The organism is Pseudoalteromonas sp. 3D05 (assembly GCF_002723455.1).
Classification (GTDB): domain Bacteria; phylum Pseudomonadota; class Gammaproteobacteria; order Enterobacterales; family Alteromonadaceae; genus Pseudoalteromonas.
In genome coordinates, this window is the sequence record NZ_PDUS01000002.1 from 87,095 (window position 1) to 144,765 (window position 57,671).

Consider the following 57,671-nt stretch of genomic DNA (forward strand, 5'->3'; position numbering starts at 1 on the left):
TAAACCAACCCATGGGGCGCCACAGGAACTTACTCTCATCGTTGTTACTTATTAAAAGGGAATGCCATTCTTGCAAAGTAACGCCTTGATATTAAGCCCCTGTGAAACGCTGAATTCTGCATCTTGAGGTGGTTTGGGTATATAAAGCGCGATGTTTCATTGCGCTTTTTCTCATTGTGAATGGTCTGACAAGGTTGAATCTCATTGCTTTTTTTTATTCATGCCTAATAATGACAGATCAAATTTAAAAGACATCGCTAAGCTTGGAATTATGACTACAAATACCGATCCAAATTATCTTTATATCCATCACTCAGGCCCAGGCTTGATCGAAACTCCTCTATTAAATAAAGGTAGTGCATTTTCTCAAAAAGAACGGGAAAGTTTTAACCTAGCTGGTTTGTTACCGCCGCGCTATGAAACAATTGAAGAACAAGTTGAGCGTTGTTATCAACAGTATTCGAGTTTTACTGATAATCTAAACAAGCATATTTATTTACGTGCAATACAAGATAATAACGAAACCTTGTATTACCGCTTAGTGCGAGATCATCTTGAAGAGATGTTGCCAATTATTTATACCCCAACTGTAGGTGATGCCTGTGAAAAGTTCTCAGATATCTATCGCAGTGCACGTGGTTTATTCATATCATATGAAGACCGCTATCAAATAGACGATATTCTTCGTAATGCGACTAAAGGTAAAGTGAAGGTTATTGTTGTTACCGATGGTGAACGTATTCTAGGCCTTGGCGACCAAGGTATTGGTGGTATGGGTATTCCGATTGGTAAATTGTCTCTTTACACTGCATGTGGTGGGATAAGCCCCGCATATACATTACCAGTAATGCTAGATGTAGGCACCAATAACGAAAAACTATTAAATGATCCAATGTACATGGGTGCACGCCATAAACGTATTGCTCAAGATGAATATGATGAATTCTTAGATCTATTTATTAAAGCGGTTAAACGCCGTTGGCCAAATGTGCTTTTACAATTTGAAGACTTTGCACAACCTAATGCGATGCCTTTACTTAAACGCTATCGCAATGAGATTTGCAGCTTTAATGATGATATACAAGGCACCGCGTCTATTACTGTAGGGTCTTTACTTGCAGCATGTCGTGTTAAAGGTGAAAAATTATCAGAGCAAAAAGTGGTGTTCGTTGGTGCAGGCTCTGCAGGATGTGGTATCGCTGAACAAATTATTAGCCAAATGGTTTCTGAGGGGATCTCGGATACACAAGCAAGAAGCCAAATTTTTATGGTAGACCGTTTTGGCTTACTAACCCAAGGAATGCAAGGACTCCGTGACTTCCAACAAGCCTTGGCTCAACAAACCGATGATTTAGCACAATGGACTTACAGCGGTGAATTTGCATCATTATTAGATGTTATGCACTGTGCTCAACCTGATATTTTAATAGGTGTATCTGGTCAGCCAGGTTTATTTACCGAACAGGTTGTTCGTGCGATGCATAGCAATTGTACACAGCCGATTATCTTTCCATTAAGTAACCCGTCTAAACAAGTAGAGGCATTACCAGAGGACGTAATTAAATGGACTGATGGTAAAGCACTTGTAGCGACAGGAAGTCCATTCTCGCCGGTTGTCTATAACGGTGAGACGTTCCCAATCCCACAATGTAATAACAGTTATATTTTCCCAGGCATTGGTTTAGGTGTTATTGCTGCAAAGGCGACCAGAATTACTGATGCAATGCTGATGGTTTCAAGTGAAATATTAGCAGAATCTTCTCCACGAGCGAATACCGGTGAAGGCAGCTTATTACCTGCGTTAACTGAAATTGAAACCTTAAGTAAACGTATTGCATTTGGGGTAGCAAAAAAGGCAATTGAAGAAGGTGTTGCACTTGAGATAAGTGATGACATGTTATGGGCAGCAATTGATAAAAATTATTGGTTACCTAAATACCGTAATTATAAACGTGTAAGTAACTAAATTTGTGTGTATTGATTATTAAAACAGACTTCGGTCTGTTTTTTTTGCTTGTTCATTTTCAATTAACCGCGTACGTTATCTAATAGATGGAATTTAATTATTAAGGAATGTTATGCGTTATTTATTACCTTTACTTGCTGCAGCTACTTTTAATGTGTTTGCTGATAGTACCCCAAGCGCGCCACATATTTATATTCAGGGCCAAGCAGAAATTACCACGGCAGCTGACACTGTATTGCTAAATGTCGGTATTGTAGAAATCGATAAAGACTTAATAGCCGCAAAAAATAAAGCAGATAAAACGATGGCAAAAGCAATTAAGCTTGCTAAAAATGCTGGCGCTTTAGATAAAGATATCAATGCAGGGCAGATAAATATATACCGTGAAACCAAGTATAATCGGCAAACAAATGCTCAAGAATTTGTTGGTTTTAGAGTATCGCGTAACATAACAATTAAGCTCGATTCAATTGATAAATACCCAACGCTGTTACAAAGCTTAGTTAACGAAGGTATAAACCAAATTAACAACACGCAATTTGTATCAAGTAAATATAATGAACTACACCAGCAAGCACAAAAGTTAGCAATAGAAGATGCCCGCCAAGCAGCTAAAGAGTTTGCTAGTGATTATGGTGTAGATATAAAGGGATTGTACAGTGCCTCAATGAGTCCGATGGATACTAGTGTACAGCCTTACGCAAGAGCAAAGATGGCTATGCTAGCAGATAGTGAATCTGGACGCGTAGTCCCTGACTCATATCATGCGGGAGAAATTACAATTTCTGCATCTAGTTACGCAATTTATTTAATAGAAAATTAAACGATACGCCACGGTAAGAAATACGTACATCACCGTGGCTAAGTTTTAGCCCTTATCAGTAAATCTTTTTAATAGAATTTCACCCTTATTTGGTGAAATTCTTTGTATTGATTTGAGCATATTTATTACTTCATTTCTATCATATTGGTTTGACGTTTGTTCGTTTATGTCGTCAACTATTGCCGCTAAATAATTAAATAAATTAACTGTGGCCTGTTCATTTTCATGTGTTGTAAACAAAATATTTTTGAATGCTTCAAGTATGTTCGTCATAACATAGGCATCTGATTTTGCATAGTTACGCAGCGGCGTAAAATTATCATGAAGTAATTCTTCAAACGATGTTTCATGAAGATAAAGAAGCGGATATTTATTTGCGTGTTTGAATGAGTAGTTTATATCGCTGATTTTCAACCTTTCAATCAATAAAATGCTCAACATATCAATAGCTTTTACCGCTGTGCCAGGATCGTTTATACCTGGGCTCATCGCTTTTACTGCAATTTCAGATATTTGGGTCAAACCATAGCGGTAGTGATCGCTAATGTATTCTTCGATATAAAAAATAAAGCAATTTAGAAGCTTTTCAACTAACTCAGGTTTGTCTGATAAATCGGTATCACACTTCAAGAAAGGGTAGCCTTTAACAGTGAAGTAGCCTTGATTAACAACAACATAAATTTTAAGTTTTTCTTGAGCAAGAATTTCACATAGTCTTTGTGAGTTAACCCCTTTAAAATAACCCTCTGTTGCACTTTCGATCGAGTGCCATGATTCAAACTCAGGAAATTCTTGAATTGGATGCGACTTCTGGCGATCAATAACACCTGTGATCTCTTTTTTAGTGTGTTTAAATAAATCATTCAGAACATTATCAACTTGAATAGCCTTTGAAATTGAATGAATAAAGTAAACAAAAAGACCCAAGGAAATTAAGCCGAAAATGAGTGAAATAAGGACACCTAGAGAGGGTATCGCAACATAATTTTCCATCTGCTTAATATTAATTAGCATAATAATTGCGTAAATAATGCTACCTAGGTAAAAGCCAAGTACCAGTTGATGTGATTTTTTAGTAATAAGACCGGGTATAACACGCGGCGATAAATTCGCACTGGCAGTATTTAACACGACCATTACCATTGAAAAGCTGAACACCGTTAAAGAGATAACACTGCCTGCAAGCGTGCTTAGAATAGTTCTCGCATTTTCTTCACTATCAACTAACAGTACGTTTATCTGTTCTTTTAACTGTGAGATGGGTGACGTGTATTCAATTGATACTGTTATAGTCGCTAAAATCAGAAAACTAACTGATAAAACAGATGGGTAAAAGCCTATGCTATTAATCATTTCTCTATATGTGTTGGCAATTTTACGTGGTGTGAACATACTTTTCCTTTTGACCTGTTTTATCAACAAGGTAACATAAAAAACTAGTTTGTTGCTGGCTATTTAAAAAGTGATCTTGTGCTATCATAGAAAAAAATACTTGGAATTAAATTGTGATCATCTCTTTTTACGCAGCTGTCTTAGCAGTCATGTATATTCACCTTAGTATGAATGTTGTCAAAGTCCGAAAAGCGAATAAAATCTCTTTAGGAACAGATAACAATGAATCATTGATAAGGGCAACTCGTGCCCATGGAAATTTTATTGAGTATGTACCTTTTGCGCTTATTTTAATATTTTTAGCTGAATTTCAAGGGTTGAGTAGTCATTACTGCCATGCTTTGGGTGGATTATTGGTTTTTGGGCGTATTTGTCACAGCATTGCGTTAAACGATGGCACCTTCAAACTACGTGTAATAGGTATGATATCGACATTTGCTGTACTAGCGCTATCTGCATTTTTCTTGCTGCTAAATCGGTTCTTCTAATATGAAATCGTGGTCTTTTTGTATCGCTATAGCTCTGCTTTGGGGCCCGGTAAACGTCCATGGTACAGAGTCGAACGCAGAAAAGTCACCTCGGTTAGACGTGTATTATCCAAAACCTGAACGTGATTATGAAAAAGAGAGTTGGTACCCATTAGTCCTATTAAAATTTGCTCTCGAACACAGTGGATACGAACACACATTACAAGAATCGGTAAACATGGTACAAAGTCGCTCTTTAAAAGAGTTGGTTGAAGGGCAATTAGTTAATGTTGCTTGGTCTATGACAAGTATTGAGCGAGAAAGCGACTTACTGCCAGTTAGAATACCCATATATAAAGGGTTATATGGGCTGCGTTTATTATTAACAACAAAAGATAAGCTTATAAAATTTGCAAATATTAGTGACGTAGCTGAACTCTCTGAACTTGATTTTATCCAAGGTCATGATTGGCCTGATACTACCGTTTTGACGGACAATGGTTTTGAAGTATCAACTTCAACAAGTTACGAAGCTTTGTTTAGCATGTTACATAAAGGGCGAGGGGATGCATTTCCACGCTCAATTTTAGAAACTGGATGGGAGCTAAAACAGCTTGAGGCTGATACTGATATAACAGTAGTTCCGAATATAGCAATAAAATATCCAGCGGCAATCTATTATTTTGTTAACCCTAGTCGCCCAGACATCCATAAAGCTATTTCGATTGGATTAAAGCGAATGCATGAAAATGGTAAATTTGATGAGCTTTTTAATCGTTATTTTACCGAAGCGATTATCAATGCAAATCTTGATCAAAAAACTATTATTCCACTAACAAATAGTCATATGTCAGCGTTAACGCCACTTGATAACAGTAAATTGTGGTTTGACCCTAATTCAATAAAAACCCCCATCCAATAATATGAATCGTAACCGTATTTTCATAATAGGCCTACCTAGAACGGGCACCACCAGTGTATGCAATGCATTTTTAGAACTGGGCTACAAAACTGCCCATACAGCTTATACAAAACAATGTTTTAATAGTGCTGAAGTTATAGCTGATACACCAGTTTTTAATGATTTTGAAGTTTTAGATAAAAGGTTCCCACATTCAAAGTTCATTTATTTAGAGCGAGAAATTGAGTTGTGGATCCCGTCAATACGTCAATTATTACAAAGAATGTTTAATAATCTAACCCGACTCGATGGTGGGTTTAACCCTCATATAAAACTTTGTTATTTAAATACTTTTAATAACTTAACTATTGATAACATTGCATCCGATGCATATTTAGAACAGCAGTATTCTTTACATTTTAAAAAAGCTAAACGTTACTTTGAGCATAGACCAGCAGATTTTCTATCAATTGATATTAGTAAAAACACGAGTTTTGAACGCTTATGTATGTTTTTAGACTGTGAGTTTCCACAAGGTTTAAGTAACTTTGAAAAGATGAACATTGGCGGCAAAGTAACTGCTTGGAATAATATTAAACACCCACTTAAAGTTGCTTCTACTGCAAATGGAAAAATAGATAAGGTTATATATTAACTTTTCGCTGTTACAAGATTTTATCGCTTGATTACGGTAAAATTGCGTTATTAAATTTAAAGTAAGTTAAACAATGTTTGAATTAAAATACCACACTCCGTTTTCATGGACTGAGGCTGTACTAGCCGATTTTGATACCTTTTTACAAGACCATGCTGCCGCTGAAAAAAAAGCATCGGGCATGGCTATGTCTATGTTATCGCATTACCCAGATCGCCGTAAACTTGTTAAAGCGATGACAGATTTGGCCCTGGAAGAAATGATACATTTTAAACAGGTGCTTAAGTTGCTAATTGATCGCGACGTTAATTTAGGTAATGACCAAAAAGATCCATACGTTAAGCAAATTCGTGCTGTTTTTAGAAACGGACGTGATGAGTTCTTAATGGATAGGCTACTTGTTGGCGCAGTAATAGAGGCTAGGGGACATGAGCGTTTCTCTCTTGTGGCACAAGCATTACCTGCCGGTAAAGAAAAAGAATTCTATGTTGCAATTGCTAAATCAGAAGAAAAACACAAAAATTTATTTGTTGAGCTGGCTTATGAATATTTTGACAAGGCGCAGGTAGACCTTCGTTTAGAAGAAATTCTCATCGCCGAAGCTGATATATGTAAAAAGATTCCATTCACGGCTGCACTTCATTAAAAATCACCTCTATAAATTATGTTAAATAGGCTGTTAAATCATTTCAACAGCCTAACAGACTTAATTAACACTCATTAATTAAGCCCTGCATTCACCTATATTGTCTTAATAAAGGTCACATTCATTTAAAACACTTATACTCATTAAAGTGCTTGAGCAAAGCATGAGCTTTTGAAAATTTAATGACTATTTAAGTAATGGGATAAGGAGATGACCATGAAATTAATGACGGCTTTAACAACTGTGTCTTTGATTGGAATAGGGGTTTTGAGTAGCTTTATCTATTCAGAATATAAAGTACTTCAAACGAATAAGAATATGGGTGAAATATCCAGCAGCATGTATCAATCTATAATTTGGCAAATGGATGCATACAACAACCCCAGATTTAACAATCAGACAAAAACATTTTTTGATGATCAAGTCATAAATATGCGTGAGTATGAAAAGCTCAAGTCACTGGCTCAAGAACAGTCGACTCCGATGTTATACATCAGTTTATCCAGCGAAGATCTTTGGCATACAAAGGAGCAATTTAATGAAAGGTTGGCGAGCAAAGAACATAATGACTTGTTAGCAATAAATTAAGTTAGATTGTTGTCTTTATCTGATGATAGTTTTATCGAGATCAAATGTAGCATTGATTTTTTACATTCAATGTTAAATCTCATCTAAAATAAATGATACTCACTTTAATAGCGTGGATCATTTTATGATAAATCACATCGGTATTTTAACCTCTGGCGGCGATGCGCCAGGTATGAACGCTGCTTTATACGGTGTAGTTAAAACTGCTCAGCACTATAATATAAAAGTTAGCGGTATCAAAAAAGGTTATGAAGGGTTGATCAGTAATGATTTAATCTCTCTCGATATTCGAACTTTACAGTCTTCAATGCATTTAGGTGGCACAATCTTAAAAACCGCTCGCTGTGATGTTTTTAAAACAGATCAAGGCCGTGCTTGTGCAATAAACACTATCAATAAAAATAAAATAGATGCACTGATTATTATCGGCGGCGATGGAAGTTTTAAAGGCGCTTTGTGGTTAGCTCAAAAGAGTAATATCCAATTAATCGGCATTCCAGGCACCATTGATAATGATTTAGCGGGTACAGATTTTACCTTGGGGTTTGATACAGCTGTAAATACATCAATGCAGTGTATTGATAAAATACGTGATACAGCAGAATCACATAATCGCGTTTTTGTTATTGAAGTTATGGGCAGAGATTCAGGATACATTGCCGCATATTCTGGTTTAACATCTGGCGCAGATTCATTTTTAATTCCTGAAAGCCGAAATGATATTGAAAGCCTTTTAAATAACCTCGATGATTTTCACAGTGATCATGCATTAATTGTTGTTGTTGCTGAAGGAGATGAGATAGGAACACAAGAAGTGTGTAAGAAAATTAAATCAGTAAACCCAAATATTGATTTACGATTAACAAAACTAGGTCATCTTCAACGTGGCGGAAATCCAACAGCGAGTGACCGAATGCTTGCAATCGGACTTGGCAGTTTTAGTGTTCACGCATTACTTGAAAACAAATCGGGTATGATGGTCGGTATTATTAACAATAGATATTGTTTAACGAAGTTTGCAGGCGTTATTAAAAAACATGAAATAAGCGAAGAGGTTAATAAACTTTTAGCAATATTTTGCAGGTAGCTGATTTATTCATATTTTTACTTTGTACAATAGGTGCAATTAATCGCTATGGTTATTAATTTACCTTATTTAACATAATATAAATTATAGGGTATTACAAATAACCACACAGCAAGCCTGCTTTATATCTGTGTTCAACCTCCCTATGTCCAATACTAGACGGTATCGGACATTATAATGATTTATTTCAAATAGTTGGTTTTATTACGGTATCTTTCTTGAGCTTCATTATCGCTTAGCATAGTATTAAAACTACAATTTAAGCTGTATCACAAGAAGTAAACAACATGGAATTTGTGCGCCCACTCGAACCTATTTTGATTATTGATGATGTTCAAGATATTCGTGACTACTTAAATCAAATCTTAACTGAGTTAGGCTTTGAAGATATTTTGGAAAGCCGTGATTTTGAATCTGCAAAATCGTTAATCAAAGAAAAATCCCCTAATGTCATTTTTCTCGATATAGAGTTACCGGATACCGATGGTACTGAAATTCTCGAATTTTTAAATGATAATTACCCACACACTCATGTTGTAATGTGCTCCGGACATAATAGTTTAGAGAATGTACAAAATACTTGGGAGCTCGGCGCTAAAGGTTTTATTGCTAAGCCATTCAACGCAAAAAAAGTTGATACTGTAATGAAACGATTAGAAATAGTCGAACATTTTTAAGGTTACTATGCATTCTACAGTCACAGAAATAATTGATGATTTATCACAGGTAATTTTTGGTAAAAAAACACAAATTAAACTCGCTTTAACATGCTTATTTAGTCAAGGACACTTATTGATTGAAGATTTACCTGGCATGGGAAAAACTACATTATCTCATGCACTTGCATCTGTTTTAGGGTTATCTTATCAGCGAGTTCAATTTACCAGTGATTTACTGCCATCAGATATTTTAGGCGCCAGTATTTTTAATTCAAATGAGCACACTTTCACATTTCATAGAGGACCGGTTTTTAGTCAAGTCGTGTTAGCAGATGAAATTAACCGTGCTGGGCCAAAAACACAAAGTGCATTGTTAGAGGCAATGGAAGAAAAACAAGTATCGATGGATGGTGATATATACCCCCTGCCAACACCATTTTTTGTCATTGCTACACAAAACCCTTTATATCAATCAGGCACTTACCCTTTACCAGAATCACAATTAGATCGATTTATGATGCGGATAAGTTTAGGCTTTCCACCAAAAGAAGCAGAAAGAAAGCTTATTTTAGGTGTTAATAATCGTGATTATGAATCGCTTCCTAAACGCATAAACTCTTCTCAACTAATTGATATACAGTCTGAAATTTTAAAATTGACTATTTCTGAACCTATCATTGATTACATTATTGAGCTTGTGTCTTATACTCGCCAAAGCGGCGTTTTTGCTAATCCGTTGTCACCTAGAGCCAGTATAGCATTGGGTAAAGCTGCACAAGCTTGGGCCTATATAGAAGGTAGAGACTTTGTCACTCCCGATGATGTACAAACTGTTTTTAAAAGTGTGACTGCTCATCGATTAGGAATTGATGAACAAACAAGCGAGTTACAAATAAAACAGTTATTAAACGCTGTTCCTGTGCCTTTGTAGAATATGCTATTTGCAAAGAGGTTAAAGGACAAACACAGTGGCTTTTTATTTGCTAACTTTAAAAAGGCACTATTTAGAAAACTGCTAAAAAATAAACATACCGGCAATACACTGACTCTAAAACATAATACGATTTATGTTTTACCTTCAAAAATGGGCTGTAGTTTTTTATTTGTCTGCGTTTTAAATTTTATATTAGGGATTAATTATCAAAACAACTTAATTTTGGCTATGGCTTATTTAATGTTAGTTGTTTTGATATTGGCTATATTAATTGGTTACTCCAATGTGAAGGGTGTAACTGTAAAGTTTAAATCAAAAAATAATGACTACTCCCCTATTTCACCACGCTTAGTTTTTGATATTTCAACAGATAAATTATGTCAGTCACTCCAATTTATTTATCAAAAAAAATTATTGCATAACCTAGATAACATAAAACACAAGACAGACATAACAGTTTCATTACCTTACGAAAGCAGAGGACGTTATCCGTTAGAAAGAATAAAATTACTGAGTCAGTACCCGTTTGGTTTGGTTTCTGTTTGGAGTTACATGCAAATCGAAGAAACCGTTTTTGTATATCCTAAGCAAATTAATCCGCATAAAAATAATAACTTAATGGTTGATGGTCAAAACACTGATGGCAATTTAAAACGTGGCAATGGAATTGATGAATTTGATAGTTTGGTTGATCATCAACATGGTATGGGTTTACAAAGAGTATCGTGGAAACATTATGCAAAAACACAGCAGCTTATGGTAAAAGATTTTGTTAATTATGCTTCTACACCAATGATATACGACTATTCTCAATTACAAGGTAATGCCGAAGCAAGACTAAGTCAATTAAGCTATTTGATCACCCAAGCTCATTTACACGATCATGCTTTTGCACTTAAATTAAATAATCAGCTTTATTCAATGGCTAAAGGTCGTGAACACTTTACTGCATGTTTAATTGCATTGAGTCGTTTTAACTCGAGCACTGAGAGCCAAGATGCAAAAACATCATAATGAAAAATCAATAAATATCAGCTTATCAATAATTTATGGCATAGTTGTATTATTTTTAATGTCTGAGCTGACTCCTGTTTTTTCAGCATTATTGGCCATTTTATGTGTTTGGAATTTTACAATCACTATAATGAATAAGCCAAAACCTAGCACATTATATGCAAATATTCTGGCCGGCTTTTCTCTTGTGTTGTTACTTTACGAAATTGGATTTGGTGATACAGTGACTTTGTTTGTTGCCATGCTTATTTTGTCTAGTTTGTTTAAGTTGCTGCAAGCCAAAACCAAAAAAAATTATCAAACTATTGTTTTACTGAGTTTTTTTAGTTTATCAACAGTCTATCTATTTTCGCAGTCGATCATGGCGACATTATGTGTGAGCGCTTTGTATGTATTTAATTTTGCCGCGCTAGCACTTATTGAAAGTAAACATAGTTTAAAAATTGCATCGAAGCAAAGTGGTAAAATGTTATTGCTCGCTTTACCGGTGGCTGTATTTTTATTGCTATTTTTACCAAAACTACCTGCCTTTTGGCAATTACCAGGGCCTAAGCTTGCTAAAACGGGCTTGTCAGAAAGCGTTAATCCTTTTGATATAGCAAAACTTTCTCGTTCAGACGAGCTTGTTTTTAGGGCTAAATTAAGTAAAAACAACCCACCTGCGCCACCGTACTACTGGCGAGCTATAATCCATGATAAATTTGATGGGCACACCTGGTTAGTATCGGACTTTTTGAAGAGCCAACAACGTATTAAAAAGCCGGTAAGCAATACGGGCCAATTTAATTCACAATACACGATTATTGCTGAGCCCTCCTCACAGCCTTGGCTATATGGCATAGGGCAAGCATATTCACCAAATTCTGATGTTAAAAATACAGAGCAAGGTTTGCTTATACGCAAGCGCTACTTAAGTAACAATATAAATTACGACGTAAAAAGTTCGCCCTTAAATGCTCCTCAATTAGATAGAATTAACCATTATCAAAACTTAACGCTTGCAAACTCTGAACAATATAATGTGCAATCTCAGCAGTTAGCGTTGTCTTTATATGAAAAAAATAACAGCGATAGCGCATTTGTAACCGCCTTAACAGAACACTTTTTAAATAAGGGTTTTGCCTACACCCTTACTCCAGAACCTATGACAGGCAATAATACTATTGATGAATTTATGTTTAATAATAAACGAGGTTTTTGTGGCCACTATGCCAGTGCAGCGGCGTTTATGTTTAGAACTGTAGGTATTCCTGCCAGAGTTGTATCCGGGTATTTGGGTGGAGAATTAAATAAGCAAGATGAGTATTTAAGTGTTTATCAGTATGATGCTCATGCATGGGTTGAAGTGTATATAAAGGATAAAGGTTGGCAAATTTTTGATGCAACCGCCGTTGTTTCACCTGAACGTTTGAATGGTTCACTTTCACAGATGCAATCACTTAATAATGAGTTTACAAATAACTTAGATTTTAGTTTATTGAGGTTCAATCAAATACCTGGCTTTAATTGGTTACGTTTAAACTTAGAAAACCTAGATTACAAATGGACCAATTGGGTGCTTGGTTTCGATCAACAAAAGCAAAGTTCATTTTTGAAACGCTTATTTGGTAACAGCCAGCTATGGAAAATTTCTTTATTTGTTATTTTATCTATCGTCATTATTTTTATTAGTTATTTTGTTTATTTAAATTGGCCTAAAAAAACAAAAATAGATGAGCATTTGCTAGTAAAGCATTATAAAGAGATTCAGTTATGGTGCGCTAAAAATGGGTTTGATCACACGGCTAGTCAAACTCCACTGCACTATCTCAATTTAGCGAGTGAGCATTTTGCTGAGAAAGGCTCACTTTTCCTGCAGTTTGCTCAGTTATACAGCGATGTACGATATAAAGGTGATGAATTCACGCAGCAACGTAAAAAACACAGCTATGATCTGGTAAAATCAATTAAAACAAAAGCTAAGAGATCTTTATGAACGCAGTTGTAATCGGTGTTTTATTAATGCTTGGGCTAACGCTGGCCCGTGTAAATGTTATTGTTGCTATGACACTTAGCGCATTGGTTGCTGGATTAAGTGCAGGACTTGGCTTAACAGAAACATTGAATGCATTTAATGCGGGTTTATCCGGCGGCGCAGAGATTGCCCTTAGTTATGCCATGCTGGGAGCATTTGCTGTTGCGATTTCAAAGTCTGGCCTCACCAGAATCCTTGCTGCAAAACTATTATCGCAAGTGAACACTTCAAATAAAGGCGAAAGTGCGCTTAGCTACTTTATATTATCAATAATATTAATATGTGCTATATCTTCACAAAACCTTATCCCGGTGCATATTGCTTTTATACCAATTTTGATCCCACCATTATTAATTGTGTTTAATAAGCTGCGATTAGACCGCCGAGCCATAGCGTGTATTTTAACGTTTGGTCTTGCAACATCTTATATGGTGCTACCCTATGGGTTTGGCGGAATTTATTTGTATTCAATATTACATAAAAATTTAGTTGAAAATGGGCTAGAAATTATAAATACGCAAGTCCCCATGGCAATGATAATACCTGCAATTGGCATGTTTATCGGGCTTTTGATTGCGGTATTTATTAGCTACAGAAAACGCCGCACTTATAAAACAAATGATTTAGAAGAGCAGACAATCGACGTCACTGTGCAGCAACCCAAAAAGGTTTTGCTTGTTGGAATAACTGCCGTAATAACATCTTTAATCGCTCAGAATGTAAGTGGCTCGATGATATTGGGGGGCCTTGTTGGTGTGATGATTTTTAGCTTATTTGGCATTGTTAAATGGGAGCAAAATAACGACGTATTTAGTAAAGGGGTTGCTATGATGGCAATGATTGGCTTTATTATGATCGCAGCTCAAGGTTTTGCCTCTGTAATGAAAGCCACAGGTGATGTTGCGTCCTTAGTGCAAAGTGCCGCTGGGGTTATAGAAGGTAATCAACCTTTGGCAGCAGCATTAATTTTATTGGTCGGCTTAATGATAACTATGGGAATTGGTAGTTCTTTTTCAACCGTGCCAATAATAGCCACCCTTTTTGTCCCATTGTGTTTGGAGTTAAACTTTTCTGTTATGGCAACGGCTGCTCTTGTTGGTACTGCAGGTGCTTTAGGCGATGCAGGCTCCCCTGCTTCAGATTCTACATTAGGCCCAACCTCAGGTTTAAATGCAGACGGCCAACACGACCATATTTGGGACTCGGTTGTGCCTACCTTTATACACTTTAACCTCCCTTTGCTTGCATTTGGTTGGATAGCAGCCATGGTGTTATAGCTAATTTAATAGAGCCTCTCTTTTATTTGCTTACCCTTTTTTAGTTAATAAACTTAATGCTAAGTTTATTATTATATCAAATAAAGTATGATGTGTTCTTTTGATTATCTAAAAATAGCACTTACTATGAGTGCTATTTATTAGTTTACAATTAAAAACCGTAAATCATTTTATTGCAAACTACCGGTGTTGGCCTGTGATTGTCATCAACAGCAACAAAGGTAAAACTACCAGTAATGGCAGAATGTTTGTCATCTTTGTGCATTGTTTCAAGAAAAATTTCTACATCAACACGTAAACTAGTATTACCAACATGCACTACTTTAGAAATAAGTTCAGCAAACGTGCCTGCAGGAATTGCCTCTTTAAAATCAACTCTATCAGATGAAATAGTCACTAAGGGTTTACGGCAAAAGCGTGTTGCTGCAATAAAGGCAACTTCATCCATCCAAGCTAAAGCATCGCCACCAAACAATGTATTGTGGTGATTTGTGCGACCTGGAAAAACGGTTTTTGTCACAGAGGTAGTTGATTCTACTATTCGTTGTGCAATGATTTCATCGCGATTAACTTCTGTTGTCATGTTCTCTACTTTTTCTTCGCTAAGGTGTCTTTCATCATAAGTGCGGGATCTAAGCGCTCGCCCTTCCAGTTAAATCGCCAATCTAAATGTGGGCCAGTTACGCGTCCAGTAGCACCTATTTCAGCAATTTTGTCGCCACGTTTTATCTTATCGCCTACTTTTACATCTAACTTACTTAAATGAATATAGGTTGAGGTGACGCTGTGTCCGTGATCTAGAATGAGTGTTCCACCAGAATAATATAAATTATTATCTGCAAAAACGACCGTTCCACCAACGGGTGCATACACAGGGCTACCCGTTTTATTGGCAATGTCTAGACCAAAGTGAGGACGACGCGGCTCACCATTAAAGTAGCGTTGACTGCCATATACACCTGAAATACGCCCTTGGGCTGGTTTATAAACAGGGTCTAGAAAATACGTTAAGTTTGAATCAACTTTACGGGCGTTTCTAACAGCAACCGCTTCACGACTGATACGCTCACTGACTTCTTTAGGTGGAGATACATATTTTTTAGCAACACCGGTAATTTTATCAATATCGTAGTCGCGTTTAGTTATAAGCAATGATTGCTTATGTGTTTTACCAGCTTTATCTACCCACGTTAATTCATGATTTAGCTTTGAATCACGGCCAAAGCCGAAAACGAACGTTCCATCAGCAGTTGTTTTTAACTTTTCACCATTGAAATTGACTGATTTTACGCCATCAAGCTTACCTGTGACTAAACCACCTTGAGTGAGGTTACCTTTAAGTTCAACGCCGTGCACAAAAACGCTCAATGACGTTAGTGCAAAGGCAAAAATCATCTTATGCATAACAAATTGACCCCTTAGCAACCCCTTCATAAGCCGTCACCTTAACGTTAGACTCACCATACTCAGCCTTAATCTGCTGTGCTAAATAAGCCGCAATACATTCAACTGTGGTATCTACTGGTAAAATGTCACAACGGTCATTACTTATTGCCATTTCAAAATAACCTTGCGCTGCGCTATACGCAAAACAAAGATCTGACTCTTTCGCTTGGACATGTTTTAATTGTGACGAGTCAATTTGATCCTCAGCGGTAGCTAAGTATATATCTTGCCATTTGTCTGCCCACTGCTTTTGAATACTTGGCATAGCCATCCCATCTAAAGAGACGCCTAACTGAGAACGATGGCCATGTATAATACGCTGACAATTACCATCATGCTTTTTAAGTCCATGACTGTAATGATAATAAAAGCTTTTACTATGTTCAGGTTTTAATTCGATTTCAATTTTATCAATATTACTAGGTAACTGTGGCATGATGGTGGCAATTAAAAAATCTATTACTGCTTGCTCATCAATTACGGGAGAATCAATTAAACAATATGCCTGATTAGGTGCACTCATCGCTAAATGATGTTCATCACCAAATGTACAATCAAGCGTTTTGTAATCTCCATGAGATACAACCTCACCATTTATTTGTGAAGGTATTGCTAATTTATGATCTATACATTCATCAATAATGCCTTTGATTTGTTTTTTAACAAGACCAAAATCAAGAACCATAGACTCTTTATTAAGCTTGCCATGAAGCGTTAAATCAACAATCCAGCTTTCGCCAACTGCGCCTCGTTTATTACACAAGTAAGAAAAATCAATTACGGTAAGTGCGTTAACAAAAAGGATCATAAACTTCCTTTAATATGGTTAAAAAATCAAAGTGATTATAATGATTTTTACTCGTAATTGCGCGTTCTAATCGCACAATTAGCATGTTCTTTACCTAACCGGTGATATTTCATGCAGAAATATTATTTTTTTAACTGCTCAGAGTTGTTTGGCGTACAAGTGTACGCTAAAGTACTCTGCAATTTCTAAGCGACGAAAAAGTGTTATGGAACCTAAAAATAGCTATACAAAAGAAGAATTGATCCTATGTGGTCAAGGTGAAATGTTCGGTGAAGGCAATTGCCGTTTACCAAGTGACAACATGTTAATGATGGATCGTATCATCTCAATCACTGATGACGGTGGCGAACATGGTAAAGGTCAAATCGTTGCAGAACTCGATATTGACCCAAGCCTTTGGTTTTTCGATTGTCACTTCAAGGGTGACCCCGTTATGCCTGGCTGCCTTGGCTTAGATGCAATGTGGCAGCTTGTCGGTTTTTTCCTTGGTTGGTCTGGTGGTCCAGGTTTAGGCCGTGCACTAGGTGTCGGTGAAGTGAAATTCACAGGACAAATTCTGCCAACAGCTAAAAAAGTAACATACCGTTTAGATATGAAGCGTGTAATCAAGCGCAAATTATTTATGGGAATGGCTGATGGAACGGTTGAAGTTGATGGCCGAGTTATATATGAAGCAAAAGATTTAAAAGTAGGCTTATTCCAAGATACAAGTGCATTCTAACTCTATTAGACTGTAACAACAGAAACGCCCTCAATTGAGGGCGTTTTTGCTTAAAATTCGTTTATAAAATTATGTTTTGTACATGTTACGATTTTCTATCGCTTCACGCCAACCACCCAACCACTCTGATTTAGGGTCAACTTGTTGATAAGGGCAAATATCTTTTGAACGTCCTGCCAAACCTGCTTTAAAACCTTGAGAATGAGCTCTTTCTAACCGATCTCTTTTCTGTCTCTTCATAGGTAAATCCTCACCTTTTATATTTATAAATGTGTAGTGTTTATGACATCTACAAGTAATGAATAGTTAATAAAACTGTTAAATTCAAATCATAAAAGCAATTAAATAAATTGACTTTAACTAAGCTGCTGATGTGATAATGAATTAACATTAAAAAAAGCAAAGTGGTCAAACCACTAAAATACATTCAATATTTATATAAAAAAATTACGACTATCTAATCGCTAACATGCAGACTCCTGCATTAAATACGACTACCTTTATCGAAATAAAGTTCATCACTAAATTGTATTTATGACAAATTTATTGCAATCAATATCCACACTTTTATATTTTTATTAAGCGGAAATAAAAAAATGCTCAAATGTCGTACAAAGCACTTGTATTTTTAAATACGATCGGTCTAATATAAGCAATGCAAATAAATGAGCAAAATCCACCAAGACGTGGTCGACCACCCAAGGTCGTTCGAAGTAATGCAGATACCAAAGCACTACTTATAACGACAGGGCTCGAAACATTAACCGAATTTGGCTTTAGTGCCACAGGTATAGACACTATTTTAAAAAAAGTAGGCGTGCCTAAAGGCTCTTTTTATCACTACTTTAAAAGTAAGGATGATTTTGGCTTAACAGTAATTGACGCATACAATGATTATTTTGTTGCCAAATTAAAACGATACTTAAAGCAAGATGACGTCCCTCATTTAGAAAGGTTAATAAATTTTACTCAGAGTGCCGCAGCAGGAATGCAAAAGTATAACTTTAGCCGAGGTTGCTTAATTGGTAATTTAAACCAAGAGCTCAATCATTTATCTGAAGAATTTAAAACTAAGCTATTACATAGCTATCAACAGTGGCAACTACAAGTGCAGCAGTGTATTGAAGGTGCACAAGAGCACAAGTTAGTCAGTAAGCATATTGATGCAGCTCAAATGAGCGAATTTTTTTGGGTTGGCTGGGAAGGCGCAGTTATGCGCGCTAAACTGGTTAAAAATACGCAGCCATTAATGCTTTACACAGAAATGTTTTTACGTGCGCTCCTTAGGTAGCGCTTTTTTTATCAATTAAAAGACGATCGGTCTAAAAGGATTAGTAATGGAAAATTTATTAAACGCTATTGTTATCAATAAATCAGATGAGATTCCCTACTCTGCTAAGTTCGACTCTATAGACACTAACTCGTTACCTGATAACGATGTAAGCATCAATGTATTATACAGTACGCTTAATTATAAAGATGGCCTTGCGATAACAGGCAAAGGCCCTGTAGTGCGTAGTTTCCCAATGGTACCGGGGATCGATCTAGTAGGCGAAGTATCCAGCTGTAAAACAGATGATTTTCAACCTGGCGACACCGTAATTTTAAATGGCTTTGGTGTAGGTGAAAAACATTGGGGCGGACTTGCACAAAAAGCCTGCTTAAGTGCTGATTGGTTAATTCCCAAGCCAGCGGGCTTAACAGCAAAACAAACGATGCAAATAGGCACTGCAGGCTATACGGCAATGCTTAGTGTTATTGCACTTGAAAAACAAAATATCACACCCGAATCAGGTGATATTTTGGTTACAGGTGCTAATGGCGGTGTTGGCAGCTTTGCTATTTATTTACTCAATAAACTAGGTTTTAATGTTGTTGCAGTGACCGGTCGCCCAGAGCAATCAGACTATTTAACAGACCTTGGCGCTAAGCAAATCATTCATAGGGACGAGTTTTCAAGTCCAGGAAAACCGTTGGCTAAAGAGCGCTTTGCAGCTGCAATAGATTCTGTGGGTAGTCATACCCTCGCCAATATTTGCGCATCTTTAAAATACGGCGGTGTTGTAACTGCCTGTGGTCTAGCTCAAGGTATGGATTTACCAGCTTCGGTTGCCCCTTTTATTTTACGCGGAGTTTCGCTGATAGGCATTGACAGTGTTATGCGTCCTAAAGCTGACCGAATAGAAGCATGGAATAGACTTAGCTCTTTAGTTAGCGCAGAACACCTAGACACCATAAGCAGTGAAATAGGCTTAAATGAAGTGATTAAATCTGCAGATGAGCTAATGGCAGGTAAAGTAAGAGGACGTGTTGTGGTCAATTGCCAAAATTAACTTATAGTAGAAATAATAGCCGTGATTTAATTTCACGGCTATATGTTATAGTTTTATTATGCACCTAAGACCGCAAGTTTATCTTTTAACTCATCTTTAGTTATTAAGTTCATTTCGTGCTGCTTTTTAACTTTACGAATTTCATCAAAGTTATCAAGTTTCATACGGGCTTTCGCTAATTTTTCAGCCATTTCATCTTCAGAAATAACGTCTAGCTTTAGTGCTTTTTCAAGTTTCTCTTTTTCTTGATCATACTCTTTCTGAAAAAGTGATTTTTCCTGAATGATAATTTGATCTATCAATTTTTTTTCTATTTCGATAGCTTGATCTTCAAGTTCGATTTTCTTTTCAAGTAAAGGCTCTACTCTATTCAATGATTCTTGCAATACTGCCTCAACATTCTGACCTTGGTTTTGAATGAGGTTTTCAACATATTTTTTACCAATGTCTTGATAACCTATGCTTAGCTGGCCTTCAATCGAGGTAATCTCAGAGCGTATTGCAGAGAGTTTAGAATTTTCTTTTAAAGAAGTACTCATATCCGAGCTAAGTTTAGATGTTGAGTCACTTATGTTTGAACCAATTGAGGTGGCTTGTGTTTTAATCTTATTAAAAAGTCCCATATATACTATTCCTTAAATCTATCATCCAATGAACATGGCATCATGCCAATTTACGCCCGAGAATATTACCTATTACGTACACAAAAGTAAAATATCTCATTACGACGTAGAATGTACTATCAATAGATAAAGTAAAAAATTATAATTACAATATTAGAAATTGAAATGAGAGTGACCATGAGTAACGAAGAATTATTCGGTAATAACCCGTTGCAAGGCGTTAAACTTGAGCAGGTTGTATCTGAACTAGTTGATCAATACGGCTGGGAATTATTACATGCTTATTTGCAGCTGAATTGCTTTAAAAATAATCCAGACCTTAAGTCTGCGGTAAAATTTTTACGTAAGACTCAATGGGCGCAAGACAAAGTAGAAAACTTTTACCTTTACCGTTTAAAAAACTTACCTAAACCTGATGATGTTCAGTATCAGCTGCCACCTCGTGATCGTGTAATTCCAGAAGATCACAAACCAGGTGAACCGTGCGAACTAAGCTTTAGTGATGCTAAGCGAATACAGGCAAAAAAAGAAGCGAAAGACCGCGCTCGTACACGCAAACAACGCTCAAACGCAAGTAACCCTTGGGGTAACTAGCTAGGTGCTAACAAAATATTCCAATGATTAAGCTGGCACTGCCAGCTTAATCATCAAAGTTATATTAAATACTCACAATAAAGACTTGTTGAAAATCCACCAGCTATAGTTAGTTTTTTTGATAAGTGATACCGCAGCATACGCTTAACACTCTAATTTAATGCCAGTAACTTTTAGGTTTCTAGTATCCCCGCTTTTGCCAAAACTCAACTTCTGACATCGCCTCTTCTTCAAAAACAGAAAATGTTTTATCAGCAATAATTTTTGAGTTTAACTCAATGGTCATACGCCAATTACCTGTTTTATTGCTGATAGGCTGCCATAAAGTGTCACCAAGGTAAAAGTACCAATCATTATTATTGATGTAGTGCATTCCTTCAAATGGTGCCATCGGCACACCGTCATCATCTGGTATTTCTGGATGGTGTATACAAAAGTGCACTTTTTCACCCTTTGCTTTTTTTATATTGATAATATAGCCAAACTCAATATCAAGCTTTGCGGGAATTTTAGTCGTGAACGTTTGTATTTGTGGTAACTCTTTTGACGATGAATCCCAGTGAGTATAGATCCCAAAACTTTGCATTGATATTAATGGTTTATTTTTTGCCACTTATGATTGTCCTATGTCGGTTGTTAGGCTGTCTAATTTTAATTAAAGGCAGCTTAACAACTTTGAGCTTGAAAACGTTTTGGGTCTTTAGGGTAGAAAAAGTCAGTTTGTTTTTCACATAATGAAAATTCTCGGGTATTTTTATAAGGCAGTTTCATAAATCCGGCAACACCGACATCAGTAATACTGACTGCGTATTGCATCAGTTTATTGAGTAAACGTTTAAATTCAATTTCTTTACTGGCATCTAACAAACGATAGTAATGGTGGATTTTCATTCTATCGGGCAGAGCTTCAAAAATTATACAACCGGTATGATGAATTTGGTTAAGCTCAAAAACACACTTTATAACTTTCTTTGGTAACTGTAATTGTTCGTCAGGGTCTTTTCCGTCTTCAAAATACGAGTGGGGACGAGTTACTTCAACATTTTTAATGTCCATCACCTCATAATCAAGTTCAGGTAGATGTTCAAACTTAAAAGCGCCTGTACCATCCCGCTCTAATTGAATCGTTTTTCTAGCATCGAATAAGCAACATTTAAACAATCCTTTTTGCTTAATTCCTTGAGCAAGCATTACGGTATTATTAACCGCTTGAGTAAATGCAACTCCCAATGCTTTATCATGCATGATTAGCGAAGATTCTATATATACAGATTCTTCCTTCCAATGAAAACTTAACCCCCCTACTACCGGGTATTTAGCTAATCGACTAATGGAAGCTAAAAATGCTTTCTCAGTGTCCCCAGTGTCAAATAGAAACTCTTTATAATATCTGTCAAGTTGGGCATCATTTATATCAAGTAATTGTTGTTTATGGTCAGCTTGACGCAAAAATTGTTTACGAGAACTATATACAACTGTATCAGGTGATTCATTATTTTTGCTAAACCAAAAGGGAATTGACGTTTTTTGCTCGCCATGAATATTAATATCTGGCAAAAAAGCGTTAGCAATTAAGGGCATATTTCTTATAAAGTAATCACCTGCTTTATCACGGCTAATTTTGTCTTTTGACAGCATCCCATCAATTACCTTTGCCAACTCTTTAGGTAGGCCTAAAGAGCTTGCAGGTATAACTTGCGCGCCAAAACGACATGATTGTGCAGAGGCTAACGCATAAAGCGTTGAGGCAACTCCTTGTTCATCGAATCTCGGGGACGACTTCTCTCCAGACATTTGTTCGTCACCAATAAAGTACACATCTCCCATGCGTGCATTGGTAGTACTTAAATCCCCAGACATAAGATCCATAAAATTGCTTGTGATTGGGTCGCCATAACTATCGACTTGCGCATACACTGAGCTCCCCCAATCAACCAATGATAGAGCATCTGTTTTTTCATCCCAAACAAGGTTAGATGGTTTAATATCTCCATGAACAATTGGCTGCGGGTTTATACCATTTTGCTGGCGCCTTAAGTCTATTAATACATTACGTAATTTTAAAGCTAGGCGGGTAATCGCAGCTGCATTAAAACGCCCTTTTTTTAGTGATACTTTTTCAAGGTCTTCGCCTAAAGCACGGGACATCATTAAAATACCCTGCTTTTTTATGCGTTCAAAGCCATAAAATTTAGGGACGAGTGGATTATCAACTTGAGAAAGCATGTAAGCTTCATCTTCAAGTCTATCCCTTACACTCTGCGCTAATGTTATTCGTGAAAATTTAAAAACCCAAGGTTCTTGTTTATCATCAAGGCCCGCAAAAACAAACCCGAATGCACCTGAACCAATCATTTCAACATTCGTATAGCCAAGTGTTGTAAGCTTCTTTATGCATATTGTTAGCCATTGACGATGTTTTTTCGCGTCATGGTGCGACAGCAAATAGACGGATTGCTCTTCGTTAATATAAAAGTTTCTTATCTCTTTGGCTTTCACTACCGAGCTCATGAATGAAACGTAAGTAAGGGTGATTATTCTTTGATTTAACATGGTTTTCAAGAAGGCACGTTAAAATAAAGAATTAGCAGAGTATTATTATTTAGATTAATAAGGATGAGAAAACTCAGTGACGGGTAAGACAAGCAACATTAAGATGAGTTTTCATTCAAGAAATCGATGACATCTTCTTGCAAATCAAGTTTGTCATCTTCGCTTAAATGCAGAATATCTAAAACGTTGCCTTCAATAATATGCCAGTCAGATAACGGGCTTCCACGTTTAACAATATTTACAATGTTTTCTGCCATTTTTAAAATGGCTAAACTTAATTGTTCTTCGGTGTCTGTAATATGTTCCAGCATTTTTACATCATGATGAATTAAAATAATATCACAAATTTCTTTTGGTAAATGCCAGCTATTAGCAAAATAGTAACCTATAACAGCATGATTGGTTTTAAACATGCGTTCTTCAATTTCTACAATGGTTTCTTTATTGGTCCTATCAGCATGATGAAGCGCCTTTACATAATTATCATATTTGATAGCCATGGGTGGAACACCGCAGTCATGAAAAAGCCCAAGCGTATATAGCGATTCCATTGAAACCTGATTTTTAAACCGTTGCCCAATTATCATGTTTACATGAGCTATTTCTGTTGAAGTATCCCAAAAACGTTCAAGGCTAATGCAGCTATTATCGGTTGAAAACATTTGCTTCAACTTTAATCCTTGTACTAACGAATTCACTCCATCCCAGCCAAGAAACATAACAGCTTGTTTTATATCTGAAACAGTTCTAGATAGCCCATAAGCAGGAGAATTAATAATTTTTAATATGGCAGCGGATATGGCTAAATCTTTTACAATAATATCCGCAGCTTCAAATAGGGCAGGATCTTCTTTCGATGCAAGATCTTGCAAGTCACTTAAAATTTGTGGTTTAGGCGGGATGATAAAGTTTCTGTTTATATCTGATAACACTTGTTCTGTTATTACTATCATTAAGGTTGGATCCCTATATACAGAAAACGTAATCTATACTTTTACAAGAGATTTAATAATAGAAGGTGTTTAATGGGTTAGCAATAAACTGAGTCGTTAAATATGTAGTTTTGAAGATAAAAATAAAAATGGGTGTCTTGAATAAAACAAAACACCCATACTTTAATACATTGATTTAAAGGCGAATGCCGCCGTCAATCTCGACCACACGCCCGGTAAAGAAGTCGTTCTCGATAATATATTGCGCTGTATGCGCAATTTCATCTGCTTCACCAAAGCGCCCGACTGGGGTCACAGCAAGCATACGTTGCTTAGCTTCTGGCTTCATGGCGTCGGTCATGTTAGTGCGAATCACGCCTGGTGCAATGGCGCCAACACGAATACCAAAGCGCCCTAGCTCTTTTGCCCACCCGGTTGTCATTGCGACAACACCCGCTTTTGATGCCGCGTAGTTTGTTTGTCCAATATTACCCGCACGGGCAACACTCGACATATTAATAATGACTCCACCTTTACCAGACTCAACCATGTGCGACGCTGCTTCTCGTCCAGCTAAAAAAACCCCTGTTAAATTTACATCAATAACTGATTTAAACTGCTCGAGGGCCATTTTGGCAACGACTTTACCTTCTTTGGCCTTTATGAACATACCATCGCGTAAAATTCCGGCATTATTAATAAGTACACCAATATGACCGAAATCAGTATTTATCATATTAAAAGTCGTTTCTACTTCTTCTTCGTTAGTGACGTTTGCAACATACCCTTTTACAGTCACGCCATAATCGGCTAATTGTTTAACTGCTTCATCTAAAACAGCTTGTTGCATATCTATAAGCGCTAAATTAGCACCTAACTGAGCAAGCTTATGCGCCATAGCAAAGCCTAAGCCTTGAGCACCGCCTGTAATAACAACCGTATTATTTTTAATTTCCACCGGTTACTCCTTTGAGAATAATTTAAAAATGGCACTAAAATCTTCGCTACCAGCACCTTGATGTTGCAACATAGTATATAAGTTTTTAGCCATAGAACCCATTGGGGTTGATGAGTTGCTTTGCTGAGCGGCTTCCATAGCAAGACCTAAATCTTTAGCCATAAGGTCAACCATAAAGCCTGGTTTGAAGTCATTACTTGCTGGTGCTGTATCCATAACACCTGGACATGGGTTGTACAGTTCAAGCGTCCAATTTCGCCCTGAACTTGCAGTCATAATATTACTTAACACTTTGGCGTCTAAACCATTTTTAACGCCCATTTGAATTGCTTCGCTAGTACCTGCCATCAAAATACTAAGTAACATGTTGTTGCATATTTTAGCGACTTGACCTGCGCCAACATCGCCTGCGTGAAAAATATTTTTACCCATGTCGTTTAGGACTGGTTGCGCTTTTTCAAAATGTGGCACAGCACCACCCACAATAAATGTAAGAGTACCAGCAGTAGCGCCAGCAACACCACCAGAGACCGGCGCATCAACAAAAGCAATACCGTGCTCTGCAAGCTCTGCTCCAACCTCTCTAGCTGATGCAGCATCGATAGTTGAGCAGTCAATGATTAGTGTTGATTGAGCCAAAATATTAATTAAACCCGTTTCACCTAAGTAAAGTGATTTAACGTGTTTACTTGCAGGAAGCATACTGATCAATACATCAACATCTGTTGCGCAATGTTTTGCATCTTTTGCCGCTGTTGCACCTTGTTCAACAAGATGACTAACCGCAGGCGCACTTAAATCAAATACCTTAACAGCATGCCCTGCTTTCAGAAGGTTAGCCGCCATAGGGCCGCCCATATTACCTAAGCCAATAAAGCCAATTGAAAGTGACATAACATTATCCTTGTGTAAGTTGTTTTAATGGATGAGATTTCTCATCCCAGCGTGAATTAAAAAAGCTATCAATAATATCACTTGGAATGTGCTCAATGGATGTGTACTTCCAATTAGGGTTTCCATCCTTGTCAATTAATAGCGCACGAATGCCTTCTTGAAATTCACCGACTTCACCACAGCGAACTGACATATTTAGCTCCATCTGAAAACATTCACCTAGGCTTTTACCTTTTGAATTTTCAAGTTGACGAGCAACCAATTCACAGCTTAGAGGACAACCATGCTTTAATGATTTTTGCGCACGAGCCAACCATTTATCCTCAGTTTCAAGATTTAAGATGTAATCAATTTTGTCTTTGAGTGAAGTGAAATCACCAAGTTTTTGAAGTATTGATAAATTGGCTTTAACATTCCCTTTAGGCAGACGCCCTGATAGTTGGTCTAACTCGTTCAATAAGCCTGTTAGCTTTTCATGATTTAATGACGCTGTTTTACCCCACTTAGTGCTAACTAAGTGTTCAAGTAGCACGTCATATTTTTCGGTATTAATAAAATGATCAGCCAATGACACAAACATCGCATCTTCACAGTTAATGGAAGCAGCTGTTAAACCTAAAAATAACCCAACATGTTCAGGCATCTTATGTAAAAAGTAACTGCCACCCACATCAGGGTATAAACCAATTGTTAATTCGGGCATCGCAATTCGTGATGTCTCAGTAACAACTCGGTGACTAGCACCTGCCATTAAACCTAAGCCACCTCCCATGACAATACCATTACCCCACACTAAAAAAGGTTTATCGTAGCAATGTATCAGGTAATCTAGACGGTATTCTTGCGTAAAGAAATCTTCAATTAAACTATTAGGCTCATTTGAACTCATCGCTTTATGAAGGCTTACAACATCTCCACCGGCACAAAACGCTTTGTCGCCTGCACCCTTTAGCATCACCATCGCGATATCATCATCCTCTGCCCACGCTTTTAACTGAGGATCTAACAACTTGATCATGTCAAAATTAAGGGCATTTAATGATTTAGGAGAATTAAGCGTAGCGATGCCAATTAAAGAACCATTCGTAGCCGTCGCTGTTTCAAACAACACTGGCGAGTCTTGGTTATTAAGCTGCACTAAATCAACCATTAGCCATTCACCCAGTTTGCTTTGCGTTTATCTAAAAAGGCGTTAACCCCTTCGCGCTGATCTTCTGTATCAAATAAGCCAACAAAAAGTTCACGTTCTAGAGGAAGAGCATGCGCCATTGGTTGTGTACGGCCTTTTTGAATAAGTGATTTACATGCGGTTACTGCAACAGGGCTTTGATCAGCCACTTGGTTTGCAAGTTTTAAAGCACTCGCAAAGCCTTCGCCTTGTGGTACTACTTCTTCGACTAATCCAATTTGTAATGCTTTGTCTGCTTTAAGGCGCTCACCACATAAAATCATTCGCTTAGCCCAACCTTCTCCAACTAACCAAGCTAAATTTTGTGTGCCACCTGCACAAGGTAATAAACCAACTTTTGCCTCAGGTAGTGCCATTTGAGCTTGTTCCTCAGCAATACGAATATCACATGCTAAAGCTACTTCAAGTCCACCACCCATGGCATAACCATTAATCGCCGCAATAGATACGCCTCTAAAGTCAGATAATGCTTCAAATGCATCACCAAATACTTTTGACATTGTTGCAGCAACACCTTTATCGCCATCCGCGAAAACATTTAAATCAGCACCGGCGCTAAAAAATTTCTCACCTTCCCCTGTGATCACCAAGGAATAGATATTTTTATTATCGTTAAGCTCATTTACCGTATTTTTCAAAGCGATTAGAGTGTCTTGAGTCCAGGTATTTGCTGGCGGGTTAGACATCGTTAAAATTGCTACGTGACCTTCAATGGTTAAATCAATACTTGGGTTTGACATGACGTGCTCCTTATAAAATATCAGCTGCTGATTGTGCTAAAATTCGACGAGCAATGATCACTCGCATAATTTCATTTGTGCCTTCTAAAATTTGATGAACGCGTACATCTCGAACATGGCGCTCTAACGGGTATTCTTTGATGTAACCATAGCCACCATGAATTTGCAGTGCTTCATTACAGACAGTAAAGCCAACATCTGTAGCGAACCGTTTCGCCATTGCGCAATACGTTGTTTTTTCACTATCACCAGTATCAAGTTTAAATGCTGCTAGACGTACCATTTGGCGCGCTGCAACAAGCTCAGTGTTCATATCTGCAATCTTAAATTGCAGTGCTTGAAATGCAGCCAGTGGTTTTCCAAACTGTTCACGCTCTTTTAAATATTCGCGTGCTGTTTCAAGTGCTGCTTGAGCGGTACCAATTGAACAGGTCGCAATATTAATGCGTCCGCCATCAAGGCCTTGCATTGCAAACTTAAAGCCTTCACCTTCAGCACCCAATAGGTTTTCAGCGGGTATACGTACATCTTCAAAACTGATCAAGCGCGTAGGTTGCGCGTTCCAGCCCATTTTTTCTTCAGCTTTACCGTATTCAATACCTTTCGCATCTGCAGGGACTACGAATGCTGAAATGCCCGCTGCACCTTCATCTCCTGTGCGTGCCATAACGACAAGAACTTCAGTTTCACCCGCGCCAGAAATAAACATTTTTGAGCCGTTTATAACGTATTCATCACCCTGTTTTAGCGCTTTAGTTTTTAAAGAGGCAGCATCCGAGCCAGAGCCTGGTTCAGTTAAACAATACGAAGCTAATAACTCTCCCATCACTAGCTGTTCGCAGTATTGATCCTTAATTTGCTCGGTGCCAAAGCTGGCAATCATCCAAGTTGCCATATTATGAATAGTTAGCATCGCGGTTGTTGCTGTGCAGCCCATGGCGAGTTGTTCAAATATAATGCTTGAATCTAACCGAGATAAACCTAAACCACCGGCCTCCTCTGGTGTATATAAACCGCAAAAGCCAAGTTCACCTGCTGCTTTGATCGTATCTTTTGGGAAAATATGTTCACGGTCCCATTTGGCTGCATTAGGGGCTAGTTCTGACTGTGCAAATTGGCGCGCTGTTTCAGCAAATGCTTGCTGATCTTCTGTTAAATTAAAGTCCATGGAAGACCTCTTTATTTATTATATGTTGTCAAAATAGAGAAAGGGCTACAAAGGCATCATTGTGTGACGTATCCTTTGCGCCCCTATTTTTATTATTTAAGATTAATACTCATGTTTGGGCCCGAAGCAATGTCATCTTCAAACCATCGAGACGTAATTGTTTTTGTTTCTGTATAAAAACGAATGCCCTGCTTACCATAAGTATGCGTGTCACCGTAGAAAGAACCTTTCCAGCCAGTAAATGAGAAGAAAGGGAGTGGTACAGGAATAGGTACATTGATGCCCACTTGACCTACTTCAATCTCATGTTGGAATTTACGTGCTACTGCACCACTTGACGTAAACAATGATGTACCGTTTCCGTATGGAGAGTTGTTAATTAGTTCGATAGCTTCTTCAAGGGTGTCAACAAACATACATGCCAAAACCGGGCCAAAAATCTCTTCGTTGTAAAGATCCATCTCGGTTGTTACATCACTAAACAAGGTTGGACCAACCCAATTTCCTTTTTCATACCCTTCAACGGTATAATCAGAGCCATCAATTAAGCATGTAGCGCCTTGTTCTTTACCGCTTTGGATCAGTGATAAAATACGTGCTTTAGCCGCTGCAGACGTTTGCGGGCCGTAAGCGGCATCTTTATCATCCCAAACGCCAGGACGTACATTAGCAAAACCTGCTTTAATATCATCAACCCAATCTTTAGCCTGTCCAACAAATACAGCTACAGAAATTCCCATGCAACGTTGACCAGCAGCACCAACAGAGGCACCAACTAGGTTATTAACAACATGTGAGCGACTCGCATCAGGCATTATAACCATATGGTTTTTTGCGCCTACACACGCTTGAACACGTTTTAGATTTGCTGTTCCTTTTGAATAGATATACTCACCTACGCCACACGAACCAACAAATGAAATTGCACGTACTGCCGCATCTTCAAGTAGGCGATCAACTTGAGGCTTAGTCCCATGAACAACCTGAAGTACTCCTTTTGGTGCACCTGCTTCAACAAACAATTCAGCTAACCGCATTGGCGTTAGTGGGTCTTGCTCTGATGGCTTCAAAATAAACGTGTTACCACAGACGATTGCAAGTGGAAACATCCACAACGGAATCATCGCCGGAAAGTTAAATGGCGTAATACCTGCACATACACCTAATGGCTGCATATATGAGTAAGTATCAATTTTGCGAGCAACGTTTTCCATGGTTTCACCCATCATTAACGATGGCGCATTTGCTGCTTGTTCAACCACTTCAATACCGCGCCACACATCACCTTTTGCATCTTCAAACGTTTTACCAAGTTCATGGCAAATAATGGTGGCTAGCTCGTCGTGATGCTCTTTAAGCAATGCTGCATATTTCATCATAATGCGAGCACGCTCAGTAATTGGTACGTCTTTCCATGTTTTAAATGTTTCTTTTGCTGACTCAATTGCAGCATCCATTTCTGCATCAGTGGCACACGGTACATGCGCCAGTACTTCTTGGTTTGCAGGGTTAATAACATCGATAAGTTGATCTGATGTTGATTGAATAAATTCGCCGTTAATGAATAATGGTACTTGGTGCATAGTGCACTCCTCCCCAGAGGGTAATTAATTAAGCCGCAGTAAATTATTATTAAAATGGCCTACGGCTATAAGTTTATAAAAATGAGTTGTTAAATTGCTTCAACTGCAAGTGCTACGGCTTCACCGCCACCAATGCACAATGAAGCGATACCTTTTTTAAGGCCTCGGTTTTTAAGCGCATGGATAAGTGTAACCAATATACGTGCACCACTTGCGCCAATTGGATGACCAAGTGCACAAGCACCACCGTTAACGTTAACTTTATTTGCATCGAGTTTTAGTTCATTAATGGCCAGCATAGTAACCATCGCAAATGCTTCATTGATTTCCCAAAGATCAACATCTTCAGTTGACCAACCAGCTTTGCTTAACAACGTATTCATTGCGCCAACCGGTGCCATAGTAAATTCGCTTGGTTTTTGAGAGTGTGTACTGTGCGCTACAATACGGCAAAGAGGTGTTAAACCTTGGGCTTTAGCATGTGATTCGCTCATTAAAATTAATGCAGCACCGCCATCAGAAATTGAGGATGAGTTAGCAGCGGTAATTGTGCCGTCTTTTTTAAATGCAGCGCGCAAACTAGGAATTTTATCCGGACGAGCATTGCCAGGCTGTTCGTCAACGCTAACTGTTACGTCGCCTTTACGAGTTTGCATGGTATGAGGAGCAATTTCACTATTAAAGCTGCCATTTTCAATTGCTGCATTTGCCTTACTTAATGAAGAGAGTGCAAACTCATCCATTTGCTCACGACCAATACCATATTCATCGGCTGTATCTTGAGCAAAACAACCCATTGCTTTGTTGTCATAAGCATCCTCTAATCCATCAGACATCATATGGTCTTTGATTTCGCCATGACCCATTCGCATTCCGCCACGCGCTTTTGGAATAAAGTATGGTGAATTAGTCATGCTTTCCATGCCACCAGCAACAGCACTATTTATTGAACCTGCCTTGATCAAGTCATGCGCTAACATAGCCGCTTTTAAACCTGAGCCACACACTTTATTAATTGTTGTTGCGCCGGTAGCACGCGCTAAACCTGCTTTAAGCATAGCTTGGCGAGCAGGTGCTTGGCCTAAACCTGCAGGCAGTACACAACCCATAATAACTTCATCAATTGCACTGTCGTTTAAATTGGCTTCTGCTAGTGCACTAGCAATGGCTGTTGCACCAAGCTCTGTGGCGTCTGCACCGCTAAGGGCTCCCATAAAACCACCCATTGGGGTGCGTTTAGCTGCTACAATAACAACGGCTTCGGTAGTCATAAAAAGGCTCCATTTAGTAATTGGCACTCTCATTGTGTTTTAAGATAAGCCATACAATACGTTTATAATCTGCATATGAGCATACATAATATTTACGTTTACGCCAACGTAAATCTAAAATCAAGGTTTTTGCGCCCAACAAAAGTGTAAACTTATCTTTATTTTAGTGTAGTAATTAACAAACAACACGGCTACAGCACCTATAAACAATGCTATTTTTGCAAACCAGTCCACTTAACACCTACGTCTAAAGTATAACTTCCACAATGCACTTTACCTTTACGTAAACTTCACTTATATTGGAGTTATTCGAATGAGGTAAGAACACTATGAATCCAGATAATCAAACAAACTTTGCAAGTTCAGCCACCGAGCCTGCGAGTAATGAACAAACATTTAGTATCAGTGAACTAGCTAAAGAGTTTGATATTACTACGCGCTCTATCCGCTTTTATGAAGATCAAGGTTTGATCTCTCCTGAACGCAATGGGCAAACACGCATCTATTCTAAGCGCGATAAAGTCCGCTTAAAGTTAATTCTACGCGGCAAGCGCCTAGGATTTACACTAGCTGAAACCGGACGTTTGTTTGAACTCTATGACGCTGATAAATCAAGTGCTAAACAACTGGTTACTATGCTTGATTTAATTGCAGACAAAAAAGCCGACCTTAGCCAACAAATGGACGATATTAAAGTTGTTTTGATGGAACTTGTTACGGCAGAACGACGTTGTCGCGATACCTTAAATAATTTAGATGAATAACTAACACTACTACATTATAAAAATTCATTAACAGACTCTCACACAGGAATGAATCATGAGCACTATTTCACTATATAAAGAAATGAACTTTGGCCTTGGCGAAACAGCAGATATGATCCGTGATCACGTTAATAGCTTTGCTAGTCAAGAAATCGCCCCATTAGCTGAAAAAACCGACCTTGATAATGCGTTTCCTAATCAGCTTTGGCCACAACTTGGCGAAATGGGCTTATTAGGCATGACAGTACCAGAAGAATTAGGCGGTGCTGGGCTTGGTTACTTAGAGCATGTTATCGCGATGGAAGAAATAAGCCGAGCAAGTGCATCTATTGGCTTGAGTTATGGTGCGCATTCAAACCTGTGTGTTAACCAAATAAATCGTAATGGTTCTCAAGCCCAAAAAGAAAAATACTTACCTAAATTGATTAGCGGTGAACACATTGGTGCACTTGCAATGAGTGAACCTAATGCAGGCTCTGACGTAGTTTCAATGAAACTAAAAGCCGAGAAAAAAGGTGATAAATACATACTCAATGGTAATAAGATGTGGATCACCAATGGTCCAGATGCAGATACCTTAGTAATCTACGCTAAAACTGATTTAAACGCCGGTGCTAAAGGGATTACAGCTTTTATCGTTGAAAGTAGTTTCCCAGGTTTTTCAACTGCACAAAAGCTAGACAAACTCGGTATGCGCGGTTCAAACACCTGTGAATTAGTATTCGAAAACTGCGAAGTACCAGAGGAGAATATCCTAGGTAATTTAAACGAAGGCGTAAAAGTACTTATGAGTGGTCTTGATTATGAGCGCGTAGTACTTGCTGCAGGCCCTCTTGGTATTATGCAAGCCTGTATGGACATTGTAGTTCCTTACATTCATGAACGTAAGCAATTTGACACACCGATTGGTCAGTTCCAACTTATTCAAGGCAAAGTTGCCGATATGTACACACAAATGAACGCCGCGCGTTCATATGTGTATACCGTTGCAAAATCTTGCGACCGCGGTGAAACGACCCGTAAGGATGCCGCTGGCGCGATTTTATATGCAGCAGAGCTTGCAACCAAAATGGCTCTTGATGCAATTCAAATTCTTGGTGGCAATGGCTACATAAACGAATATGCAACGGGTCGACTACTTCGTGATGCAAAATTGTATGAAATTGGTGCCGGTACCTCAGAAATCCGTCGTATGCTTATTGGCCGCGAACTATTTACTGAAAGCAGATAAGGACCTACGCGATGACAATTTTAAAATCTAGCGTTAATCCACATGATCCGCAGTTTTTACAAAATCAGCAAAATATGGCTGAGTTAGTTGCTGATTTACGTACCAAAGTAAAAGAAATAAGCCAAGGTGGTGGCGCTGCATTAATCGAGCGACACGAAGGCCGGGGTAAACTTTTTGTTCGTGACCGTATTAGCACCCTAATAGATGAAGGCTCACCATTTTTAGAGATTTCGCAGTTTGCAGCTCATGGCGTTTACGAGCAAGCCATACCTTGTGCAGGTGTTGTTGCAGGTATTGGCCGCGTTAAAGGCGTTGAGTGTATGATTATCGCCAATGACGCGACAGTCAAAGGCGGCACTTACTTCCCTCTTACAGTGAAAAAACATTTACGGGCGCAAGACATTGCTGAGCGTTGTCACTTGCCATGTATCTATTTAGTGGATTCAGGTGGCGCAAATCTGCCAGAACAAGACGATGTATTTCCAGATAAACTGCATTTTGGCCGCATATTTTACAATCAAGCGAGAATGTCAGGCAAGGGGATCCCTCAAATAGCAGTGGTTATGGGCTTGTGTACCGCTGGTGGTGCTTACGTGCCCGCTATGGCTGATGAAAGCATTATCGTTAAAGAGCAAGGGACTATATTCTTAGCAGGTCCTCCTTTAGTGAAAGCCGCGACGGGTGAAGAAGTAACGGCAGAAGAACTCGGTGGAGCTGATGTGCACTGTAAAACGTCAGGTGTTGCCGATCATTACGCTGAAAATGATAGCCATGCATTATCAATCGCGCGCCAATGTATTGAGCGCATTAATTATCAGCGCCCTACTCAACCTTTACTTGATGAAGTTAAAGCACCTCGATATGACATCAACGAGCTATATGGCATTGTAGGTACTGATCTTAAAAAGCCATTTGACGTGCGTGAAGTCATTGCACGAACGGTAGATGACTCATCGTTTGATGAATTTAAACGTTACTTTGGTGACACTCTGGTAACTGGTTTTGCCAAAATATATGGCCACCCTGTGGGCATTGTGGCAAACAACGGCATTTTATTTAGTGAATCAGCACAAAAAGGTGCCCACTTTATACAGCTTTGTGCCCAGCGCAATATTCCTTTGGTATTTTTACAAAACATTACCGGCTTTATGGTGGGTAAAAAATACGAAGCAGAAGGCATCGCAAAACATGGTGCCAAAATGGTAATGGCCGTGTCTTGTGCTGATGTACCAAAGTTTACCGTATTAATAGGTGGCTCATACGGTGCTGGCAACTATGGTATGTGTGGCCGTGCCTTTGAACCTACCATGATGTGGATGTGGCCTAATGCCCGTATATCAGTGATGGGTGGCGAACAAGCTGCAGGTGTAATGGCGCAAGTTAAACAAGATGGTTTAGCGCGTAAAGGCCATAGTATGACTGATGAACAAATTAGTGAATTTAAAAAACCAATCATTGATCAATACGAGCAGCAAGGCCATCCGTATTATGCAAGTGCTCGTTTATGGGATGACGGTATAATCGACCCTGCTGATACCCGTAATGTTCTTGGCTTGGCATTAACTGCAGCAGCTAATGCACCAAAACAAGATTCGCAATTTGGCGTCTTTAGAATGTAAGGAAGTGAGTATGTCAGTAACACTACAAATAACTAAATCAAATGTGGCTGTACTCGTTTTAAGTCGCCCAGAAAAGCGTAATGCTTTTAACGAGCATGTTATTCATGAGCTTATCCAGTGCATAGAACATGCAAATACGCTTGATGTACGTGCCCTTGTACTTAGAACTGAAGGGGAACATTTTTCAGCCGGTGCCGATCTCAACTGGATGAAATCTATGGCTGGCAACGATTTTGCTGAAAACCTAGCTGATTCAAAACAGCTTGCAAAATTAATGCATGTTTTAGCAACTAGTCCGCTTGTCACCATTTGCGCTGTTCAAGGTGCAGCATTTGGCGGCGCATTGGGTTTAATTGCCTGTTGTGACATTGCAATTTGCCAAGATAATGCCCAGTTTTGCCTAAGTGAAGTCAAACTAGGGCTTATACCCGCGGTGATCAGTCCTTACGTTATCAAAGCGATAGGTGAACGTGCAGCACGCAGATACTTTTTAACTGCCGAAATCTTTGATGCCCACACAGCAAAGCAGCTTGGTTTAGTGCATCAAGTTACAGGCAAACTTGATTGTGCCGTTGATCATCTACTTGAAACACTCATTAACAATGGCCCTGTTGCGGTTCGTGCTGCTAAACAGCTAATTAATGATGTCGCAGGTCATGAGATAAATGGCCAAATAATAAACTTAACTGCTGAACGTATTGCACATATTCGGGTATCTGAAGAAGGCCAAGAAGGTTTAACTGCCTTTTTCGAGAAACGTCCACCAAGTTGGCAAGCATAGGATTCACCATGAGCACACAATCATTACAAAAAATTCTTATTGCTAATCGAGGCGAAATTGCCTGTCGCGTAATGCGTACGGCAAAACAGATGGGCTTAACCACAGTAGCGGTTTATTCCGATGCAGATAAACATGCTCAGCACGTTAAATTAGCAGATGAGGCTTATCATATCGGTGCAGCACCGAGTAAAGACTCATATTTAGTAGCTGATAAAATTCTTAAAGTAGCCCTTGATGCAAACGTCGACTGCATTCATCCAGGCTATGGATTTTTATCAGAAAACAGTGAATTTGCAAAAGCCTGTGAACAAAACAGCATTGCATTTATAGGCCCACCTGCAAGTAGTATTGAAGCTATGGGGTCTAAAACGCGTGCGAAAGAAATCATGGCTGCGGCAAATGTACCTTTAGTTCCGGGATACTACGGCGATAACCAAGAGCCCGATTTCCTTCAAGCAGAAGCCGATAAAATTGGCTACCCTGTGCTTATTAAAGCTGCTTTTGGTGGCGGTGGTAAGGGCATGCGGATCGTTGAACACGCCAAAGACTTTTTAACAGCATTGCAAGGAGCTCAACGCGAGGCCATTGCGGGTTTTGGTAACGATCTGGTGTTACTGGAGCGCTATGTTAATAAGCCTCGTCATGTTGAAGTACAAGTGTTTGCTGATAATCACGGTAACTGCGTGTATTTAGGCGATCGCGATTGCTCTTTACAACGTCGTCACCAAAAAGTGATTGAAGAAGCACCTGCTCCGGGTCTTAGCGATGAACTTCGTAAAGAAATGGGCGAAGCTGCGGTGCGATGTGCATTAGCTATCAATTATCGTGGTGCTGGTACGGTAGAGTTTTTACTGTGTGGCGATGAATTCTTCTTTATGGAAATGAATACGCGTTTACAAGTAGAACACCCAGTAACCGAAATGGTCACGGGAGTTGATTTAGTTAATTGGCAAATCAATGTGGCTGCTGGTAACACCCTACCATTAGAGCAATCTGATATCGTACTGCAAGGCCATAGTTTCGAAGCGCGTATTTATGCAGAAGATCCAAGCAATGACTTTATTCCATGTTCTGGCACGCTCGATGGCTTGTATATACCAGCTGAATCTGAGTTTGTACGTATAGACACAGGTATCAAACAAGGGGATGAAATAAGCCCGTTTTATGACCCCATGATCGCAAAACTCATCGTTCATGATGATACCCGTGCTGCTGCGCTTTCACGTTTAAGTACTGCTCTTGAGCAATTTCATTTAGCTGGATTTAGCTGTAACGTTAGCTTTTTACATAACTTAGCCAATCATCAAACCTTCAAACAAGGTGCACCAGATACGCACTTTATTGAAGAGCAAGGCGATGCATTGATATCTAATGATGCTGCGTTAAATACCTATAGCAACGTTATCGCTGCATTTTGCTACTTAACACAGTTAAATAGTCATAGCGTGAACCCTTGGGATCAGCTAACTGGCTTTATGCTAAACCGTGATCCAGTTATTACTATTCCTTTTAGCGACAGCCCTATCACAGCGACTAAGTTAAGTGATGGTTTTGCAATTCATTCAGATTCAGTTGACTATACAACCACTGGCACAATTGAAAATAACCTGTGTCAGGTGTTTATAAACGGTGATAAGCATACCTGTCATGTTGTTAATACCGCCAACACTATTACAGTGATGTACAAAGCACTACAAACAACGTTTGAATTAATAGACAAACATTACATAAGTGACCATGAAAGTGAGGCTCTGCCGCTTGCAGCTCCTCTTAATGGTACTGTGGTTAAGCACCTTGTTGAAGTCGGTAAAGAAATACAAAAAGGTGATGCAGTTGTTATTATTGAAGCGATGAAGATGGAGTATACCCTCAACGCACCGCACGATGGCATTTTGCAAAGTTATTGCTTTGCTGAAGGTGAATTGGTAAGTCATGGTGCCCTGCTTGCTATCGTAACTGATGAGAGTACCGCAGATGAGTAACACATTGCCTACACAAGTACGAATTGTAGAAGTGGGTGCGCGAGATGGCCTGCAAAATGAAAGCGCTGTTAGCACCCAAGACAAAGTGTCACTCATCAACGCTCTTGCTGCAGCAGGGATCCACGATATCGAAGCCGGTGCATTTGTATCACCTAAGTGGGTGCCGCAAATGGCTGATTCGCGTGACGTGATTAACTCTCTAAATCTGCCAAATAATAACTTAACCGCCCTCACACCAAATTTAAAAGGGGCACAGGCGGCGCATGAAGTGGGCATAAAAGAGTTTGCTATATTCACCGCTGCCAGTGAGTCTTTTTGCCAGAAGAACATCAACTGTTCAATTGAACAAAGCATTGCCCGTTTTGCTGATGTTATGGAATTTGCCAGACAACATAATATACGTGTACGTGGCTACGTAAGCTGTGTACTAGGTTGCCCCTACGAAGGCGACATAAGCCCGCAACGCGTATTAGAAGTGAGTCAAATGTTGTTAGACCTTGGCTGCTATGAAATAAGCCTCGGTGACACCATAGGTGTAGGCACAGCTAAAAAGGTGGATGATTTATTTGATGTATTGTTGGCGCATATTGATAAATCATTGTTAGCAGTTCACTTTCACGACACTTACGGCCAAGCGCTCACAAATATTTACACAGCCTTAAACCGAGGTATAGCAACGGTTGACAGTGCAGTAGCAGGGCTTGGCGGCTGTCCTTATGCTAAGGGAGCGTCAGGAAATGTTGCCACTGAAGATGTTGTTTACTTACTGCAAGGGCTTGGCATAGAGCATGGAATTGATTTAGAAAGACTAGTTAACGCTGGTTGGGCTATTTGTAGTGCATTAAACAAACAACCTGTGAGCAAAGTGTCATTAGCTTTAAAAAATCAATCTACTGACCAATAATTAATGTATTGGTTTACGACGTAATCATATTAAGGAGTGGGCCCATGGCCGGTTTCGATAAAGTAGTTTCAAGTTATGAAGCTGCAATGGAAGGTTTAAAGGATGGCGATACAATCATAGCCGGTGGCTTTGGTTTATGTGGCATCCCAGAAGGGCTTATTAACGAAATAAAGCGTAAGCAAACTAAAGATCTAACCGTGGTATCAAATAACTGCGGTGTTGATGATTTTGGTCTTGGAATTTTACTGCACGACAAACAAATTAAAAAAATTATCGCATCTTATGTCGGTGAAAACGCATTATTCGAACAGCAGCTGTTAAATGGTGAAATTGATGTAGTTCTTACCCCCCAAGGTACTTTAGCTGAAAAAATGCGTGCCGGTGGTGCAGGCATACCAGCATTTTATACTGCAACAGGTTACGGTACACCGGTAGCGCAAGGTAAAGAAGTAAAAGAATTTGACGGCCGCCCTTATATTCTTGAAGAATCGATTACGGGTGAATTTGCTATTGTAAAAGCGTGGAAAGCTGATCGTTATGGCAATCTAGTGTTTCGTCATACCGCAATGAATTTCAACCCTATGGCAGCAACAGCAGGTAAAATTACCGTTGCAGAGGTTGAAGAAATTGTTGAACCAGGAGAGCTTGAACCGAGCCAAATTCATACCCCTGGCATTTTTGTTAACCGTGTTATCAAAGGTAATTTTGAAAAACGCATTGAACGCATCACCACCAGCGATTAGGAGTAACGAGCATGGCATTATCACGTGAACAAGTCGCAATGCGGGTTGCGCAAGAGCTTCAAGATGGTTATTACGTAAATTTAGGTATCGGTATCCCTACCCTTGTGGCTAACTACGTACCTGATGGTATTGAAGTTATGCTTCAGTCTGAAAATGGTCTACTCGGTATGGGTCAGTACCCAACAAAAGACCAAGTTGATGCTGATATGATTAACGCGGGTAAAGAAACCGTGACAGCAGCGACAGGTGCTGCCATATTTAATAGTGCAGATAGTTTTGCAATGATCCGTGGTGGTCATGTAGACTTAACAGTCTTAGGTGCATTTGAAGTTGACCAGAACGGAAACATCGCCTCGTGGATGATCCCAAAAAAGCTGATTAAAGGCATGGGTGGTGCGATGGACCTTGTTGCTGGTGCAAAGAATATTATTGTTACTATGACCCATGCAAGTAAACATGGTGATTCAAAACTTCTTGAAAGTTGTTCTTTACCACTAACAGGTGTTAACTGTGTAAAGAAAATAGTAACCGATTTAGCCGTTTTAGAAGTGAAAGACGGCGCATTTCATTTATTAGAACGCGCCCCTGGTGTGTCAGTCGATGAAATAATTAGCAAAACAGCAGGTAAATTACTTGTTGATGGTGAAGTCCCTGAGATGGTTTTTTAAACCAGACCGACTCACCCTGTACCGACCTCATTCCCAGTGCCAATGGCGCTGAGTTACCCAAAATCCCTCTTACGAGGGATTTTTTTTGTCTGTAATTCACTGCACCAATGTATAGCAAGCATATTTTTTATTGCCCCAATGTAGTTAAATTGCTGACATATCGGTTAAGTAACCTGAACTCTGGATAATAAATCTATCTCCAGCGGCTACTTTCAACGCTAACTGCGTTGAATTTACTTGCATTAGGCCAGCTATTGACGCATAAATTCGCCTTGTTATCGCTAAAAGTCTCCGGCTGGAGACTAATAAATATATTTGTGATTTAATATCAATACATTAGTACATCTCTTAACCAGAGTTCAGGTTAAGTAGCTAAAGTGGCGATTAAAAAAGAGTAACACTGGTTATTGTATTTTTAATAACCGCAATATGTTCACTTTTTACTAATAAAAGCAAAAATTAACCTGTTAACTAACTAAAAAAGCTAAGTCTTTGCAAATTGGGTTATTTATTGCTTAACTAACCTTATTGAGAATTACTAACATCGACTATGCAAACACCTATCAGAGGGTTACGTTCATTTTGTTTTGCGGCAAGAACGTTAAGCTTTAAAGAAGCCGCTAACCAGCTTTACCTAACACCATCCGCTGTGAGCCATCAGATTAAACAATTGGAAGAGCAGCTAGGTATTGAGCTTTTTGAGCGTCAAACACGTTCAATCCGGTTAACATCCGCAGGGAAAAACTTTTATGATTCTGTTTCACCTTTGATAAAAGCACTCGAAAAGACCATAACGGAATTTAGTCAGCTACAAGAAAATGTAAATATTAGTATTACCTTACCTGAGTTTTTTGCCAGTGAACTATTAATGCCAAAACTCAGTGAATGGACCACTGAACACCCAAATACAAATTTGCAATTAAACACCATGAAAACGCGCAAAGAGCTGACTAAACAAAGTGACTTATCAATTGTTCTATCATCCTCTAAGCCAATTGAAGGTGTTGTACACGAACTGTTTTCATTATCGTATTCACCGGCATGTAATAAACAAAACTGGGAAGCATGGAAAGATGCCCCCTTTCAAGCACTCAATGAAGTGCCGTTAATATTGCATAAAGCACGCCCTTGGGCTTGGCACCAATGGGCAGAACATGCCGGCATTGAAGATTTTGCTCCTAAACAAATTATTCAAATAGACAGTATGTTTGGTGTTGCACGCGCAGCTCAGCAAGGTATGGGAATTGCACTTATCCCATTACCTATTAGCCAGACATGGTTTGAAGAGCAATGGCTATTTAGTTTTACTGACCTTCCTTTAAAAACAAAAGATAAATACTATTTAGTCCAGCATGAACCAAGTGAATCAAATGCTTCGTTAGAATTATTCATAAAATGGATATTAGATACCTTTAAACATCTTAAATTATGACAGTTCAATAAGTTACTCTTAGAGAATACTTTACTTCTTTAACTTTTATCCTAGTATTTAATTTAGTTAGGTATTAAGCAGCGCTATCTATTGATAACTAAATTTGTTGTGTTACCAATCAATTTGAGGGAATAAAGTTGAAAATAGCCCAAATATTGTCTTTTGACATCTGCGGAGCAACGCATGAGTAGAACTGATACCACGCTACTTGAACAAATGCAGATCAGCGACCTTGAAATTGCCAATAGGATGGAGTTACTAAGCTTAACTAAATCTTCCCTTTCACAAATAGCTCAGCATAAACAACTCATTGAAGATAATATCGATTTAATAGTTGATGATTTTTATGAAAAACAAACTGAAATTGATGAAATATCTTTACTCATTGGTGATGCGGAAACACTTACGCGGCTAAGAAATGCACAACGTAAATACGTCATTGACCTGTTTTCTGGGAGTTACGACAGTAACTACGTTAATAACCGGTTACGCATAGGCATGGTCCACAAACGCATAGGCGTTGAACCAAAACTGTATCTTTCAGCAGTTAAAACGCTTAAAGAATTGATAGCTGCTGTATTAAAAAATAATATTAACGACCCCTCTAAATTGGAAAGTACATTAACAACGCTAGAAAATTTATTTTATTTTGATACAACACTCGTATTCGATACCTATATTGGAAGTCTACTGGGTGAAATTGAGTCAGCAAAAAGAAAGACAGAACAATACGCGAAAAGTCTTGAGATGAAAGTAGCTGAGCGAACCTTGCAATTAGAAGAGCAAACACGATTAGATCCACTTACCCGCATTTATAACCACCGTGCTATGCAGGATGTGCTAAGAAGAGAGCTTGCCGTTGCTAAAAGGCGCGATAGTAACTTATCTTTTATTTACATTGATGTTGATAACTTTAAAGAGATTAACGATCTTGAAGGTCATTTAAAAGGCAACGAGGTACTTAAGTTTATTGCTAATGTATTGACAAGCTGCATTAGAGAAGTCGATCTTGCCTGTCGTTACGGTGGAGATGAATTTTGTATTATTTTACCTGATTGTGCCATCGAACAAACTGAGATTATTTGTAATCGTATCATTGAGCAGTTTACTAATAGCTACCCTAAATATGCATTGAGCATGGGGGTTTCTGGTGTTATGCCTGGTAAAAGCTTAGATTCTGACGCAATCATAAAACAAGCTGACGACAAAATGTACCTGGCAAAGAAAGAACCAGGTTCATTTGTCTGTTATTAACGTAACTTAAATTATTAAATTTAGCGAGGTATAAATTCTAATACAGTGGCATTAATGCAGTACCTATCCTGATTATTTGGCCCTTCTTTTGGGAATAAATGCCCTAGATGAATACCACTGGATTTAGATCTGATTTCTATTCTTTGCATACCATAGCTATTATCTTCGTGTTCTGTGACTGAACCTTTTACCGGGTGTGTAAAAGATAACCAACCGGTGCCTGATTTAAATCTATCTTGGGTATCGAATAAAGGTACACCACTGAGCTTATCAACAAATTGGCCATCCGGCGTATTTTTAAAAATATCATATTGCTTACAAAACGGGCTGTCTGTGCGTGAATTAAAAGCCACTTTATAGGCCTCGCTATCACCTAGCTTAAACGCGCCTAATACTTTATAAAAATCGAGTCTGTTAATGAAACCTTGGTGTGAGAAAACCTCTTTACCATCTACTAAAAAAATCAACGTTGGTGTGGCCCAAGTAGGCGATGAAATAGTTAACTGATCAAGTTCATCTGCTTTACGGTATGTGATTGCAATAGTGCCTTTGTAATCATTAGTTACTTCTTTTTTAAGTTTTTCACAATAAGGACAGTAATCATTTGAATCAATAATCACTATCTGCTTGCCTATTAACAGCGCACTATTATCTATTTTTGCTTTATCTACTTTGTTAAACACCACTCCCGTCGAATGATCTGGGCAATACCCATCTGGGTTTTTAGCAATATAGTCTTGATGATAAGATTCAGCTTTATAGAAGGTATCTAAAGGTTTAATTATGGTTTTTATATCGCCATAGCCGGCTTTAGACAGGTAAGTTTGATATTCCTGTTTTAACTTATTTGCAAGCTCACGTTGCTCTTCATTGCTCGTCAGAATAGTTGAACGATATTGGGTGCCAATGTCATTACCTTGACGATTTAGTTGAGTTGGATCGTGACTTTCAAAATATTTTTTGAGCAGTGTTTCAGTCGATATTCGGTTTGTATTGTATGTAACTTGAACAACTTCAGCATAGTTATTTTCACTAAAACGTCTAGATGGAGCCGTTATATTTCTATAGGACGCTTTAAATCCGCTGCCATCTGCATAACCAGATACAGCATTGACAACACCAGGTAAAGCTTCGTATCGTTTTTCCGCCCCCCAAAAACAGCCCGAGCCCAAAACTAACGTTTGTACATGCATGCTCGCTTGCATTGGACTGTCATTTTTTGCGTTTAAAGCATACCCCGTTAAGCTCACTGTTATTAAAGATGTACACAGAATTAACTTTGTCATCTTGCCCATAATATTTAGCTCCTTAAACCACAACTACTCAAATAGACCAAATAAGTAATTAAATAATTTCATTAAAGCTGCTAAATACTTTTTACAATAAATCTATACTCGTCGCTTTATATCAAAGCTTCACCGTGAAAAACTTAATATAAAGACCGAAATAAGGTAAAAAGCACTTTTATTTTATATTGGTGTGATCATGAAAAATATATTAAAAACTTCAGCTTTAACTCTTGCACTCGCAGTTAGTACGCAAGTAAGTGCAGCAAAGTTTAAGTTTTCAACAGAAATTGATAGTTCAGCACAAACCGTTGTTGTATTTTTTAGCCAAGATGGCGATAACGTACAATTTAAAGCGGTAGATAAACAATTAAATGAACTTCTTGCTCATACTGTTGACGTTAAAGGCTACAAAGGAAAAGTAGGTGAAGTATTAGACGTAATTACCCCTAAAGGTAGTCAGCATCAACGTATTTTGGTTGTTGGTACAGGTGAAATTGAGAAACTTGATAAAGCAGCGATAGCAAAATTAGGTGGCGATGTTCACGCAAAACTTTTAGCAAATAAAGTAAATTCAGCCAGTGTTCTATTTGATGACGTAAAAGGTGCTTCTAATAATGCACAGCTAGCTGCAAACTTTGCTCACGGTGCTAATTTAAGAGATCACCGTTTTGAAAAATATAAAGAAGAGCCAAACACTGCCACGATAAGCTATGCTTTTGACGTTGCTGATACCGATAAAACCCGTACCCAATACTCTATTTTACAAAGTATCCAAGAAGGTGTTTTTTTAGCGCGTGATTTAACCTCTGAAGTCGCCACTGAAATGACCCCTGTAGATTTTGCCAATGCTGCAAAAGAACTACAAAGTCTTGGCGTAACAGTCTCGGTGCTAGAACCTAAAGAATTGAAAAAGTTAGGCATGGGCGCGCTTGAAGCTGTTGGCCGTGGTAGCCAACAAGGTGCACGTTTAGTTGTTGCTCATTACAAAGGTTCAAATGACAGCCCTATTGCGTTGGTTGGTAAAGGTATTACGTTTGACTCGGGTGGTTACAGTATAAAAACAGGCGCATCTATTGCCAGAATGAAATCTGACATGGCAGGCGCGGCTGCTGTTCTAGGTACAGTAAAAGCAATGGCATTAGCCAAAGCCGATAAAAACGTGGTTGCTGTAATGGGCATGGCTGCTAACATGGTATCACAATTTGCTGTAGCCCCTGGCGATGTTGTTCGCACAGCAGAAGGTTTAAGCGTTGAAATTGTAAACACAGACGCTGAAGGTCGTTTAGTGTTAAGTGATGCTATGTGGTATGCAAGAAAGCACTTCAGACCAGAAATCATGATTGACGTAGCAACACTTACCGGCTCTAAAATTAGAGCTGTTGGCAATGACTATGCAGCAATATTCTCTGATGATGATTCACTTATCTCTGAACTGACATTTGCTGGTAAAGCAGTAAATGAAAACGTATGGCGTTTACCTTTAGGCTATAAAGATGCATTAAGTTCAGACATAGCTGACCTTAAAAACATAGGCTCTAGCGGTCCTGGTGCTACAACAGCAGCTAGCTTTTTAGAACATTTTGCCGGTGAAACGCGTTGGGTCCATATCGATATTGCTGGAAATGCGTTAGCAACCAAAGGCAAAGGAGAAATTTCACCCGGTGGTACTGGCTTTGGCGTTCGTTTATTATCTGAATGGTTATTAAATAACTAATATACCCAAACAGCATCAAGATGCGAATATCAGTTGAATTAAAAGTGATTTAGGCAAAGCCTTGATTGCAAATAATGGGTGTTCCCTTGTAAAAAAGAATTGCCATTGTTGCAAAGTAGCGCCTTAATATTGAGCCCTGAAAAACGCTGAGCTCTGCATCTTGAGCAAGCTTGGGTACAAAAGCATGCATCATTAGTTCAAATGGTGCATGCTTTAATTAGCGTGTTTAACTGCCCTCCTGTTGTTCAACTTTTATTCCTGTAAACATATTGTCTTTATTGTGCTAGTTTAGCAGTATGAATAATTACAGTATCAACGTAATGAATTTACAGCAAAATGTTAAAATCACTGCTACCAGTTCCCATACTCTGTTTTTAGATGCCACCCATCTAAAAGATCCCCTTTTATCCGTGCAAAAGAAGATATGGGCTTTAGTAAAGCGATGCAAAGCAACCGCTGCTTTCATTGATATTGTTCCAGCTATGAACTCATTAACTTTATACTTGGCTAATTCAGATGATAGTAACCAATGGCAAGAAAAGTTATTACTTTGGTGGGAAACAACAGACATTGAAGAAAATAAAGGCACTCATCATAAAATTATCACTCAATATGGCGGTAATACCGGGGCTGATCTTGAGTTTATTGCTGAACATCACGGTGTATCAACCCAGCGAGTAATCGAATTACACACCAGTGTTACTTACCACGTTTTATTTTTGGGTTTTAAGCCTGGTTTTACTTACATACACGGCTTACCTAGTGAGCTTCATACACCTCGTCGTTCTGAACCGAGAACGCATGTGCCTAAAGGCTCTGTGGCTATAGGCGCAGATCAAACAGGAATTTACCCAGCTGATTCACCTGGTGGTTGGCATATCATTGGTCACACTGATTTTAGTTTATTCGATTGGCAAAAAGCTCCTCCGTGTGCGATAGCACCCGGTGATACATTACAATTCATATCCGATGAGGCGTTGTCATGATAGAAGTATTGAAAGCTGGTTTATTAATGAGTATTCAAGACCAAGGTCGATTTGGTTTTCGGCATATCGGAGTATCGCAGTCAGGTGCAATCGACCCATTCGCAGCAAAAATGGCAAACACCTTGCTAAAAAACGACATAGATGATGCTGTGATAGAAATTACACTGGGTCTTGCAAAGTTACTATTTAAATGTGATACCGTCATCGCTTTAATAGGTACGGACATGCAGGCTCAATTAGACGACAAACCAGTCTACCCTGGCTGGACGTATGCTATTAAGCAAGGACAAACTTTATCCTTTAAGACTGCTCGAAATGGTTTTAGAGGCTATGTTGGCGTAAAAGGCGGCGTCTTATGTGAACCTGTAATGGGCTCTCGCTCAACTGACTTGGCGGCAGGGTTTGGTGGTACAAATGGTCAAGCGCTCAAACAAGGTGATAACATTCAAATCCAACCATATTATAAAGATTGGCCTAAAAGAGGAGGAATATTACCACCAAAGCGAAATGTTATTCGCGTTCACCCAAGTATTCATGCAGACTTATTAACTGAACATGCATTACGCTCATTTTGTGAAATAAGCTGGTGTGTGAAACCACAAAGCAATCGAATGGGTGTCAGGCTTTCAAATGAAAATTCAACGTTGTCTCATAGTCACTCTCTTCCATCACTTGCTGTTAACCCCGGCTCTATCCAATTGCCACCAAATGGTGAGCCAATTGTTTTGCTGAACGATGCACAAACAACAGGGGGTTACCCCCTACTTGGCACTATCATTAGTGCAGATTTGCATCACTTTGCTCAACTAAAACCAGGTGATAGCATCCGCTTCGAATACGTCGATATGAGCACAGCAATTAAAGCACAAAAGAAAATGACAGCACACTTTGCACAGCTTGCTATCGCATTAAATAACGCCTATTAAATTTTTATTAATGCGCACCACCTTGGTGCGCTTACGCAGCATAATAATGAATTAAATACCCATATAATTGGCTTGCCGTTCATAAAATAGGCTCATCACTGGCCAGAATAAAGATAATTCCCCTCTTTAGTGCATTAACAAATATAGTGGTGCATAAATTATTCTAAAAATATTGTAAAAGCTGTGTGACTTAGTTATTTATTTCTGATAAAACAAAGGTTCGCGTATAAAATAAATCTGTTTTAAGCGCACACATGATAGGAATGAGGAGTTACTATGTGTTCAATTTTTGGTGTATTAGACATTAAGTCTGATGCCACACAGTTGCGTAGTCAAGCAATTGAAATGTCGAAGTTATTACGTCACCGCGGACCAGATTGGTCCGGCGTGTACTCATCTGATAAAGCTATTTTAGTGCATGAACGCTTAGCAATTGTTGGTGTAAGCAGTGGCGCACAACCATTATACAACCTAGAAAAAACAAATATTCTCGCTGTTAACGGGGAAATCTATAACCATAAAGAACTGGCAGCTGACTTAAAGACTGATTTTACTTTTCAAACACAATCAGATTGCGAAGTTATATTGGCGCTTTACAAAGAAAAAGGCCCTGAGTTTTTAGACGATCTAAATGGCATATTTGCTTTTTGCTTATACGATGAAGAAAATGATGCATACCTTATTGGCCGGGACCATATTGGCATCATCCCGCTTTATACAGGGCATGATGAACATGGAAATTTCTATGTTGCGTCTGAATTAAAAGCACTTTCACCTATTTGTAAACACATCGAAGAGTTTCCACCGGGTCATTACTTATACAGTAAAGACGGTGAGTTACGCCCATATTACGCGCGTGATTGGCAAACTTTTGATGCCGTTAAAAATAATGATGCTAAAGCAGAAGATGTAAAGGACGCATTAGAGGCAGCCGTTAAACGCCAATTAATGTGTGATGTACCCTATGGTGTTTTACTCTCTGGAGGTCTTGATTCATCAGTCATCTCCGCAATTACACAACGCTTTGCTGCAAAACGAATTGAAGATAATGACGAAAGTGACGCTTGGTGGCCTAAATTACATTCATTTTCAGTCGGTCTTGAAGGATCACCTGACTTAGCCGCGGCCCAAAAGGTCGCTGAGATGATTGGAACCGTGCACCACCCTATTCATTTCACAATACAAGAAGGAATAGACGCTCTAAAAGAAGTGATTTATCACATAGAGACGTATGATGTAACAACAATTCGGGCTTCAACACCGATGTATTTAATGGCGCGACAAATTAAAGCCATGGGAATAAAAATGGTGCTCTCTGGTGAAGGTGCTGACGAATTATTCGGTGGATACTTATACTTTCATAAAGCGCCAAATGCACAAGAGTTCCATGAAGAACTTAATCGTAAAGTGTCCAAGTTACACATGTTTGATTGTCTACGCGCTAACAAATCTATGGCGGCATGGGGTGTTGAAGCACGTGTGCCATTTTTGGATAAAGAATTTGTTGATGTGGCAATGCGCACCAACCCTGAAGCCAAAATGTGTAAAGACGGAAAAATTGAAAAACACATTTTACGCGAAGGTTTTGACGGCTATTTGCCCGATGAAGTTTTATGGCGTCAAAAAGAGCAGTTCTCTGATGGGGTTGGTTACAGCTGGATTGACACTTTAAAGGACTATGTAGCTGAGCAAGTAAGTGATCAAGATTTAGCGAATGCGAAATTTAAATACCCTATAAATACACCTGATTCTAAAGAAGCGTATTTTTATCGCTCAATTTTTGAGTCTCACTTCCCGGGGGATGCTGCAGCTAAGTGCGTACCACATGGTAAGTCAGTCGCTTGTTCAACACCTGAAGCACTAGCTTGGGATGCATCGTTTCAAAATAATGCTGATCCATCTGGGCGAGCTGCGGGTATTCACAATGATGCTTATACTAAGTAACTTTAGCTCTCAATAAATTTTATAAAGACTGTACAAACTTGTGCATTGTACGGTCTTTATTTTCTGCTAACATTAACATTTTGCTAGCCCTTGCTATTTATAAAATTTAAAAATGTGGTTATTTTAGCCTTTCCAAAACAAAAATATTCTCAACACTAAGCAAATTGTCATTTGAAAAGTATCTGATATTTTTATTTATCTTTTATTTTTGCCCTCCCCATGACAAATTTAACCTACTCCTGTAAGCTCTAAGAGTAATAATTAATATAAATTATGATTTTAAGGTTAAATTATTTACATTGATGAGTAAACTTCTACACTTATTCTAGTTCGTTCTTTTTAGTAAATGGTTCGTATACGAACCATACTTTAAATTTAATGCCAAATTTAGCTTAATACAAATCAAAATAAACAAATGAGGTTTTTCATGAGCGATAATCATGACAAATATAGCATTGATAATACTGATTACACTGTCGGTCAGGATAATGTGCAAAAATGGGGGTTTGATGTTCATAACCCGGTTTTTGGAACAAGCGCAGGTTTAATTCTAATTTTCTTAATCGCTGTTTTAGTCAGTGATCCACAAACTGCAAAATCCACTTTAGATGGCATTAAATTCGATATTATTAATCATTTTGATAGTTTTTTAATGTGGTCTGCCAATATATTTCTATTATTTTGTATAGGACTCATTCTTTCCCCCTACGGCAAAATTAGACTAGGCGGTGTTAATGCACGCCCAACTCACTCTCGCTTATCGTGGATGGCAATGCTGTTTGCAGCCGGCATGGGTATAGGTTTAATGTTTTGGGGCGTTGCTGAACCTGTTGCCTATTTTACTGGTTGGTATGAAACACCTTTAAACGTCACACCCAACACCCCTGAAGCTGCAAAGCTAGCGATGGGTGCAACTATGTTCCATTGGGGCTTACACCCATGGGCAATTTATGCTGTTGTTGCATTATCACTTGCCTTTTTTACTTACAATAAAGGTTTACCTCTGTCTATTAGATCAATTTTCTATCCAATACTTGGGGATAAAACATGGGGTTGGCCAGGTCATATCATTGATATTTTGGCAGTATTAGCAACTTTATTTGGCTTAGCTACTTCACTTGGACTAGGTGCACAACAGGCGTCAGCTGGTATTAACCATGTTTTCGGCTTGGAGTCTGGTGTTGGTTTACAAATACTGGTTATTGCTGTTGTCACACTACTGGCTGTGATTTCTGTTGTCCGTGGTATTGATGGCGGTGTGAAACTTCTAAGTAATGTAAACATGCTGATCGCATTTATCTTAATGACTTTTGTATGTCTTGTTGGTTTCGCTGCTGCTGTTGGCAATATTCCTACCACGGTAATGGGCTATGTTGAGAATATCATTCCACTGAGTAATCCTCATGGGCGTGAAGATGAAACCTGGATGCATGGTTGGACTGTATTTTACTGGGCTTGGTGGATATCGTGGTCACCGTTTGTTGGTATGTTTATCGCTCGTGTGTCTGAAGGACGTACTATTAGAGAGTTTTTAACAGCTGTGTTACTCATCCCAACTTTAGTCACCATATTGTGGATGTCGATTTATGGCGGTATTGCCATCGATCAAGTTGTCAGTGGCATTGGTAAGCTAGGTACTGACGGTTTAACGCAAGTGCCTCTTGCTATGTTTGAAATGTTTGATGAACTTCCTATGGCCAAGCTACTTTCATTTACTGCGGTTGTTTTGGTTTTGGTATTTTTTATTACTTCTTCGGATTCAGGCTCACTTGTAATAGACTCGATTACAGCAGGTGGCAAAGTTGATGCGCCTGTACCACAGCGTATATTTTGGGCATCTGTTGAAGGTGCAATTGCGGCCACCTTGCTTTGGGTGGGAGGCACTCAGGCTATGGAAGCTTTACAAGCTGGCGCTGTGTCTACTGGTCTGCCATTTACCGTTGTGCTGTTATTAATGTGTGTTAGCTTATTAATGGGTTTAAAGACAGAACCGAGAAGCTAAGTAACATTTACAAATAAGAACGCCGCATTGATTGCGGCGTTTTTTATACCCATAAATCACTTAGCGGTGTGTCAATGCGATAGTGATAGGCCAACTGAGCTTGTAATAACTCTGCTGTAGCCAAGGCATCCGTTAATGCATTGTGGTTGTTATAAGCGGGTAAAGAATATCGTGAACGCGAATCCGCTAACCTCACTGAATCAAGCTTTTGATTTAGTACTCTTCCTAACAGACCTTGTCGTGCTTTTAGTGCCCTTTTTTCCAATTCCATTGTATCAATAACCGCAAACTCAAGTCCTTCATTTAAACGCTCTTTTAAGGCATGGTAAAGAAAATGCCGTTCAACGGCAGCAAAGTGAACCACAATTACCTTGCCTGATAAAGCAGTGAGTAAGGGGGTTATAATTTCGGAAAAATCAGGGGCCTGATTTACCTCAGAGTGTGTAATGCCATGGATTACTATTGAGTCTTCAGCCAAAGTTTGTCTGGGCTTTACCAACCATTGCTGGCTGTCGCGACACCGAATACGCTGAGTATTAAATGGCACTAATCCAACACTGACAATATCATTATTTAAATAATCTAAACCCGTCGTTTCAAAATCAAGCGCAACCATAGGTACTTCGCTAATTGGCATTGATGGCTTGTCTACAACGCGCTGATAAAAATCATGAACCGGTTTTGTTTTGCATTGATTTAGTAGCTGCTTATAACGATTGGGCCAGCTTAGCATTTAACCTCCTTCACTATTTAATAGACACATTTGTAGAGTACTTAAATTTAAGAAAATTCTGTGCTTTATCCAAAATTGCAAAGGCCTCTTTAAGATTTCGTTGCTCAAATGGTGATAGCAGATGGGGTTCTAAGTCATTATCGGGTTGTTCATTGAGCTGCTCAATTTGCCATGCTTGATGCCTAATACGGATCATAGCAATGTACTCCAGTGCATCTCTTAAGTCTTGCGCTTTTCCTTGCGGAAGTAATTTAGACTCAATAATATCTTCAAGTCGCTCAAAAGAATTCTGCTTTCTAGAACCGATAGCCAAGGCATGTACACGTATCACATCTGATAGCGGTGCTGTACCACGTCGTTTTAAATTCATAGAACGTTTATGTTGGCCGTTATGCTCAAGTACAAAGTCTTTAAAAAAACCAAGTGGAGGGGTTCTGTTTCGGGCATTATGCGCCATATTGACAAGAAAACGTTTATTTTTCCGCCCTTCTTGGGATATAAACCGTTTTAATTCATCTGCCCATTTTAACTTCCCATACACGCCATCTAAATCAAAGAAAATTGAACTATTTAGTAAGGCTTGAGGTTTAGGCTCTGCAATCCATTGGGCAAACTGTGCTTGCCACTGGGATTTTGTTAAACGCCATTTTTTAAACGAAGCCATGATCTCACCGTCGCAATACGTATAACCACATTGCGCTAATCCGTCACAGACAAAATCCGCCAGTTTTTGAAAGTATTCATTATGCAACGACTCATCAAAACTGTTATCTAATATGAGTGCATTGTCTTGATCTGTTACGATGAGTTGTTCATCGCGAGCCATAGATCCTAATGCTATAAAGCAGTAAGGAATAGGAGGTGGGCCAAACTTTTCCTCAGCTAATACTAATAACCGCTGCTTAAACGTGCGCCCTATTACCGCCATTGCAGTACCAATCATATGTGAATTTGCATCTTCATTTACCATACGTACAAAAACACTAGGCAGCTGGCGTGCATAATAAGCTAAGTCTTCAACCGATTGCTGAGCAAGGATGCCACGTACTAGCAACAAACTGCTTTGTGACTCATAGCGTAGAACGTCGGATAACGAAATCACACCAATGGGCTTTTTCTTAACCACAACGGGAAGATGATGAATATTATCCCTGAGCATGGCTAGTACCGCCTCAAATATATAGGCGTTGCTATCAAGTAGGATTAAGTCAGTTTGCATGATTGATTGCGCAGTGAGGGTAAAGCTTTTGCCTTGCGCAATTACTTTAGTCCTTAAGTCCCTATCAGTAATTATTCCAACTACTTGACCATCATCGTCTTCAGGATCGTCACTTACGAGTTTGTCACAGTCGGTTACTAGAACAGATGACACTGACTCGCTTGTCATAATTTGCGCTACTGTTTGAATGCTGGCATCTTTTGCAACGGTAACAGCTTCACGATGAAGAAGAGATTTAACTTTAGCTGTTGTTAAGTCATTGCTATCAGCCTGCTCTACAATGGCTTGGTGCAATCTAACTGTACCACTCGCTTCAAAGAAATCAGCAAACACTTCATATTTATCGCAGTACTTATTAAATACCGACACATCAATACAATACACTAAAGTATCTTCAAGAGCCTTTGCAGGGTAACGAACTTTGCGGTTCATTAATAATCCCATTTGGCCGAAGATTCCACCGACGGTCAAACGATTATATAACTCTCCATCACGGCGATAGATTTCAACCGACCCGCTGCGAATTATATATAAATCATTAATGTCATCACCCAAATTTAAAATTGGGCTACCTGAACGATAGTAAGCAACTTCTATTTCACCTGAAAGTTGATTTAATGCATCGTCAGGTAATTCATCAAATGGTGCATGTTCACGAAGAAACGTGGCTATATCAACATGTTCGGCCTGCATAAACTAATCCTACTGAGTGCTTTACATCTATTGTGAGCCTTAACGACTATTTTTACAAAAAATAGCCGTTAAAAATATTTCGGGTCTGTTTACCTTTCAAGGTTAAATTTGCAGTAGTCTGTTTGGTATTTAGGCAGGCAGCGCCTATGTGGTGTGGTATTCCCCATAAATAGGCGATAACGCAGCATCAATGGTAAAAAGGCGCTGCCCTTCGGGTTCAGCCTAGGGGCGATTTACGCTTTGTAGCTCGGTTTTGACTCAGCCCACTAGGTTACAAACCTCGCAGCGCGATTAAACCGCCCCTATTTTAAACAAATTTTAATCCGCAAAGGTCAACAGACCCTGATAGATCAAGCTTGCTCTAGCTCTTGTGCAAGTTGATTAGTTTCATCGCCACGAGGTTTAGTAAAACGCGCCAACCCAAGATAGATAACAGGAGTCAGATAAAGGGTGAATAATACCGCTAACCCAAGACCACCGAAAACAACCCACCCAATGGCGTTTCTCGCTTCTGCACCAGCCCCTGTTGACAAGATAAGTGGCAATGCACCTAATAGGGTTGATATCAATGTCATCGTAATCGGACGTAATCGAACCAACGCTGACTGCTCAACGGCTTTTCGTACGCTAAGACCTTGATCACGTAATTGGTCAGCAAACTCAACAAGTAAAATCGCATTTTTAGCAATCAAGCCAATTAGCATGACGAGTCCAATTTGAGAATAGATATTTAATGAAGTACCCGTTAAGTAAAGTGCTAAAATGGCGGAAGTAATTCCAAATGGGACTGTTATCATAACAACAATTGCACTGTTCACATTTTCAAACTGTGCTGCTAGCACTAAAAACACAATTAAAAATGCCAATATATAGGTCATAAAGACTTCGTTAGACGTTTCTTCAAAGGTAAGGGCTTCACCTTTAAAAGCTAACGTTATCCCATCAGGTAAAGTTTGTTGGGATATATCACGAAGTTGAGTTACAAGTGATGCTATGGTCATCGATTCTGGTAATTCCATACTGAGTTCAATAGCACGACGTTGAGCATGTCTTTCTAATTCGGCTGCCACGCCCTCCTCTGTTATTTTAGCGACACTACTTAGAGGCACCAACTGTCCATTATTAGCGCTCACATAAAGGTTGGCAAGATCGCTGGGATCGCGAATTGTTTGGTTCTGTGATTGCAGCATAATTGGGATAGATTGATCGCCAATATTTAAATCTGCCACATCATCACCATTAATAGCAGCACGGAGAGTAATCGCAATATCGTTTAATGAAACACCTAATTCATCAGCCCGGCGTCTGTCGATATTTACACGTAGCTGAGGTTGCGATGGCTGATAAGATACACGCACAGAACCCACATCTGGGATTTGCTGTTCAACTTTTGCTGCAAAATCCTGAGCGGCAGAAAATATCTGCTTATAATCTTGGCCTAGTAAAGCCAATTCTATACCGCCACCTTGACCACGAAGGTTTAAACTATTTGAACCATTAGGGTATGCGGGAGCACCAGGGATACCCGTCAGCGGACCACGAATTTTATTGATGATTTCTTGTTGTGTAAAATGGCGTTCGTCCCAATGCTTAAGTGGCACTGTAATAAAAACAATGTTCGGATCCCATTGACCTACCACAGTGTAAATAGATTCTATTTCACCACTTTCAACAAATGGCAGAAGTATATCTTCCATTTTTATGGCTTGCCTATCCATAAAGTTAAGCCCGACACCATCAGGTCCACGGGAGAATATACGTATTTTACCTCTGTCTTCAGTTGGAAGAAGTTCATTTTCCAAATTAAAATACAGCGCACCAGAGCCACCTGCCACCAGTAAGCACGTAATGAGTGTTACCCAAGCATGATCAAGTACCCAGTGGATTGTTTTAGTATAAACACCTGCTAGCCAATGGCCTAGTTTTGCAAAAGGATGCCAACCGCCTTGTTTTAATTTTAGTTTTGAAGTCAGCGCGGGCACTAAAGATAACGCCACGAAACTAGAGATAATAACTGCACCGGCTAAAACCCCACCAAACTCTCTAAACAACCGCCCTGCTGTTGAAGGCAAAAAAGCAATAGGTATGAATACTGCTGCTAACACGGCAGTGGTCGCTATAACAGCAAAAAACACTTCACGAGTACCTATAACAGCTGCTGCACGTCTGCCTAACCCAAGCCCTCGTTGTCGCTGAATATTCTCACTCACAACAATTGCATCATCAACGATTAAACCGGTTGCTAATACCAATGCCAGTAAGGTTAATATATTAATTGAAAAACCAAGTGCCCATATCAACGCAAGAGAGCCAACTAACGCCACAGGGATAGCAAATGCAGGTACCAAAGTTGCGCGCCAAGAGCCAATAAACACCCACAACGTAACGATAACCAATAGAATAGTTAAAATAAGAGAGCTAATAACTTCATCGACAGAACTACGAATAAATTGGGCATCATCAGAGGTTAATGTAAATTCTAGTTCAGGAAAACGGGTTCTCATTTTATCAAGTAGGTTAAGTACTTCATCTGATATCTCGATAGTATTAG

Annotated in this window: 52 protein-coding genes (1 of these 52 cut by a window edge); 32 read left to right on the forward strand and 20 right to left on the reverse strand. The window is 38.9% G+C overall.

The features are described from left to right. Nucleotides 1-271 precede the first annotated feature (271 nt). Together CSC79_RS02740 and CSC79_RS02745 are read left to right on the forward strand one after the other, a co-directional pair. Nucleotides 272-1,966 carry an NAD-dependent malic enzyme gene (locus tag CSC79_RS02740; protein WP_099294358.1) on the forward strand — a complete coding sequence of 565 codons (1,695 nt, stop codon included), beginning with the start codon at nucleotides 272-274 and terminating at the stop codon, nucleotides 1,964-1,966. 112 nt (nucleotides 1,967-2,078) lie between these two features. Then, nucleotides 2,079-2,789, forward strand: a complete 711-nt coding sequence (locus tag CSC79_RS02745; protein ID WP_099293743.1) for an SIMPL domain-containing protein — start codon at nucleotides 2,079-2,081, stop codon at nucleotides 2,787-2,789. Nucleotides 2,790-2,834: 45 nt separating this feature from the next. On the opposite strand, the gene CSC79_RS02750 is transcribed toward CSC79_RS02745, so the two are convergent. Continuing rightward, nucleotides 2,835-4,181: a DUF2254 domain-containing protein gene (locus CSC79_RS02750; RefSeq protein ID WP_099293745.1), complete on the reverse strand. Its 1,347-nt coding sequence runs from the start codon at nucleotides 4,179-4,181 to the stop codon at nucleotides 2,835-2,837. A 113-nt stretch (nucleotides 4,182-4,294) separates the two neighbouring features. Between CSC79_RS02750 and CSC79_RS02755 the strand changes: the two genes are divergently transcribed. The 11 genes from CSC79_RS02755 (at nucleotide 4,295) to CSC79_RS02805 (ending at nucleotide 14,423) form a co-directional block, all read left to right on the forward strand. Beyond that, complete coding sequence (locus CSC79_RS02755; RefSeq protein ID WP_099293747.1) at nucleotides 4,295-4,669, forward strand: MAPEG family protein; 375 nt, start codon at nucleotides 4,295-4,297, stop codon at nucleotides 4,667-4,669. A gap of 1 nt (nucleotide 4,670) precedes the next feature. Next, nucleotides 4,671-5,570 (forward strand): transporter substrate-binding domain-containing protein, encoded by a 900-nt coding sequence (locus CSC79_RS02760; RefSeq protein ID WP_099293749.1) that lies wholly within the window; start codon nucleotides 4,671-4,673, stop codon nucleotides 5,568-5,570. Between the two features lies 1 nt (nucleotide 5,571). Then, nucleotides 5,572-6,204: a sulfotransferase gene (locus tag CSC79_RS02765; protein WP_099293751.1), complete on the forward strand. Its 633-nt coding sequence runs from the start codon at nucleotides 5,572-5,574 to the stop codon at nucleotides 6,202-6,204. Nucleotides 6,205-6,277: 73 nt separating this feature from the next. Then, complete coding sequence (locus CSC79_RS02770) at nucleotides 6,278-6,850, forward strand: tRNA-(ms[2]io[6]A)-hydroxylase (protein ID WP_099293753.1); 573 nt, start codon at nucleotides 6,278-6,280, stop codon at nucleotides 6,848-6,850. Between the two features lie 216 nt (nucleotides 6,851-7,066). Next, entirely contained in the window at nucleotides 7,067-7,438 is a 372-nt protein-coding gene (locus CSC79_RS02775; protein WP_099293755.1) for a hypothetical protein, read from the forward strand. 124 nt (nucleotides 7,439-7,562) lie between these two features. Continuing rightward, complete coding sequence (locus tag CSC79_RS02780; protein WP_099293757.1) at nucleotides 7,563-8,525, forward strand: ATP-dependent 6-phosphofructokinase; 963 nt, start codon at nucleotides 7,563-7,565, stop codon at nucleotides 8,523-8,525. 287 nt (nucleotides 8,526-8,812) lie between these two features. After that, entirely contained in the window at nucleotides 8,813-9,202 is a 390-nt protein-coding gene (locus tag CSC79_RS02785) for a response regulator (RefSeq protein WP_099293759.1), read from the forward strand. Between the two features lie 7 nt (nucleotides 9,203-9,209). Next, on the forward strand, nucleotides 9,210-10,115 hold the full coding sequence (locus CSC79_RS02790; RefSeq protein ID WP_099293761.1) for a MoxR family ATPase: 906 nt from the start codon (nucleotides 9,210-9,212) through the stop codon (nucleotides 10,113-10,115). A 243-nt stretch (nucleotides 10,116-10,358) separates the two neighbouring features. Then, nucleotides 10,359-11,132, forward strand: a complete 774-nt coding sequence (locus CSC79_RS02795) for a DUF58 domain-containing protein (protein WP_180270378.1) — start codon at nucleotides 10,359-10,361, stop codon at nucleotides 11,130-11,132. Next, nucleotides 11,116-13,107 (forward strand): DUF3488 and transglutaminase-like domain-containing protein, encoded by a 1,992-nt coding sequence (locus tag CSC79_RS02800; RefSeq protein ID WP_099293765.1) that lies wholly within the window; start codon nucleotides 11,116-11,118, stop codon nucleotides 13,105-13,107. Before CSC79_RS02795 ends, CSC79_RS02800 begins: the two co-directional genes overlap by 17 nt. Then, complete coding sequence (locus tag CSC79_RS02805) at nucleotides 13,104-14,423, forward strand: Na+/H+ antiporter NhaC family protein (RefSeq protein ID WP_099293766.1); 1,320 nt, start codon at nucleotides 13,104-13,106, stop codon at nucleotides 14,421-14,423. The genes CSC79_RS02800 and CSC79_RS02805 overlap by 4 nt, the downstream gene beginning before the upstream one ends. Nucleotides 14,424-14,574: 151 nt before the next feature. Here the strand turns inward: CSC79_RS02805 and CSC79_RS02810 are convergent, their stop codons facing one another. From CSC79_RS02810 to CSC79_RS02820, 3 genes are read right to left on the reverse strand one after another with little or no spacing between them, the layout of a single operon-like run. Then, nucleotides 14,575-15,006 (reverse strand): acyl-CoA thioesterase, encoded by a 432-nt coding sequence (locus CSC79_RS02810; RefSeq protein WP_099293767.1) that lies wholly within the window; start codon nucleotides 15,004-15,006, stop codon nucleotides 14,575-14,577. Between the two features lie 5 nt (nucleotides 15,007-15,011). Continuing rightward, complete coding sequence (locus CSC79_RS02815; protein WP_099293769.1) at nucleotides 15,012-15,827, reverse strand: M23 family metallopeptidase; 816 nt, start codon at nucleotides 15,825-15,827, stop codon at nucleotides 15,012-15,014. Next, nucleotides 15,820-16,677, reverse strand: a complete 858-nt coding sequence (locus CSC79_RS02820; RefSeq protein ID WP_099293781.1) for a 6-carboxytetrahydropterin synthase — start codon at nucleotides 16,675-16,677, stop codon at nucleotides 15,820-15,822. Before CSC79_RS02820 ends, CSC79_RS02815 begins: the two co-directional genes overlap by 8 nt. Before the next feature lie 205 nt (nucleotides 16,678-16,882). On the opposite strand from CSC79_RS02820, the gene fabA reads away from it, so the two are divergent. After that, nucleotides 16,883-17,398, forward strand: a complete 516-nt coding sequence (gene fabA, locus CSC79_RS02825) for a bifunctional 3-hydroxydecanoyl-ACP dehydratase/trans-2-decenoyl-ACP isomerase (protein ID WP_099293783.1) — start codon at nucleotides 16,883-16,885, stop codon at nucleotides 17,396-17,398. Between the two features lie 69 nt (nucleotides 17,399-17,467). On the opposite strand, the gene rmf is transcribed toward fabA, so the two are convergent. Beyond that, nucleotides 17,468-17,638 (reverse strand): ribosome modulation factor, encoded by a 171-nt coding sequence (gene rmf, locus CSC79_RS02830; RefSeq protein ID WP_058558798.1) that lies wholly within the window; start codon nucleotides 17,636-17,638, stop codon nucleotides 17,468-17,470. Between the two features lie 415 nt (nucleotides 17,639-18,053). Between rmf and CSC79_RS02835 the strand changes: the two genes are divergently transcribed. Together CSC79_RS02835 and CSC79_RS02840 are read left to right on the forward strand one after the other, a co-directional pair. Continuing rightward, nucleotides 18,054-18,689: a TetR/AcrR family transcriptional regulator gene (locus CSC79_RS02835; protein WP_099293785.1), complete on the forward strand. Its 636-nt coding sequence runs from the start codon at nucleotides 18,054-18,056 to the stop codon at nucleotides 18,687-18,689. Nucleotides 18,690-18,735: 46 nt separating this feature from the next. Then, nucleotides 18,736-19,731, forward strand: a complete 996-nt coding sequence (locus CSC79_RS02840; protein ID WP_099293787.1) for an MDR family oxidoreductase — start codon at nucleotides 18,736-18,738, stop codon at nucleotides 19,729-19,731. 56 nt (nucleotides 19,732-19,787) lie between these two features. Here the strand turns inward: CSC79_RS02840 and CSC79_RS02845 are convergent, their stop codons facing one another. Further along, nucleotides 19,788-20,354, reverse strand: coding sequence for a hypothetical protein (locus tag CSC79_RS02845; RefSeq protein WP_099293797.1), 567 nt, complete (start codon nucleotides 20,352-20,354; stop codon nucleotides 19,788-19,790). Between the two features lie 177 nt (nucleotides 20,355-20,531). Between CSC79_RS02845 and CSC79_RS02850 the strand changes: the two genes are divergently transcribed. Next, complete coding sequence (locus CSC79_RS02850; protein ID WP_099293799.1) at nucleotides 20,532-20,948, forward strand: VF530 family DNA-binding protein; 417 nt, start codon at nucleotides 20,532-20,534, stop codon at nucleotides 20,946-20,948. Between the two features lie 181 nt (nucleotides 20,949-21,129). Here the strand turns inward: CSC79_RS02850 and CSC79_RS02855 are convergent, their stop codons facing one another. From CSC79_RS02855 to CSC79_RS02900, 10 genes are all read right to left on the reverse strand, one after another. Further along, nucleotides 21,130-21,561 carry a DUF3859 domain-containing protein gene (locus tag CSC79_RS02855; protein WP_180270379.1) on the reverse strand — a complete coding sequence of 144 codons (432 nt, stop codon included), beginning with the start codon at nucleotides 21,559-21,561 and terminating at the stop codon, nucleotides 21,130-21,132. Between the two features lie 53 nt (nucleotides 21,562-21,614). After that, nucleotides 21,615-23,447, reverse strand: coding sequence for a serine/threonine protein kinase (locus CSC79_RS02860; RefSeq protein WP_099294362.1), 1,833 nt, complete (start codon nucleotides 23,445-23,447; stop codon nucleotides 21,615-21,617). Nucleotides 23,448-23,599: 152 nt separating this feature from the next. Further along, nucleotides 23,600-24,454 carry an HDOD domain-containing protein gene (locus CSC79_RS02865; protein WP_099293801.1) on the reverse strand — a complete coding sequence of 285 codons (855 nt, stop codon included), beginning with the start codon at nucleotides 24,452-24,454 and terminating at the stop codon, nucleotides 23,600-23,602. A 175-nt stretch (nucleotides 24,455-24,629) separates the two neighbouring features. After that, entirely contained in the window at nucleotides 24,630-25,391 is a 762-nt protein-coding gene (locus tag CSC79_RS02870) for an SDR family oxidoreductase (RefSeq protein WP_099293803.1), read from the reverse strand. A 3-nt stretch (nucleotides 25,392-25,394) separates the two neighbouring features. After that, nucleotides 25,395-26,285 carry a 3-hydroxyisobutyrate dehydrogenase gene (gene mmsB, locus CSC79_RS02875; RefSeq protein WP_099293805.1) on the reverse strand — a complete coding sequence of 297 codons (891 nt, stop codon included), beginning with the start codon at nucleotides 26,283-26,285 and terminating at the stop codon, nucleotides 25,395-25,397. 4 nt (nucleotides 26,286-26,289) lie between these two features. Next, nucleotides 26,290-27,435 carry an enoyl-CoA hydratase/isomerase family protein gene (locus CSC79_RS02880; protein WP_099293807.1) on the reverse strand — a complete coding sequence of 382 codons (1,146 nt, stop codon included), beginning with the start codon at nucleotides 27,433-27,435 and terminating at the stop codon, nucleotides 26,290-26,292. Beyond that, on the reverse strand, nucleotides 27,435-28,214 hold the full coding sequence (locus CSC79_RS02885; RefSeq protein ID WP_099293809.1) for an enoyl-CoA hydratase: 780 nt from the start codon (nucleotides 28,212-28,214) through the stop codon (nucleotides 27,435-27,437). Before CSC79_RS02885 ends, CSC79_RS02880 begins: the two co-directional genes overlap by 1 nt. Before the next feature lie 10 nt (nucleotides 28,215-28,224). Next, a complete protein-coding gene (locus tag CSC79_RS02890) occupies nucleotides 28,225-29,382 on the reverse strand; it encodes an acyl-CoA dehydrogenase family protein (protein WP_099293811.1) in 1,158 nt (385 codons plus the stop codon). A 92-nt stretch (nucleotides 29,383-29,474) separates the two neighbouring features. Then, nucleotides 29,475-30,965, reverse strand: coding sequence for a CoA-acylating methylmalonate-semialdehyde dehydrogenase (locus tag CSC79_RS02895; protein WP_099293813.1), 1,491 nt, complete (start codon nucleotides 30,963-30,965; stop codon nucleotides 29,475-29,477). A gap of 89 nt (nucleotides 30,966-31,054) precedes the next feature. After that, nucleotides 31,055-32,236 carry an acetyl-CoA C-acyltransferase gene (locus tag CSC79_RS02900; protein WP_099293815.1) on the reverse strand — a complete coding sequence of 394 codons (1,182 nt, stop codon included), beginning with the start codon at nucleotides 32,234-32,236 and terminating at the stop codon, nucleotides 31,055-31,057. Between the two features lie 329 nt (nucleotides 32,237-32,565). Between CSC79_RS02900 and CSC79_RS02905 the strand changes: the two genes are divergently transcribed. The 10 genes from CSC79_RS02905 (at nucleotide 32,566) to CSC79_RS02950 (ending at nucleotide 43,614) form a co-directional block, all read left to right on the forward strand. Further along, nucleotides 32,566-33,000, forward strand: a complete 435-nt coding sequence (locus CSC79_RS02905; protein ID WP_099293817.1) for a MerR family DNA-binding transcriptional regulator — start codon at nucleotides 32,566-32,568, stop codon at nucleotides 32,998-33,000. Nucleotides 33,001-33,055: 55 nt separating this feature from the next. After that, entirely contained in the window at nucleotides 33,056-34,231 is a 1,176-nt protein-coding gene (locus CSC79_RS02910) for an isovaleryl-CoA dehydrogenase (RefSeq protein ID WP_099293831.1), read from the forward strand. 11 nt (nucleotides 34,232-34,242) lie between these two features. Then, complete coding sequence (locus CSC79_RS02915) at nucleotides 34,243-35,850, forward strand: carboxyl transferase domain-containing protein (RefSeq protein ID WP_099293833.1); 1,608 nt, start codon at nucleotides 34,243-34,245, stop codon at nucleotides 35,848-35,850. A 10-nt stretch (nucleotides 35,851-35,860) separates the two neighbouring features. After that, nucleotides 35,861-36,631 (forward strand): enoyl-CoA hydratase/isomerase family protein, encoded by a 771-nt coding sequence (locus tag CSC79_RS02920; RefSeq protein ID WP_099293835.1) that lies wholly within the window; start codon nucleotides 35,861-35,863, stop codon nucleotides 36,629-36,631. Between the two features lie 8 nt (nucleotides 36,632-36,639). After that, nucleotides 36,640-38,613 (forward strand): acetyl-CoA carboxylase biotin carboxylase subunit, encoded by a 1,974-nt coding sequence (locus tag CSC79_RS02925; RefSeq protein ID WP_099293837.1) that lies wholly within the window; start codon nucleotides 36,640-36,642, stop codon nucleotides 38,611-38,613. Then, nucleotides 38,606-39,517: a hydroxymethylglutaryl-CoA lyase gene (locus CSC79_RS02930; RefSeq protein ID WP_099293839.1), complete on the forward strand. Its 912-nt coding sequence runs from the start codon at nucleotides 38,606-38,608 to the stop codon at nucleotides 39,515-39,517. The genes CSC79_RS02925 and CSC79_RS02930 overlap by 8 nt, the downstream gene beginning before the upstream one ends. Nucleotides 39,518-39,561: 44 nt before the next feature. Beyond that, nucleotides 39,562-40,260, forward strand: a complete 699-nt coding sequence (locus CSC79_RS02935; RefSeq protein ID WP_099293841.1) for a CoA transferase subunit A — start codon at nucleotides 39,562-39,564, stop codon at nucleotides 40,258-40,260. An 11-nt stretch (nucleotides 40,261-40,271) separates the two neighbouring features. Continuing rightward, nucleotides 40,272-40,928 (forward strand): 3-oxoacid CoA-transferase subunit B, encoded by a 657-nt coding sequence (locus CSC79_RS02940; protein ID WP_099293843.1) that lies wholly within the window; start codon nucleotides 40,272-40,274, stop codon nucleotides 40,926-40,928. A 550-nt stretch (nucleotides 40,929-41,478) separates the two neighbouring features. Next, nucleotides 41,479-42,360: a LysR family transcriptional regulator gene (locus CSC79_RS02945; protein ID WP_099293845.1), complete on the forward strand. Its 882-nt coding sequence runs from the start codon at nucleotides 41,479-41,481 to the stop codon at nucleotides 42,358-42,360. Between the two features lie 183 nt (nucleotides 42,361-42,543). Further along, the gene (locus CSC79_RS02950; protein WP_099293847.1) at nucleotides 42,544-43,614 is read left to right on the forward strand and encodes a GGDEF domain-containing protein; all 1,071 of its coding nucleotides are present in this window, start codon (nucleotides 42,544-42,546) and stop codon (nucleotides 43,612-43,614) included. Between the two features lie 20 nt (nucleotides 43,615-43,634). Here CSC79_RS02950 and msrA read toward each other — a convergent pair whose 3' ends face one another. Continuing rightward, entirely contained in the window at nucleotides 43,635-44,909 is a 1,275-nt protein-coding gene (gene msrA / locus CSC79_RS02955; RefSeq protein ID WP_099293849.1) for a peptide-methionine (S)-S-oxide reductase MsrA, read from the reverse strand. A 190-nt stretch (nucleotides 44,910-45,099) separates the two neighbouring features. Here msrA and CSC79_RS02960 point away from each other — a divergent pair, with 190 nt between their 5' ends. The 5 genes from CSC79_RS02960 (at nucleotide 45,100) to CSC79_RS02980 (ending at nucleotide 52,475) form a co-directional block, all read left to right on the forward strand. Continuing rightward, a complete protein-coding gene (locus CSC79_RS02960) occupies nucleotides 45,100-46,617 on the forward strand; it encodes a leucyl aminopeptidase (protein WP_099293851.1) in 1,518 nt (505 codons plus the stop codon). 296 nt (nucleotides 46,618-46,913) lie between these two features. Then, on the forward strand, nucleotides 46,914-47,603 hold the full coding sequence (gene pxpB, locus CSC79_RS02965) for a 5-oxoprolinase subunit PxpB (RefSeq protein WP_237113945.1): 690 nt from the start codon (nucleotides 46,914-46,916) through the stop codon (nucleotides 47,601-47,603). Further along, the gene (locus tag CSC79_RS02970; RefSeq protein ID WP_099293855.1) at nucleotides 47,600-48,529 is read left to right on the forward strand and encodes a biotin-dependent carboxyltransferase family protein; all 930 of its coding nucleotides are present in this window, start codon (nucleotides 47,600-47,602) and stop codon (nucleotides 48,527-48,529) included. The genes pxpB and CSC79_RS02970 overlap by 4 nt, the downstream gene beginning before the upstream one ends. Nucleotides 48,530-48,805: 276 nt before the next feature. After that, a complete protein-coding gene (gene asnB / locus CSC79_RS02975) occupies nucleotides 48,806-50,473 on the forward strand; it encodes an asparagine synthase B (protein ID WP_099293857.1) in 1,668 nt (555 codons plus the stop codon). Nucleotides 50,474-50,900: 427 nt separating this feature from the next. Beyond that, nucleotides 50,901-52,475: a BCCT family transporter gene (locus CSC79_RS02980; RefSeq protein WP_099293859.1), complete on the forward strand. Its 1,575-nt coding sequence runs from the start codon at nucleotides 50,901-50,903 to the stop codon at nucleotides 52,473-52,475. A 43-nt stretch (nucleotides 52,476-52,518) separates the two neighbouring features. On the opposite strand, the gene CSC79_RS02985 is transcribed toward CSC79_RS02980, so the two are convergent. From CSC79_RS02985 to CSC79_RS02995, 3 genes are all read right to left on the reverse strand, one after another. Further along, on the reverse strand, nucleotides 52,519-53,208 hold the full coding sequence (locus tag CSC79_RS02985; protein WP_099293861.1) for a 3'-5' exonuclease: 690 nt from the start codon (nucleotides 53,206-53,208) through the stop codon (nucleotides 52,519-52,521). Between the two features lie 13 nt (nucleotides 53,209-53,221). Continuing rightward, nucleotides 53,222-55,120 (reverse strand): DUF294 nucleotidyltransferase-like domain-containing protein, encoded by a 1,899-nt coding sequence (locus CSC79_RS02990; protein ID WP_099293863.1) that lies wholly within the window; start codon nucleotides 55,118-55,120, stop codon nucleotides 53,222-53,224. Between the two features lie 350 nt (nucleotides 55,121-55,470). Beyond that, nucleotides 55,471-57,671, reverse strand: partial view of an efflux RND transporter permease subunit gene (locus CSC79_RS02995; RefSeq protein WP_099293865.1) — the 3' portion only. Its footprint extends 877 nt past the window's final position; 2,201 of the gene's 3,078 nt are visible here — the last part of the coding sequence; its start codon lies beyond the right edge, outside the window; it ends in the stop codon at nucleotides 55,471-55,473.

Coding starts and splice junctions, on each gene's coding strand:
- CSC79_RS02925 (WP_099293837.1), top strand. CDS start 36,640: ATGAGCACACAATCATTACAAAAAATTCTTATTGCTAATCGAGGCGAA.
- CSC79_RS02985 (WP_099293861.1), bottom strand. CDS start 53,208: ATGCTAAGCTGGCCCAATCGTTATAAGCAGCTACTAAATCAATGCAAA.
- CSC79_RS02990 (WP_099293863.1), bottom strand. CDS start 55,120: ATGCAGGCCGAACATGTTGATATAGCCACGTTTCTTCGTGAACATGCA.
- CSC79_RS02850 (WP_099293799.1), top strand. CDS start 20,532: ATGAGTAACGAAGAATTATTCGGTAATAACCCGTTGCAAGGCGTTAAA.
- rmf (WP_058558798.1), bottom strand. CDS start 17,638: ATGAAGAGACAGAAAAGAGATCGGTTAGAAAGAGCTCATTCTCAAGGT.
- CSC79_RS02845 (WP_099293797.1), bottom strand. CDS start 20,354: ATGGGACTTTTTAATAAGATTAAAACACAAGCCACCTCAATTGGTTCA.
- CSC79_RS02865 (WP_099293801.1), bottom strand. CDS start 24,454: ATGATAGTAATAACAGAACAAGTGTTATCAGATATAAACAGAAACTTT.
- CSC79_RS02940 (WP_099293843.1), top strand. CDS start 40,272: ATGGCATTATCACGTGAACAAGTCGCAATGCGGGTTGCGCAAGAGCTT.
- CSC79_RS02885 (WP_099293809.1), bottom strand. CDS start 28,214: ATGTCAAACCCAAGTATTGATTTAACCATTGAAGGTCACGTAGCAATT.
- CSC79_RS02795 (WP_180270378.1), top strand. CDS start 10,359: ATGTTAGTTGTTTTGATATTGGCTATATTAATTGGTTACTCCAATGTG.
- CSC79_RS02745 (WP_099293743.1), top strand. CDS start 2,079: ATGCGTTATTTATTACCTTTACTTGCTGCAGCTACTTTTAATGTGTTT.
- CSC79_RS02760 (WP_099293749.1), top strand. CDS start 4,671: ATGAAATCGTGGTCTTTTTGTATCGCTATAGCTCTGCTTTGGGGCCCG.
- CSC79_RS02740 (WP_099294358.1), top strand. CDS start 272: ATGACTACAAATACCGATCCAAATTATCTTTATATCCATCACTCAGGC.
- CSC79_RS02785 (WP_099293759.1), top strand. CDS start 8,813: ATGGAATTTGTGCGCCCACTCGAACCTATTTTGATTATTGATGATGTT.
- asnB (WP_099293857.1), top strand. CDS start 48,806: ATGTGTTCAATTTTTGGTGTATTAGACATTAAGTCTGATGCCACACAG.
- CSC79_RS02935 (WP_099293841.1), top strand. CDS start 39,562: ATGGCCGGTTTCGATAAAGTAGTTTCAAGTTATGAAGCTGCAATGGAA.
- CSC79_RS02960 (WP_099293851.1), top strand. CDS start 45,100: ATGAAAAATATATTAAAAACTTCAGCTTTAACTCTTGCACTCGCAGTT.
- CSC79_RS02820 (WP_099293781.1), bottom strand. CDS start 16,677: ATGATCCTTTTTGTTAACGCACTTACCGTAATTGATTTTTCTTACTTG.
- CSC79_RS02750 (WP_099293745.1), bottom strand. CDS start 4,181: ATGTTCACACCACGTAAAATTGCCAACACATATAGAGAAATGATTAAT.
- CSC79_RS02915 (WP_099293833.1), top strand. CDS start 34,243: ATGACAATTTTAAAATCTAGCGTTAATCCACATGATCCGCAGTTTTTA.
- pxpB (WP_237113945.1), top strand. CDS start 46,914: ATGAATAATTACAGTATCAACGTAATGAATTTACAGCAAAATGTTAAA.
- CSC79_RS02930 (WP_099293839.1), top strand. CDS start 38,606: ATGAGTAACACATTGCCTACACAAGTACGAATTGTAGAAGTGGGTGCG.
- CSC79_RS02810 (WP_099293767.1), bottom strand. CDS start 15,006: ATGACAACAGAAGTTAATCGCGATGAAATCATTGCACAACGAATAGTA.
- CSC79_RS02775 (WP_099293755.1), top strand. CDS start 7,067: ATGAAATTAATGACGGCTTTAACAACTGTGTCTTTGATTGGAATAGGG.
- CSC79_RS02910 (WP_099293831.1), top strand. CDS start 33,056: ATGAGCACTATTTCACTATATAAAGAAATGAACTTTGGCCTTGGCGAA.
- mmsB (WP_099293805.1), bottom strand. CDS start 26,285: ATGTCACTTTCAATTGGCTTTATTGGCTTAGGTAATATGGGCGGCCCT.
- CSC79_RS02780 (WP_099293757.1), top strand. CDS start 7,563: ATGATAAATCACATCGGTATTTTAACCTCTGGCGGCGATGCGCCAGGT.
- CSC79_RS02805 (WP_099293766.1), top strand. CDS start 13,104: ATGAACGCAGTTGTAATCGGTGTTTTATTAATGCTTGGGCTAACGCTG.
- CSC79_RS02815 (WP_099293769.1), bottom strand. CDS start 15,827: ATGCATAAGATGATTTTTGCCTTTGCACTAACGTCATTGAGCGTTTTT.
- msrA (WP_099293849.1), bottom strand. CDS start 44,909: ATGGGCAAGATGACAAAGTTAATTCTGTGTACATCTTTAATAACAGTG.
- CSC79_RS02920 (WP_099293835.1), top strand. CDS start 35,861: ATGTCAGTAACACTACAAATAACTAAATCAAATGTGGCTGTACTCGTT.
- CSC79_RS02770 (WP_099293753.1), top strand. CDS start 6,278: ATGTTTGAATTAAAATACCACACTCCGTTTTCATGGACTGAGGCTGTA.
- CSC79_RS02900 (WP_099293815.1), bottom strand. CDS start 32,236: ATGACTACCGAAGCCGTTGTTATTGTAGCAGCTAAACGCACCCCAATG.
- CSC79_RS02835 (WP_099293785.1), top strand. CDS start 18,054: ATGCAAATAAATGAGCAAAATCCACCAAGACGTGGTCGACCACCCAAG.
- CSC79_RS02840 (WP_099293787.1), top strand. CDS start 18,736: ATGGAAAATTTATTAAACGCTATTGTTATCAATAAATCAGATGAGATT.
- CSC79_RS02890 (WP_099293811.1), bottom strand. CDS start 29,382: ATGGACTTTAATTTAACAGAAGATCAGCAAGCATTTGCTGAAACAGCG.
- CSC79_RS02905 (WP_099293817.1), top strand. CDS start 32,566: ATGAATCCAGATAATCAAACAAACTTTGCAAGTTCAGCCACCGAGCCT.
- CSC79_RS02950 (WP_099293847.1), top strand. CDS start 42,544: ATGAGTAGAACTGATACCACGCTACTTGAACAAATGCAGATCAGCGAC.
- fabA (WP_099293783.1), top strand. CDS start 16,883: ATGGAACCTAAAAATAGCTATACAAAAGAAGAATTGATCCTATGTGGT.
- CSC79_RS02970 (WP_099293855.1), top strand. CDS start 47,600: ATGATAGAAGTATTGAAAGCTGGTTTATTAATGAGTATTCAAGACCAA.
- CSC79_RS02980 (WP_099293859.1), top strand. CDS start 50,901: ATGAGCGATAATCATGACAAATATAGCATTGATAATACTGATTACACT.
- CSC79_RS02765 (WP_099293751.1), top strand. CDS start 5,572: ATGAATCGTAACCGTATTTTCATAATAGGCCTACCTAGAACGGGCACC.
- CSC79_RS02790 (WP_099293761.1), top strand. CDS start 9,210: ATGCATTCTACAGTCACAGAAATAATTGATGATTTATCACAGGTAATT.
- CSC79_RS02800 (WP_099293765.1), top strand. CDS start 11,116: ATGCAAAAACATCATAATGAAAAATCAATAAATATCAGCTTATCAATA.
- CSC79_RS02895 (WP_099293813.1), bottom strand. CDS start 30,965: ATGCACCAAGTACCATTATTCATTAACGGCGAATTTATTCAATCAACA.
- CSC79_RS02945 (WP_099293845.1), top strand. CDS start 41,479: ATGCAAACACCTATCAGAGGGTTACGTTCATTTTGTTTTGCGGCAAGA.
- CSC79_RS02880 (WP_099293807.1), bottom strand. CDS start 27,435: ATGGTTGATTTAGTGCAGCTTAATAACCAAGACTCGCCAGTGTTGTTT.